The following is a 56,803-nucleotide window of genomic DNA, read 5'->3' on the forward strand; positions in this document are numbered from 1 at the left end:
CACGGTCTGGGGCTCGCTGAAGAGCTCGTGGGAGGTCGAGGCCAAGCGCTACCGCCGCAAGGGCACCCACCCGTTCCACATCGGCAACGACGTCCTCAACGCCTGGGCCATGTCGGTCGCCCTCTGGGCCGCGGTCATCGCGCTCAACGGCTGGCAGGTCGCGGTCTACATCCCGATCACCGTCGTGTTCGGCTTCTCGCTCCTCGAGGTCGTCAACTACCTGGAGCACTACGGCCTCAAGCGCCAGCGGGTCGGCGAGAAGCAGCGCTACGAGCGGGTGCTGCCGATGCACAGCTGGAACAGCAACAACATCGTCACCAACATCTTCCTCTACCACCTGCAGCGCCACAGCGACCACCACGCGAACCCGACCCGGCGCTACCAGGCCCTGCGCGACTTCAAGGAGTCCCCGGCCCTGCCGACCGGCTACGCCGGCATGATCAACCTCGCGCTGATCCCGCCGCTGTGGCGCAAGGTGATGGACCACCGCGTGGTCGAGCACCTCGACGGCGACGTCACCCTGGCCAACATCGCGCCCGGCAAGGAGGCGAAGTACCTCGCGAAGTTCCCGCCGCCGGCCGAGCACAACCTGAAGACCGACGACCTCTTCGCGCAGAGGTTCGAGGGCGAGGTGCTCGCCGCCAAGTGCCCCGGCTGCTCCTACGTCTACGAGGTCGCCGCCGGCGACGAGCACGAGGGCTTCGCCGCCGGTACGGCGTGGAGCGACATCCCGGACGACTGGTGCTGTCCTGACTGCGGGGTTCGCGAGAAGATCGACTTCATCCCGTTCGACCCTGAGAAGGTGAAGGCCTGATGTCCATGAAGATCGTCGCCGACCTCGACAAGTGCGAGGGCCTCGGCATGTGCGAGGCGATGGCCAACGACTACTTCGAGGTGGACGAGGACGAGGACAAGGTCAACGTCCTCGACGACTCCCCCGAGGAGTCCGACCGCGCCCACGTCTTCGCCGCCGTCCAGGCCTGCCCCGTGCTGGCCCTGACGCTCGAGGGCTGAGGGAGCACGATGTCCATCGTGGCGGGACGAGCCGGTGACGGGGTCGCGGACGCGATGGCGTCCGCGCCCCCGTCGCTGCGGGACCGCCTCCTCGAGGCGGCCGTCAGGATCATGACCACGTCCGGCTGGGGCCGGGTCACCATGGCCCGCCTCGCCGACGACGTGGGCGTCAGCCGGCAGACGGTCTACAACGAGATCGGCACCAAGAACGACCTCGCCGAGGCGATGGTCATGCGCGAGCTCGACCGCTTCCTCGCCGGGGTGACCCGCTCGTTCGACGAGAACCCCGACGACCTGATCGGCGCGATCCGCGACTCCGCGCGCCGCGTGCTGAAGTACGCCGAGGACAACGCGCTCCTCCACGCTGTCGTCTCCGCCACCCACGGCGCCGACACCGAGCTCCTGCCGCTGCTGACCACCCACTCCGAGTACCTCCTCGAAGGCGCGAAGTTCGTCGTCGCGGAGCGGGTGGCGTCGTACGACGTCCAGCTGCCGGAGGGCCGGCTCGAGGCGAGCATCGACATGGTGGTCCGCCTGGTGCTCAGCCACGTGATGCAGCCCAGCGCGACGCCGGCCCGCACGGCCGACGACATCGCGTGGATTGCCGAACGCGTCCTCGCCTGACGCCCGGCGTCATACACTCGGTGGCGGGAGGACTGCCGGGAGGGCCGGTGGCGGGGAAGGGGCCATGGGGCTGGCGCGACGCGCGAGGATGACGGCTGCACTGACGACAGGGGTGTCGGCGGTGCTGGTCGCCACGCTGCTGTCCGGCTGCGGCGACTCGGGCAAGGACGGCAAGGAGTCCGCCGAGGGCGACACCAGCGCGGCCGCCGCGTCGACGGCGCCCATCCCCGACAACGCGCTCGACCCCGCGCACGCCGTCGCGGCGCCCGGGAAGTTCGACGGCACGCAGTACGGCGACGACCTGCTCCTCGTGAGCCAGGAGACCATCCCCGACGACGACCTCGACAAGCTGCTCGCGGTGAAGGTCAAGAAGAACAAGGGCGTGGCGGCGTACACGACGCTCTCCTACGGCAACTTCTCCGCCGACGGCCGCTTCTACAACATCGCCGCCGTCGACGGCGCCGCCTACCGCGCCTTCACCGGCAGCCGCAGCGCGGAGTTCCAGGAGCAGTGGGACCGGATCGCCGGAGGCGAGGTCGCCGTCGACGACGGCCTCCAGCAGGAGCTCCAGGTCGACGGCGAGGGCTACCTGAAGGTCGGCAAGGAGCGGATCCACGTCGGCGCCTGGTCGCCGTCCGAGGTCGACAGCGTCGACGCGATGGTCAACGCGAAGTGGGGCGAGGAGCTCGGCCTCCAGAAGGACAACGCGATCCTGATCAACACCGGGATCGCGTCGCCCCAGGCCGTGCGCGAGGCGATCGAGAAGACCTTCGGCAAGAAGCGGTTCTCGATCACGGCGCTCGACATCGTCGCCTCCGAGGGCCTCGACCTCGGCACCTTCCAGAACGTCATCCCGGTCGGTGCCTTCCGTGACGCGGTCGGCGTGTTCCGCTACACCCCGATCGGCGGCGGCCGGATCGCGCCCGACCCGGCCTGGGTCCGCTCGCACATCGTGACCGAGCAGGTCCCGATCCTCGGCAGCGTCACGTGCAACAAGTTCATGATCCCCCAGCTGCGCGCCGCGCTGATCGAGGTGGTCAACCGCGGCCTGGCCAAGGAGATCCACGCCAACGAGTACGCCGGCTGCTACTACCCCCGCTTCATCGCCGGGTCGACCACGCTCTCCAACCACTCCTTCGGGCTGGCCCTCGACTTCAACGTCCCCGGCAACCAGCGCGGCACCGTCGGTGAGATGAACCGCGAGGTCGTCGCGATCTTCAAGTACTGGGGCTTCGCCTGGGGCGGTGACTGGGCCTGGACCGACCCGATGCACTTCGAGCTCGCGAAGATCGTCAACCCCGGCTGATCGACCTTCCGGTCGTCGTGGAGGTCGCGCAGCGACCGTCACGGGACGCCCGCTACTGGACAGTAGCCAACTGTGACAGCACTACTGTCACGATCCGTGCCATGATCGGCCCATGACGTTCGCGCTGGGACAGGGAACCGGTCCGCTCAAGGGCCTCAAGGTCGTCGAGATCGCCGGCATCGGGCCGAGCCCGCACGCCTGCATGATCCTCGCCGACCTGGGCGCCGACGTGATCCGGGTGGAGCGTCCCGGCGGCCAGATGCTGACCGGTGGCTCGCACGACCTGCTCAACCGCGGTCGCCCGAGCGTCGCGCTCAACCTCAAGGACCCCGAGGCGGTCGCCACCGTCCTCGACCTGGTCGAGCAGGCCGACGTGCTGGTCGAGGGCATGCGCCCCGGCGTCGCCGAGCGGCTCGGCTTCGGCCCGGAGGCCTGCCTCGAGCGCAACCCGCGCCTGGTCTACGGCCGGATGACCGGCTGGGGCCAGGACGGCCCGTGGTCGCAGGCGGCCGGGCACGACATGAACTACATCGCCATCACCGGCACGCTCCACGGCCTGGGCCAGGTCAAGGAGAAGCCGCAGTTCCCGACCAACCTCGTGGGCGACTTCGGTGGCGGGTCGACGTACCTCGTCATCGGGATCCTCGCCGCGATCTTCGAGGCGCAGGCGTCCGGCAAGGGCCAGGTCGTCGACGCGGCGATCGTCGACGGCACCGCCAACCTCAACGCGATGACCTCCGCCTTCCTCGCCGGGGGCGGGTTCAAGGAGGAGCGGGCGGCCAACCTGCTCGACGGCGGCGCGCCGTACTACGACATCTACGAGACCGCCGACGGCGAGCACATGTCGGTGGGCGCGCTGGAGCCGCAGTTCTACGACCTCTTCGTGAAGCTGCTCGGCATCGAGGGCACCGCCCCCGACCGCTGGGACCTCGCCAAGACCGACGAGCTGCGCGAGCTGATCGCCACCACCTTCAAGACGAAGACCCGCGACGAGTGGTGCGCGATCTTCGACGGCACCGACGCCTGCGTGGCGCCGATCCTCCGGATCAGCGAGGCCAAGGACCACCCGCACATCAAGGCCCGCGAGGTCTTCGTCGAGCACGAGGGCATCGTGCAGCCGCAGCCCGCGCCGCGCTTCTCCCGCACGCAGGCGACGCTGTCGCACCCGCCCGCCCCCGGCGCCGGCGCGCACACCCGCGAGGCCCTCGAGGCCTGGGGTGTCAAGGACGTCGACGGGCTGCTCGAGCGCGGCGCCGCGGTGCAGATCACGCAGTGACGCCACGCCGCGGATTCTCCTTCGGGGAGTCCGCGGCCCTAGGCTGGGGTCACCGATCCGGCCAGTCTTGCCCCGGATCCCGGCGCACCGCACGAGCACCACCGTCGGCCGCGCCCCTCGCAGGAGGCACCGCTTCAACGCCTGTCACCGGACAGGCAGCACGGCGAGACGCCCAGCACAGGGGATCGCCGCGCCTTGCGTCGTGCTCCCCGGAGAGAACATCCGTGCCCACGACTGGTATCACCACGTTCGCCGACCTCGGCGTTCCCACTGCCCTGCTCGACGTCCTGACCGCGGACGGCATCACCGTGCCGACGCCGATCCAGGCCGCGACCCTGCCGGACTCCCTGAAGGGCCGCGACGTCCTCGGCCGCGGCCGAACGGGCTCCGGCAAGACCTACGCCTTCGGCCTGCCGCTGGTCGCGCGTCTCGACGCCGACCGCCGTCGCCCGGCCCCCAAGCGGCCGCGTGCGCTGGTGCTCGCCCCGACCCGTGAGCTCGCCTCGCAGATCGCCGCGACCATCACCCCGCTGGCCAAGGCCGTCGGCCTGAGCACCACCACCGTCTTCGGCGGCGTCGGCCAGGGCCCGCAGGTCACCGCGCTGCGCAACGGCGTCGACATCCTCATCGCCTGCCCCGGCCGGCTCGAGGACCTCATCGGCCAGGGTCACTGCAGCCTCGCCGACGTCCGCGTCACGGTCCTCGACGAGGCCGACCACATGGCCGACCTCGGCTTCCTGCCCGCCGTACGACGCCTGCTGGACCAGACGCCGAAGGACGGCCAGCGGATGCTCTTCTCCGCGACGCTCGACGGCGCGATCAACGTGCTGGTCAAGCGCTTCCTCGACAAGCCCGCGGTCCACGAGGCCGACTCGGCGCAGTCGCCGGTCGCCAAGATGGACCACCACGTCCTGCACGTCGAGCGCGAGCAGCGCCTGCCCGTGCTGCTCGACCTGGTCAGCGCGCCCGGTCGCACCGTCGTCTTCACCCGCACCAAGCACGGCGCGAAGGCGCTGGCCCGCCAGCTCAACAAGAACGGCGTGCCCGCGGTCGACCTGCACGGCAACCTCAGCCAGGGCGCCCGGACCCGCAACATGGAGGCCTTCCACAGCGGTACGGCGACCACCCTCGTCGCGACCGACATCGCCGCCCGCGGCATCCACGTCGACGACGTCTCGCTCGTCGTCCACGCCGACCCGCCGGCCGAGCACAAGGCCTACCTGCACCGCTCCGGTCGTACGGCCCGCGCCGGTGCCGCCGGCACGGTCGTCACTCTGATGACCAGCGACCAGCGTCGCGACGTCAGCGACCTGACCCGTGCGGCGGGCATCAAGCCGACCACCACGCGGATCTCCGGCTCGCACCACCCGGTGCTGCTCGAGCTCGCCCCCGGCGAGCGCAGCCGCCCCGGCGGCATCGACCTGTCCCCGGCCCCCGCCCAGGGCGGCGGCAACGGTGGCGGCGGCGGTCGTCGTCGCAGCGGTGGCGGCGCGAAGAAGCCGGCCGCGAAGAAGTCCGGCGGCCAGGGCGGCCAGCGCTCCGGCGGTCAGGGCGGCCAGCGCTCCGGCGGCCAGGCCCGCTCCGGCCAGGGTGCCGCGAAGCCGGCCGGCCAGCGCTCGGGCGGCGGCCGCGGCCGCTCCCGCGGGCGCGGGGCCGGCGCGGGCTCCGGCGGCAGCCACAGCGCCGCGAGCTTCAGCTCCGGCCGCCGCTGATCCGCGGTTCACCTACCGAATTCGTCCTCCGCGCGGCCCCAGGACGACAAATTCGGTAGGTGAACGGCTCCCGGCCCGGTGACCTCAGCGTGGGCCGCGCGGGTTCCGTGCCGCCCGCGCGACGGCCGACTCGTAGGCGGTCACGAGGCCGCCGACGGACAGCGGCTTGAGCCGCTCCATGATCTCGCGGAAGTGCTCCGAGGTGGCCGCGTCGTCGTACAACGGGGCGAGCTGCTCGTTGATGACCTCGTAGAGCTCCTTGGCCATCTGCTCGCCGTGCTCCTGGTAGACCGCGGCCGCCGCGACGGCGACCTCGCGGGGGAAGCCGAGCTCGAGCAGGCGCACGCCGATGGCCAGCTGGTTGCTCGCGACGAGGTACGACGACCCGCGGACCCGCAGCACGCCGAGCGCCTGCAGCGTGGCGAGGTCGTCGGCCGAGAGTTCGCGCCCGGCCTTCCTCTCCAGCTGGGCGAGGTCCATCTCGACGGGCAGGTCGGACTGCCACGGCGCGAGCATGGTGCGCGCCAGCGCGATCTCCTCGGGCGTGGCGTCGTCGGGGATGCCGGCGACATAGCGCTCGATGGCCGAGAGCGTGAAGCCGTGGCTCTGCAGCTCGAGGACGAGCTCGATCCGGGCGATGTGCTCGGCGGAGTAGTAGCCCGAGCGGCCGCGCCGGATCGGCGGCGGGACGAGGCCGCGCGAGGTGTAGAAGCGCACGGTCCGGACGGTCAGTCCGGTGCGCTCGGTGAGCTCCTCGAGGGTGAGCAGCACCGGCTCCGGGCTGCCGCCCGGTGCGGTGTGCGTCACACCACCTGCTGGACCCTCGCTCTTGACCATGACAGTAATAGTGTCACAATCGACCCCAGGGACATCCATCCCGTGCGGCGCGCCTCGCGACTGCCGCACCACGCCACTCGAACCAGGACACAAGGACGGTCATGGCAGAAGCATTCGTGTACGACCACCTCCGCACGCCGCGCGGCCGGGGCAAGGCCAACGGCACGCTCCACGAGGTGAAGCCGGTCGACCTCGTCGTCGGGCTGATCGACGCGCTGCAGGAGCGCAACCCCGGTCTCGACACCAACCGCATCGACGACGTCGTGCTGGGTGTCGTGTCGCCGATCGCCGACCAGGGTGGCGACATCGCCAAGACCGCCGCGATCGCCGCCGGTCTCCCCGACACCGTCGCCGGTGTCCAGCTCAACCGCTTCTGCGCGTCGGGCCTCGAGGCGGTCAACCAGGCCGCCAGCCGCGTCCGTGGCGGCTTCGAGGACCTGATCATCGCCGGTGGCGTCGAGTCGATGAGCCGCGTGCCCATGGGCTCCGACGGTGGCGCCTGGGCGTCCGACCCGGCCACCGCGTTCAAGGCGGGCTTCGTGCCGCAGGGCATCGGCGCCGACCTGATCGCGACCATCGAGGGCTGGAGCCGCGAGGACGTCGACGCGTACGCCGCCCAGTCGCACCACCGTGCCGCCAAGGCGTGGGCCAACGGCTACTACGACCGCCCGGTCGTCCCGGTCAAGGACGTCAACGGCCTGGTCGTGCTCGACCGTGACGAGACCGTCCGCCCCGACACCTCGGTCGAGGGCCTCGCCGGCCTGAAGCCGTCGTTCGCCCAGCTCGGCGCCGACGCCGGCTTCGACGACGTCGCGCTCGAGAAGTACCACTGGCTCGAGAAGATCAACCACGTGCACCACGCCGGCAACAGCTCCGGCATCGTGGACGGTTCCGCGCTGACCCTGATCGGCAACGAGCAGGTCGGCCAGGACCTCGGCCTGACCCCGCGGGCCAAGATCATCGCGACCGCGGTGTCCGGTGCCGACCCGATCATCATGCTCACCGGTCCCGCCCCGGCGGCCCGCAAGGCGCTGGCCAAGGCCGGCCTCGAGGTCGGCGACATCGACCTGTTCGAGATCAACGAGGCGTTCGCCGCCGTCGCGATGCGGTTCATGCGCGACATGGGCATCGACGACTCGATCACCAACGTCAACGGCGGCGCGATCGCGATGGGCCACCCGCTGGGTGCCACCGGCGCGATCATCCTCGGCACGCTGATCGACGAGCTCGAGCGACGCGACCTGCGCCGCGGCCTCGCCACGCTCTGCGTCGGCGGCGGCATGGGCATCGCGACCATCGTCGAGCTCGTCTGAGCGTCGTACCCGAATCCTCGAACTTTCACGGAACCGAAAGAAGACATGAGCACTGACACGCAGACCGCGGTGCGCTACGACCGCGACGCCGACGGCATCGTCACCCTCACGCTCGACGACCCCAACCAGAGCGCGAACACCATGAACGAGCTCTACCGCGAGTCCATGGCGGCCGCGGTCGAGCGCCTGTACGCCGAGCAGGACGACATCACCGGTGTCGTCATCACGTCCGCCAAGAAGACCTTCTTCGCCGGCGGCGACCTCAAGCTGATGGTCCAGACCACCAAGGAGAACGCGGGCGACGTGTTCGCCCAGTGCGAGAGCATCAAGCAGGCCCTGCGCCGGCTCGAGCTGTTCCCGAAGCCGGTCGTGGCGGCCATCAACGGCGCCGCGCTCGGTGGTGGCTACGAGATCACCCTCGCCACCCAGCACCGGATCCTGGTCAACGACCCGAAGATCAAGGTCGGCCTGCCCGAGGCGACCCTCGGCCTGCTCCCCGGCGGCGGCGGCGTCACCCGCGCCGTACGCAAGTGGGGCCTGCAGACCGCGCTGATGGACGTCCTGCTGCAGGGCACCCAGTTCAACCCGGAGACCGCGCTCAAGAAGGGTGTCGTCGACGAGCTCGTCGCCACCCAGGAGGAGCTGGTCCCCGCCGCGAAGGCGTGGATCAAGGCCAACCCCGAGGCCGCCCTGTCGCCGTGGGACGCCCCCGGCTACAAGATGCCCGGCGGCTCGCCGAAGAGCCCCGCGCTCGCCGGCTTCCTCCCGGCCTTCCCGGCCCTGCTGCGCAAGCAGCTCAAGGGTGCCGACTACCCCGCGCCGCGCGCGATCCTCTCGGCCGCGGTCGAGGGCGCGCTCGTCGACTTCGACACCGCCTCGCGGATCGAGTCGCGCTATCTCGCCAACCTGGTCGTCAACCAGGGCTCGAAGAACATGATCCAGGCGTTCTTCTTCGACCTGCAGGCGATCAACTCGGGCTCGCTGCGCCCGCAGGGCATCGAGCCCTACAAGGCGAAGAAGGCCGTCGTCCTGGGCGCCGGCATGATGGGTGCGGGCATCGCCTACGTGCTGGCGAAGGCCGGCGCCGAGGTCGTCCTGAAGGACATCTCCGACGAGGCCGCCGCCAAGGGCAAGGCCTACTCCGAGGGCCTGCTCGACAAGGCGATCAGCCGCGGCAAGTCGACCGAGGAGAAGAAGGCCGAGCTGCTCGGCCGGATCACCCCGACCGCCGACCCGGCCGCCGCTGCCGGCGCCGACATCGTGATCGAGGCGGTCTTCGAGGACCCGGCCCTCAAGGCCAAGGTCTTCGCCGAGATCCTGCCGCACCTCGCGCCCGACGCCCTGCTGTGCTCGAACACCTCGACGCTGCCGATCACCGACCTGGCTGCCGGCCTGGAGAACCCCGAGGACGCCAAGCGCTTCATCGGCCTCCACTTCTTCAGCCCGGTCGACAAGATGCCGCTCGTCGAGATCATCGCCGGCAAGGAGACCTCCGACGAGGCCCTCGCCAAGGCGTACGACGTCGTCCTGCAGATCCGCAAGACGCCGATCGTCGTCAACGACAGCCGTGGCTTCTACACCTCGCGCGTCATCGGCTTCATGGTCAACGAGGGCATGGCGATGCTCGCGGAGGGCGTAGCGCCGTACTCCATCGAGCGGGCCACCACCTCGGCCGGCTACCCGGCCCCGGTGCTGCAGCTCTCCGACGAGCTCAACCTCGAGCTGATGGCCAAGATCGCCAAGGCGACCGCCGACGCCAACCCCGACCTGCCGGTGCACCCGGGCCAGGCCGTGGTCGGCAAGATGCTGGAGGCCGGTCGTGCCGGCCGCCTGCGTGGCGCGGGCTTCTACGACTACGAGGACGGCAAGCGTGGCTCGATCTGGGCCGGCCTGTCGGAGCTGTTCCCGCTCGCCGAGGAGCAGCCGCCGATCCAGGACATCCGTGACCGGATGCTCTTCGCCGAGGCGCTCGAGACCGCGAAGACCTTCGAGGAGGGCGTCATCACCTCGGCGGCCGCCGCGAACATCGGCTCCATCATGGGCATCGGCTTCCCGCCGAACACCGGTGGTGCCGCGCAGTTCATGACCGGCTACGAGAACAAGGCGACCGGCGAGATCGGCCTCAACGCCTTCATCGCCCGCGCCGAGGAGCTCGCCGAGAAGTACGGCGACCGCTTCCAGCCCACGCAGTGGCTGCGCGACCTCGCCGCGTCCGGCAAGGGCTTCCCCGCCTGACGCACTGATCCACCTGCTCCACCGCACCGGCCCGGCTCGTTCACGAGTCGGGCCGGTGTGTTTTTCGGGGCCGGTCTGGTGGTCCGCGAAGTGTGAGAGTTTCTCCGCCGAAGTGGGGATGTTTCTCCGTCGAGGTGTGACGAATTCTCCGCGGGCACCAGCAGTGGTCACACCTCACTGGAGAAGGCCTCACACTTCGGCGGAGAAACTCTCACACCTCGGCGGAGAAGACCTCACACTTCGCGGGCCGCGGCGGCGAGGGCGGCGGCGACCTCGGGGGCGTCGTCGGGGGAGACCAGGCCCGACGTCACCCGGACGTACGACGGGCTGCCGGGCCCGCCGGCATCGGCTCCGCCCGCCAGGAAGGGCGTGCCCCCGGCGACCCGGATGCCGGAGGCGGACAGGTGCACGAGGGCCGCCCGCTCGTCGCGGACCGGCAGCCAGAGGTTGATCCCGTCGGGCGCCGGCAGGTCCACGCCGAGCTCGGACAGGGCGGAGACCAGGGTGCGCTGGCGGGCGAAGTACTGGCGCCGCGCCTCACCGACCTCGTCGAGGGCCTGGGCCGAGGTGAGCAGGTCGAGCAGGATCGTCTGCACCATCCGGGAGGTCCAGGCTGGGCCCAGCATGCGGCGCGCGACGATCCGGTCGACCATCTCCGAGGGTCCCGAGACCGCGGCGATCCGGAGGTCCGGGCCGTGCGACTTCGAGTACGAGCGCACGTGGACGACCCGCTCCGGCAGCCAGGTCGCGAGGGTCACGTCGGCGGAGGTGCTGATGCCGGCGGAGTGGTCGTCCTCGACGATCCACGGCAGCTCGTGGGACGAGCGCCGCAGCACCCGGACCAGCCGTTCGGCGCGCTCCGGGTCGGTCGCGACACCGGTCGGGTTCTGGGCGCGGGGCTGGAGCACGACCGCGCAGGGGCGGGTGGCGAGCCCGCGCCGCAACGACTCGGGGCGGATGCCGCGGTCGTCGAGCTCGACCGGCACCACCTCGCCGCCGAGCGCCTCGACGAGGTCGAAGAACGGCGGGAAGCCGGGCGACTCGAGGACCACCCGGTCGCCGTACCCGACGACCTGCTCGAGCGTGCGGGCCACCCCGTCGGTGGCACCGTCGACGACGGTGAGCGCCTCGGCGGCGTAGGGCCAGGAGGCCTCGAGGACGGTGCGCAGCTCGGGGAGCACGGGCTGGTCCTGGTAGGTCAGCGTCCCGGCGCGCTGGGAGACGCGGTGCAGGGCCGGGCCGAGCGAGGGCAGCAGCTGCGGGTCGGGGGTGCCGCGGGAGAGGTCGAGGCGCAGCCCGTCGGGGCCGGCGCCGACGAGGCCGCGCTGGCGCGGGGAGAGCCACGGCGTCGGGCTGTCCTTGACGAAGGTGCCGGCGCGTCCGCGCGACACCACCCCACCGGTACGACGCAGCGCCTGCCAGGCCGCGGACACGGTGGCCGGTGACACGCCCAGCTCGGCGGCGACCTCGCGCACGGTCGGGAGCCGGTCGCCGGGGGAGAGGTCACCGGCCCGGATGGCGCGGCTGAAGGCGCCCGCGATGCCCGCGGGGGAGCGGTCCTCCAGCGTCGACAGATCAGGCCCCGCGGTCACGGGCTGACCCTCTCACCGGATCCGTGCATGCGAAAACCCTTGACAGGCGAGAAATCGAAGCGAAATGTTCAGCCCCAAGGATAACGAAACACCGATCCCCCCGGAGGTGCACGTTGACCATTGTTCGAGCAGCCATCAGCCAGACCACCTGGACCGGCGACAAGGCCTCGATGCTGGACCGTCACGAGCAGTTCGCCCGCGACGCGGCCGCCGACAACGCCCAGGTGATGTGCTTCCAGGAGCTCTTCTACGGCCCCTACTTCGGCATCACCCAGGACCAGAAGTACTACCGCTACGCCGAGCCGGCCGACGGCCCGATCGTGCAGCGCTTCGCCGCGCTCGCCAAGGAGCTCGGCATGGTGTTGGTGCTCCCGATCTACGAGGAGGAGCAGACCGGCGTCTACTACAACACCACCGTCGTGGTGGACGCCGACGGCACGATCCTCGGCAAGTACCGCAAGAACCACATCCCGCACGTGGAGAAGTTCTGGGAGAAGTTCTACTTCCGGCCCGGCAACCTGGGCTATCCCGTCTTCGAGACCGCGGTCGGCAAGGTCGGCACCTACATCTGCTACGACCGCCACTTCCCCGAGGGGTGGCGTGAGCTCGGCCTCGGCGGCGCGCACATGGTCTTCAACCCCAATGCCACCAAGCCCGGCCTCTCCAACCGGCTCTGGGAGGTCGAGGGCCCCTGCGCCGCGGTCGCCAACGGCTACTTCGTCCTCCAGCCGAACCGGGTCGGCCTCGAGGACAACGAGTACGGCGACGAGGCGGTCAACTTCTACGGCACCAGCCAGGTGATCGACCCGCGCGGCAACTTCGTCGGCGACCTCGGCAGCAGCGAGAAGGAGGAGCTGCTGGTGCGCGACCTGGACCTCGACATGGTCCAGCAGATGCGCGACGACTGGCAGTTCTACCGCGATCGCCGGCCCGACTCGTACGGACGGATCGCCCAGCCATGAGCACCCTCCTGGTCAAGGGCGGCACGGTCGTGAACGCGACCGGCACGGTCGAGGCGGACGTGCTCGTCGACGGCGAGCGGATCGTGGCGCTGCTGGCGCCGGGCGACCAGTCCCTCGGACCGGTCACCGCCGACACCGTCATCGACGCCACCGGGAAGTACGTCATCCCGGGCGGCATCGACGCGCACACGCACATGCAGCTGCCCTTCGGCGGCACCTTCGCCAGCGACACCTTCGAGACCGGTACGACGGCGGCCGCGTGGGGCGGCACGACGTCGATCATCGACTTCGCGGTCCAGAAGTACGGCGAGCGGGTCGAGGACGGGCTCGCCCACTGGCACGAGCTCGCCGGTGGCAACTGCGCGGTCGACTACGGCTTCCACCAGATCATCGGCGGGGTCGACGAGGAGTCGCTGAAGGCGATGGAGAACCTCGTCGACGAGGGCATCACGTCGTACAAGCTCTTCATGGCGTACCCCGGCGTCTTCTACAGCGACGACGCGCAGATCCTCCGCGCCATGCAGAAGGCCCGTGAGTTGGGGCTCCTGACGATGATGCACGCCGAGAACGGCCCGGCGATCGACGTCCTCGCGGCCCAACTGGCGGAGTCGGGGAGGACGGCGCCGTACTACCACGGCATCGCTCGCGCGTGGCAGATGGAGGAGGAGGCGACCCACCGGGCGATCATGCTGAGCGACCTGACGGAGGCGCCGCTCTACATCGTGCACATGAGCGCGAAGCAGGCCGTCGAGCAGGTGGCGTGGGCGCGCGACAAGGGCAAGAACGTCTTCGGCGAGACCTGCCCGCAGTACCTCTACCTCTCCCTGGAGAAGCAGCTCGGCGCGCGCAGCGACGAGTGGGGCGACTTCGAGGGCGCCAAGTGGGTCTGCTCGACGCCGCTGCGCTCGGAGGAGGAGGGCCACCTCGACGCGATGTGGCAGGGCCTGCGCACCAACGACCTGCAGATGGTGTCGACGGACCACTGCCCCTTCTGCATGAAGGACCAGAAGACGCTCGGCAAGGACGACTTCCGCGCGATCCCCAACGGCATCGGCTCGATCGAGCACCGCGTCGACCTGCTCTACCAGGGCGTCGTCGACGGCCGGATCTCCCTGTCCCGCTGGGTCGAGCTGATCTCGACCACGCCGGCGCGGATGTTCGGCCTCTACGGGCGCAAGGGCGTGATCCAGCCGGGCGCCGACGCCGACATCGTCGTCTACGACCCGAACGGGCACACCTCGATCGGCATCGGTGAGGGCCGCACCCACCACATGAACATGGACCACTCCGCGTGGGAGGGCTTCGAGATCGACGGCCACGTCGACGTGACCATCTCGCGCGGCACGGTGCTGGTCGCCGACGGCGAGTTCAAGGGCACCAAGGGCCACGGCCAGTTCCTCAAGCGCGACCTCACGCAGTACCTCGTCTGACCGGGGTCTCGTGACGGTCGCCGCGCGACCTCCTCGACCACCGGACCGGAAAGCAAGGAGAAGAGATGGACTTCGGCGTCGTCCTGCAGACGAACCCCCCGGCGTGGCGCACGGTCGGCCTGGCGAAGCTGGCCGAGGAGCACGGGTTCGACTACGTGTGGACCTTCGACTCCCACCTGCTCTGGCAGGAGCCCTATGTCATCTACTCGGCGATCCTCGCCGAGACCAAGCGGGTGATCGTCGGCCCGATGGTGACCAACCCGGCGACCCGCGACTGGACGGTCAGCGCGTCGGTCTTCGCGACCCTCAACGAGATGTACGGCAACCGCACCGTCGTCGGCATGGGCCGCGGCGACTCCGCGGTGCGCGTCCTCAACGGCCGGCCGTGCACGCTCAAGGAGGTCCGCGAGGCGACCCACGTGATCCGTGAGCTGGCGAACTGCCGGCCGGTCGAGGTCAACGGTGCGACCCTGCAGTTCCCGTGGGCGCGCACCTCCGCGCTCGAGGTGTGGATCGCGGCGTACGGACCGCTCGCGCTCAAGACGGCGGGCGAGGTCGGCGACGGCTTCATCCTGCAGCTGGGCGACGTCGACGTCACGAAGTGGATGATCGAGCAGGTCCGCACGGCCGCCTCCAACGCCGGCCGCGACCCGGACTCGCTCACCTTCTGCGTCGCCGCCCCGGCGTACGTCGGCGCGGACACCCCCGAGTCGTGGACCCACATGCGCAGCCAGACCCGGTGGTTCGGCGGCATGGTCGGCAACCACATCGCCGACATCGTCGAGAAGTACGGCGAGGAGGCGGACTTCCCCGAGGTCCTCATCGACTACATCAGGGGCCGGACCGGCTACGACTACAACACCCACGGCAAGGCCGACAACGACCACGTCGACTTCGTGCCCGACGAGATCGTCGACCGGTTCTGCATCCTGGGCACCCCCGAGCAGCACATCGCCAAGCTCAAGGAGCTCAAGGACATCGGCGTCGACCAGTTCGCGGTCTACCTCCAGCACGACAACAAGGAGGAGACGCTGCGGGTCTACGGGGAGTCGATCATGCCGGCGCTGCGCGAGCACGTCACCGCGAAGGCATGAGCGTGAGGAACCCCCGCGGAGGTACGCCGAGCGCCAGCGAGGTGTGCCGGAGCGAGGTACCGCAGCGCTCATGCGAGAAGGGCAGGGCCTGACCTTGGCGGCGTTCCTGTCCCGCTTCCGCGGCGTCCTCCTCGGAGTCCTGGGGGTCGCGGCGGTCGTCGCCGCGTGGGACCTCTACAAGGCCTTCGGCCCCGAGCAGGGCGTGCTGGTCGGCGACACGCGCATCCTGCCGCGCACGACCGACCTCGCGATGCCGCACTCCTGGGAGATGCTGCAGCGCTTCGGCGAGCCGGTCACCTCCCTGCGCGGCGCCCCCGACGCCTTCTCCGCCGTGTACGACGCCAGCATGTTCTCGCTCGGACTGGCCGCCCGCGGCTGGGTGATCGGCGTGGTGGTCGGGCTCGTCCTGGCGCTCGCGATGAGCCGGTTCCGCATCGTCGAGTCGGCGTTGTTGCCGTGGGTGGTGTTGAGCCAGACCGTGCCGCTCATCGCGATCGCGCCGCTGGTGCGGCGGTGGGGCTCTGAGATCGAGATCGGCGGCTACACCTGGACGAGCCAGGACTCGGTCGCGGTGATCGCGGCGTACCTCGCCTTCTTCCCGGTGGCGGTCGGCGCCCTGCGTGGGCTGAAGTCGCCCGACCAGACGCACCTCGACCTGATGCACGCGCTGGGGGTCGGCTGGTGGCGGACCCTGCTCACCCTGCGGCTGCCGGCGAGCGTGCCCTTCCTGCTGCCCGCGCTGCGCCTCGCCGCGGCCAGTGCGGTGATCGGCGCGGTCGTGGCCGAGGTGTCGATCGGCCTCAAGGGCGGGCTGGGCCGGATGGTCATCGACTACGCGGTCGCCGCCAGTGGCGACCCGGCGAAGCCGTGGGCGCCGATCTTCGGCGCCGTCGCGATCGGGCTCGTGGCCGCCGGTGCCGTCGGCCTGCTCGGCCTGGTCCTCCGCCCGTTCCGACTGACAGGAGCCCCTCGATGACTCACGCTGCCAGCGACCCCACCGCCGGCCACGCGGCGATCCAGGTCCGCGGCGCCCACCGGGTCTTCGGCAAGGGCCGCAAGCGGGTCGACGCCCTCAGCGCGGTCGACCTCACCGTGGCCGCCGGGGAGTTCGTGTCCCTCATCGGCCCCAGCGGCTGCGGCAAGAGCACCCTGCTGCGCCTGGTCGCCGACCTCGACAGCCCGACCTCGGGCGAGATCTCGGTCTTCGGCAAGAGCGCCCGGCAGGCTCGGCTCGACCACGACTACGGCATCGCGTTCCAGCAGTCCGGGCTGCTGCCCTGGCGCACCGTCGCCGGCAATGTCGAGCTGCCGCTCAAGCTCCACGGGATCAACTCCGACGTACGCCGGGAGCGGGTCGAGGAGCTGCTCGAGCTGGTCGGCCTGACCGACTTCGCGAAGAGCCACCCCGACCAGCTGTCGGGCGGCATGCAGCAGCGGGTCGCGATCGCGCGGGCCCTGGCCGAGAGCCCCCGGCTGCTGCTGATGGACGAGCCCTTCGGTGCCCTCGACGAGATCACCCGCGAGCGGATGCAGAACGAGCTGGTGCGGATCTGCGCGGAGACCGGCGCCGCCGTGCTCTTCGTGACCCACTCGATCCCGGAGGCGGTCTTCCTGTCCGACCGGGTCGTGGTGATGTCGCCGCGGCCGGGCCGGATCACCGGTGTCGTCGACGTCCGCGCCGACGGCATGGTCGCCGCCCACGACCGCTCCGCCGGCGCCCGCGACGAGGAGGGCTTCTTCCGCGCCGTGGGCGAGGTCCGCTCCCTGCTGCACGGCACGCCCGAGCCCGCCAGCGCCGCGAGGGGGGTCGACAACAGATGACCACCGTCGCCAGCGCCGCGCCGGCCCGCGACACCCGGGCCCGGCTGCCGATCACCGACGTCCGGTGGAGCACCGTGCTCGCGCCGCTCGCGGTCGGCGTACTCGCCCTGGTGGCGTGGGAGTGGGTGGTCGACGCCTTCGACGTCAAGCCCTACGTACTGCCGGCGCCGAGCGCGATCTGGACCCAGGTCACCGACCACCTGGACTCGATCGTCAAGGGGGCCCGGGTCACCGGGCGCAACGCGCTCATCGGCACCCTCGCCGGAGCCGTGCTCGGCGTCGCGGGCGCGATGCTCGCCGGCAGCTTCCGCTTCGTCGACCAGATGGCGGCGCCGGTCGTCGCGGCCCTGGCGGTGATCCCGATCGTCGCGCTGGCGCCGGTGCTCTACTCGATGTTCGGCGCCGCGGTCGACACCGGCCGGATCATCGTCGCCGGCATCTCGGTCGCCGTCCCCGTCTACCTCAACACGCTGCGTGGGCTGCGCCAGGTGCGCCAGGTCCACCTCGACCTGATGACCGCGTGCGCCGCCAGCCGCTGGCAGGTGGTCCGCACGGTCACCCTGCCCACCGCGACGCCGTACGTCTTCACGGGCCTGCGCGTCGCCTCGTCGCTCGCCGTGATCGCCGCGCTGATCGCGGAGTACTTCGGCGGACCGATCGGCGGTCTCGGCAAGTCGATCACCTCGTCGGCCGCGAGCAGCAACTACCCGCTGGCGTGGGCCTACGTGTCCGGCGCGATCGTGCTGGGCCTGCTCTTCTACGTCGTCACGCTGCTGGTCGAGCTGTGGTTCTCGCGCCACCACCGACCGTCCTGAGCACCCCCGTCTCGGAACCCCACCCCCGAGGAAACAGGAGAATCGCATGAAGAGAACACTGAAGCTGGGCGCCACCGCCGCCGCCCTCGTACTGGTCGCCTCCGGCTGTGGGAGCGACGACGGCGACAGCGACTCCGAGGTCGACGTCGCCTCCAACAAGGACTGCGCGGCGAAGACGAAGGAGGCCCGGGACGCGGGAGACCTCACCGAGGTGTCCCTCCAGCTCCAGTGGGTCTCGCAGGCACAGTTCGCCGGCTACTACGCCGCCGTCGCGCAGTGCTACTACGTCGACGAGGGCCTCGACGTGAAGATCGTCGAGGGCGGTGTCGACATCGTCCCGCAGGACGTCCTCGCCTCCGGCGACGTCGACTACGCCATCTCGTGGGTGCCGAAGGTGCTGGGGTCGATCGAGCAGGGCGCCCAGATCACCGATGTGGCGCAGATCTTCGAGCGCAGCGCCACCACGCAGATCTCCTTCAAGGACAAGAACATCACCAAGCCGGCCGACCTCAAGGGCAAGGCCGTGGGCAGCTGGGGCTTCGGCAACGAGTGGGAGCTCTTCGCGGGCATGCAGGACGCCGGTGTCGGGGTGGGCGACATCAACCTGGTGCAGCAGGCCTTCGACATGAACGCCTTCCTCGCCGGTGACATCGACGCCGCCCAGGCGATGACCTACAACGAGTACGCGCAGGTGCTGGAGACGGTGAACCCGGACACCGGCAAGCTCTACACGCCCGACGACCTCAACGTCATCGACTGGAACGAGGTCGGCTCCGCGATGCTCCAGGACGCGATCTGGGCGCAGACCGAGAAGCTGTCCGACGCCGCCTACGAGGAGCAGACGGTCAAGTTCATCAAGGCCAGCATCAAGGGCTGGGCGTTCGTCCGCGACAACCCCGAGGACGCCGCGAAGATCGTGGCCGAGTCCGGCTCCGAGCTCGGCACCAGCCACCAGCTCTGGATGACCAACGAGGTCAACAAGCTGCTCTGGCCCTCCACCAACGGCGTCGGCGTGATCGACGAGGCCGCGTGGAAGCAGACCGTCGACATCGCGCTGCACACCAAGAACGAGACCGGCGCGACCATCATCACCAAGGAGCCGCCGGCCACGGCGTACACGAACGAGTACGTCGAGAAGGCGCTCGCCGAGCTCGAGGAGGACGGCGTGGACACCAAGGGCGCCGACTTCGAGCCGATCACCGTCGAGCTCAAGGAAGGCGGCAAGTAGGCATGACCGAGGACCGGGACGCCCTCGCGGCGCAGCTCGACAAGGAGCACGTCTTCCACTCGTGGAGCGCACAGGCGGCGCTCGCGCCGCTCGTCGTCGCGGGGGGTCTCGGCACCCGGGTCTGGGACCACTCCGGACGGACCTACCTGGACTTCTCCAGCCAGCTGGTGAACGTCAACATCGGCCACCAGCACCCACGGGTGGTGGCCGCGATCCAGGAGCAGGCGGCGACGCTCGCGACGATCGGGCCCGCCACTGCCAACCTCACCCGCGGTGAGGCGGCGAAGCGGATCGCGGCGCGGGCGCCCGCCGGCATGGACAAGGTGTTCTTCACCAACGGCGGCGCCGACGCCAACGAGAACGCCATCCGGATGGCGCGGCTGCACACGGGCCGCGACAAGGTGGTCTCGACCTACCGCAGCTACCACGGCAACACCGGCGCCGCGATCGTCTCCACCGGCGACTGGCGGCGGCTGCCCAACGAGTACGCCCGCGGGCACGTCCACGTGTTCGGGCCCTATCTCTACCGCTCGGAGTTCTGGGCGACCACGCCGGAGGAGGAGTGCGAGCGGGCGCTCCAGCACCTGCGACGGGTCGTCGAGTGCGAGGGACCGCAGAGCGTCGCCGCGATCCTGCTCGAGACCGTGCCGGGGACCGCGGGGATCATGGTGCCCCCGCCGGGCTACCTCGCCGGGGTCCGCGCGCTGGCCGACGAGCACGGGATCGTGCTCATCCTCGACGAGGTGATGGCGGGCTTCGGGCGGACCGGTGAGTGGTTCGCGCTCGACGCGCACGACGTCGTACCGGACCTGATCGTGTTCGCGAAGGGCGTGAACTCCGGCTACGTCCCCGTGGGCGGCGTGGTCCTGAGCAACGCGATCGCGGCGACCTTCGACGACCGCGTCTTCCCCGGTGGCCTCACCTACAGCGGGCACCCGCTGGCCGCCGCCTCCATCGTCGCGTCGATCGACGCGATGGCCGAGGAGGGCATCGTCGACAACGCCCGCAAGATCGGCACCGACGTGCTCGGCCCCGGCCTGGCCGAGCTCGCCGAGAAGCACCCGGTCATCGGCGAGGCCCGTGGTGTCGGGGTGTTCTGGGCGCTCGAGCTGGTCGCCGACCGGGCGACGCGCGCGCCGGTCGCCCCGGCCGTCATGGGACGGGCGAAGGCCGAGCTCGTCTCCCGCGGCGTGATCCCGTTCATCGCCGACAACCGCATCCACGTCGTCCCGCCCTGTGTCGTGACCGCCGACGAGGTGGCCGAGGCGCTGGCGGCGTACGACGCCGTCCTGACCCTGCTCGACGAGGAGCTGACATGACCGAAGTCCTTGACCACTGGATCGCGGGAGGGCCCGACGCCGGTACGTCGGACCGGACCGGGCCCGTCTACGACCCCGCCCTCGGGGAGGTCGCCCGGCAGGTGCGCTACGGCAGCGCCGCCGACGTCGATCGCGCTGTCGCCGTCGCGAAGGAGGCCTTCGCGAGCTGGGGGGAGACCTCCATCGCGCGGCGACAGCAGGTGCTCTTCGGGTTCCGCGAGCTGCTCAACGCCCGCAAGGACGAGCTCGCGGCGATCCTGACCTCCGAGCACGGCAAGGTGCTCTCCGACGCGGCGGGAGAGGTCGCGCGCGGCCTGGAGGTCGTGGAGTTCGCGTGCGCGATGCCGCAGCTCGCCAAGGGCGCCTTCTCGCAGAACGTCTCGACCGACGTCGACGTCTACTCCGTGAAGGAGCCGCTCGGCGTCGTCGGCATCATCAGCCCGTTCAACTTCCCGGCGATGGTCCCGATGTGGTTCTTCCCCATCGCCATCGCCTGCGGCAACACGGTCGTGCTCAAGCCGAGCGAGAAGGACCCGAGCGTCGCGAACTGGATGGCCGCCCTGCTCGCCGAGGCCGGCCTGCCCGACGGTGTCTTCAATGTCGTCCACGGCGACAAGGAGGCCGTCGACGCGCTGCTGGACAACCCCGACGTCGCGTCGGTCTCCTTCGTCGGCTCGACCCCGATCGCGCGCTACGTCTACGAGACCGGGACCGCCCACGGCAAGCGGGTCCAGGCCCTCGGCGGCGCCAAGAACCACATGCTGGTGCTGCCCGACGCCGACCTCGACCTGGTCGCGGACTCGGCCGTCAACGCGGGCTTCGGCTCGGCCGGCGAGCGCTGCATGGCGATCTCCGTGGTCGTCGCCGTCGAGCCCGTCGCCGACGAGCTGATCGACAAGATCCGCGACCGGATGGGCAAGCTGGTCACCGGCGACGGCCGCCGCTCCTGCGACATGGGCCCGCTGATCACCCGCGAGCACCGTGACAAGGTCGCCGGCTACCTCGACGTCGCCGCCGCCGACGGGGCCACCGTCGTCGTCGACGGGCGCGAGGTCGAGGTGGACGGCGCTGCCGAGGGCTTCTGGCTCGGCCCGACGCTGATCGACCGCGTCCCGACGACGTCGACCGTCTACACCGACGAGATCTTCGGACCCGTGCTGTCGGTGGTGCGGGTGGCGTCGTACGCCGACGGGGTGGCGCTGATCAATGCCGGGCCCTACGGCAACGGCACCGCGATCTTCACCAACGACGGTGGCGCGGCCCGCCGCTTCCAGCGCGAGGTCGAGGTCGGCATGGTCGGCATCAACGTCCCGATCCCGGTGCCCGTCGCCTACCACTCCTTCGGCGGCTGGAAGGCGTCGATCTTCGGCGACGCGAAGGCCTACGGTCCGCAGGGCGTGGAGTTCTTCACCCGCGAGAAGGCGATCACCTCGCGCTGGCTCGACCCGTCGCACGGCGGGCTCAACCTCGGGTTCCCGCAGCACACCTGACCCTGGACGAGAAAACTCACGCTTGGACGATGAAACTTCGTCGTCCAAGCGTGAGTTTCACCGGCCGGCCGGTGAAACTCCCACGGCGCCCGGTCCCGGCTCGACCCGCCCGATCGGACTATCCCGGTCGGGCGCTTCGGCCGTGCCGCCCGGCCCGCGCCGTGGCGAGGATGGACCGATGACGGGGAGGCAGTCCTTCCGCGGCGTCCTGGTGGACGGCCTGCGGGTGCAGTTCGGATCGGTCGAGGCCGTCACGGGTGTCGATCTGCGCGTCGAGCAGGGCCAGTCGATGGCGCTGCTGGGTCGCAACGGAGCCGGCAAGTCGACCACGATGCGGGTGCTCGCCGGCGTCGTACCCCCGACGTCGGGCACCGCCCTCGTGGGTGGGTACGACGTCCGGGAGGCCGCGCTCGAGGCGAAGCGGGTCGTCGGGTACTGCCCCGACGTCGGCGGGCTGGTCCCCCGTGCGACGCCGTGGGAGCACCTGCAGCTCAGCGCCCGCCTGCGTGACCTCGCCGACTGGGAGATGCGCGGCCGGGCGCTGCTCGAGCGCTTCGACCTCGGCGACGTCGCGCACCGGGTGACCGCAGGCTTCAGCCACGGCATGTCGCGGCGGCTGAGCGTCGTCCTCGCCGCACTGCACGAGCCCGAGGTCCTGTTGCTCGACGAGCCCTTCGACGGTGTCGACCCGGTCGGCGTCGAGGCGACCTTCGACGTGATCGAGGACGCCCGCGCCCGTGGCGCCGCCGTCCTCGTCTCCACGCACCTGCGCGACCTGGCGGTCGAGGTGTGCTCGGAGGTGGCGGTGCTGCGTGGGGGGACGCGCATGGCCACCATCTCGTCCGGCTTCATGGCCGGCGACGACGGTGCCCGTGCCTACCGCGCGCTCCTCGCCGGCTGAGCCGACGCCGCACCGGCGGGCGCGCGCCCACCCGGTGCGCGACGTCGGCCACCTGCTCCGCTTCCGCGCCGCGACGGTACGACGCCCCCGGGCCGCCGCGCTCGCGCTGGCCGTGCTCGGGCTGGCCACCGTGGCCGCGGCCGTGGTGCCGGCGTGGGTCACGGTCGATCCCGGGCTGGCGCGGCTGCTGCAGCCGGGCCTGGTCGCGATCGCGCTCGTGGCCGGCGGGAGCGCCGCGGCGAGCGGAGGCGGCCGGGAGCTACTGCCGCGCGACGCCGCGGCCGTGCACCCGATCAGTCCGCTGACCGACCACCTCGGCGCCCTGCTGCTGTCGCCGCTCAGCGCCGGCTGGCTGATCCAGGCCTGGGCGCTGCTCGGGCTCGCGTCGGCCGTCGGGGTCCCGGCCGCGCCGGTGGTGGCGCTGTGCTGGCTGGTGGCCTCCACGGTGCTGGCGCAGGCGGTGGGGTGGACCTCGGAATGGCTGCGACGGCGCCACCGCGGGCTGCTTCCCGTCCGGCTGGCGCTGCCGCTCGTCGTGGCCGGTCTGCTCGCGGCGGGCCCTGCGGAGGTCGTCGCGGCGACGATCCGGGACGGCGACCTCATCGTCGTCGTGGTGGTGACGCTGGTCGTGGTGACCCTCGGGCTGGTCGTCCTCGGCGCCCGTCTCGCGGGGGCCGTCGCCCGGCTGGTGCCCCGTGACGAGGGCCGCCTCGAGACCCGTGCCCACGCGCCGCGGCCGACGCCGCGCAGCGACTTCGTCGTGCTCCGCCGGATCGACCGCGGCTCGGTCTGGCGCAGCGCCCCGCTGCGCCGCGGTACCTGGCTGCTCGCCCTCGCCCCCGGGTCGGTCGCCCTCGCGGGCGGCCTCGACTGGCCGGCGCTGGTGCTGATGCCGGGCCTCGTCGCCTCCGGCTGCGTACTGCTGTTCGGCGTCAACCTCTGGTGCCTCGACGGCCGCGGCATGCTCTGGCGCGAGACCCTCCCCGTCGCGCCGCGCACGGTCGTGGCCGCCCGCGCGTGGGTGCTCGCCGAGCTGCTCCTCGGTGCCGGGGCGGTCACACTGCTGCTGGGCGCGGTCCGGGCCGGTCGCCCCACCGCGGCGGAGCTCGCTGCCGTCGTACTCGCCCTCGCCGTGGTCGTCGCCCAGTCCGTCTCCGCCGGCCTGCGCTGGTCCGCCGCCCACCCGCACGCCGTCGACCTCCGCTCCGCGCGCGCCACCCCGGCCCCGCCGCTCGCGATGGTCGGCTACTCGCTGCGCCTCGCCGTCGCCACCACCGTCGCCGGCCTGCTGCTCACCGGCCTCGCCACCGCGGGCCGGGTCGACCTGCTGCTCGCGGTCGCCGCCGTGCTGGTCCTGGTGTCGGCGCTCCGCATCTCCCGTTCGGTACGACGGTGGGCCGATCCGCTCGCCCGCGCCGAGGTCGTCGCGGTGGTCGCCGCCTGAGGCCGGTGGTCGAGGAGGTCGCGCAGCGACCGTCTCGAGACCCCTCGCTCCGGTGCACCCACTGTGACCCGGGGGATCCTCCGGCCCGGCGGCCACCGACGACAGTCCGGCGAACCGTGTTGCCACGTCTCGTGACGGTCGCTGCGCGACCTCCTCGACGACCGGGGGTCGTCGCTGCGCGACCTCCTCGACGACCGGGGGTCGTCGCTGCGCGACCTCCTCGACGACCGGCGGGTCAGGCAGTCAGTAGTGTCGGCCGGGTGACCGACCAGCAGCCGAACCAGCAGCCGCAGACCAGGGTCCTCATCACCGGCGCCGCCTCCGGGCTCGGCGCGGCCTTCGCCTCGGCCTGGGAGGCCCGCGGGGCGCGGGTGCTCCGCACGGACCGGGTGGCGGACGAGTCAGCGGGCGAGCTCCGCCTCGACATCACCAGCGACGCCGACTGGGTGGCCGCGCGCGAGCACGTCGAGCGGGAGTGGGGCGGCCTGGACGTCCTCGTCAACAACGCCGGCATCGCGGGCGGCGGACGCCTGGACGTGTCCGGGATCGACGAGTGGCAGCGGCTGGTGGACATCAACCTGCTCGGCGCGGTGCGGGGTACGGCGACCTTCACCCCGCTCTTCAAGCGGCAGGGCAGCGGCCGCATCGTCAACGTCGCCTCGCTGGCGGGCCTCGTGCACCCGGCCGGGATGGCCGGCTACAACGCGACCAAGGCGGCCGTCGTGGCGCTGACGGAGACCACGGGCCACGAGCTCGCGGCGCACGGGGTGACGGCGCACGTGGTGTGCCCGTCCTACTTCCGAACCAACCTGATGGCGGGTGTCGAGGGGCGCGACGCGGCGCTGCAGCACGTGATGACGAAGCTCGTCGAGGACAGCCCGATCAGCGCCGACGACATCGCCACCGCGGTGCTCGACGCGATCGACGCCGGCACGGAGCTGATCATCCCGGACGAGGCGGCCCGCGGGGCCTACCAGCTGAAGCAGGCCGACCGGGCGGCGTACGACGCGGTGATGCGGGCCCAGGCGCGCAAGCTCGACGTGATCGCCGAGAACGCCCGGTGACCGCCACGGACGAGTCGCGCCCGGTCCGCGACGAGGACGCCTTCGACGTCGCGGCCGTCGCCGACTGGCTGGGCCGCGGGCCGATCGCCGAGGTGCGGCAGTTCCCCGGCGGCGCCTCCAACCTGACCTACCTGCTGCGGATGGCGGAGGGGCCGGAGCTGATCCTGCGCCGCCCGCCGGCGGGCACGAAGGCGAAGGGCGCGCACGACATGGGCCGGGAGTTCCGGATCCAGTCGGCGCTGGAGCCGGTCTTCCCGCAGGTGCCGACGATGGTCGCGTACTGCACCGAGGAGGAGAGCCCGGTCGGCAGCGAGCTCTACGTCATGGAGCGGCTGCACGGGCTGATCCCGCGACGCGACTTCGGCTTCCCGGTGAGCCCGGAGCAGGCGAGCCGCCTGTGCGACAACGCGGTCGAGACCCTCGTGGCGCTGCACTCCATCGACGTCGACGCGGTCCCCGGGCTGGCGGCGCTCAACAAGGGCGAGGGGTACGTCGCCCGGCAGGTCGGCGGCTGGGTCAAGCGCCTCGACGACGCCCGCACCGACGACACGGGCGACTGGTCCGACATCACCGGGTGGCTGGACGCCCACCAGCCCGCCGATGCCGGGTCGGCGATGATCCACAACGACTACCGCCTCGACAACATGGTCCTCGCCGCCGACGACCCCACGCGGATCATCGGCGTCCTCGACTGGGAGCTCGCCACCGTCGGCGACCCGCTGATGGACCTCGGCTGCACGCTGTCGTACTGGGTGCAGGCCGACGACGACGACTTCTTCCGGATGACCCGCCGCCAGCCCACGGCCGACCCCGGCATGTGGACCCGGCAGCAGGTCATCGACGCCTACCTCGAGCGGCGCGGCCTCTCCCTCACCCCCGAGGAGTGGCGCTTCTACGAGGTGTTCGGCCTGTTCCGGTTCGCCGTGATCGCGCAGCAGATCTGGTACCGCTACTTCCACGGCCAGACCACCAACGAGGCCTATGCCGCCTTCGGCCCGGCCGTCGCGGGCTTCGAGGCGCGCTGCCGCCGGATCCTGGCGGGCTGACGCGATGGGTGTGCTGCTGCTGGTCCGCCACGGCCAGGCGTCCTTCGGCGCCGACGACTACGACGTGCTCTCGGAGACCGGCTGGGAGCAGGGCCGCACGCTCGGCCGCTGGCTCGCCGAGCACGGCCCGGTGCCCGGGTCGGTGGTGCACGGCGGGATGCGCCGTCACCGCGAGACGTGGGAGGCGATCGCCGAGGGCGCCGGGCTCGACCCCGCGTCCGGGATCGACCACGACTGGGCGGAGTTCGACCACCTCGCCGTCCTCGCCCGCCACGGCGAGCTCACCGGCGCGACGATGGCGCACGACGTCGACCGCCGCGCCTTCCAGGAGCACTTCGAGGTCTCCACGGCCCACTGGGCGGCCGCCGGCGCGAGCGCCGGCTACCCCGAGCCGTACGACGCCTTCATCGCCCGCGCCCGCCGTGCGCTCGACGCCGCCGCGGCCCTGCCGGGCCCGGCGCTGGTGGTGACGTCCGGGGGAGTGATCGCGGCGCTGGCCGCGTCGCTCGTCGTACCGGAGGGCGGGGAGATCGGGCCGGTCTGGGCCCGCTTCAACACCGTCATCGCGAACACGTCGGTCACCCGGGTCATCGTCGGCTCGACGGGGGCCCGGCTGCTGACCTTCAACGAGCACCCCCATCTTCCGCGGGAACTGGTCACCTACCGCTGAAGTTGCTGCCACCGAACCCCTTGACGCAGCGGTCCTTCCTGAGTTGGGTGTCGTGGGCGGAACGATCTCCGCACCGGCAGCTGCCCACAAGGCGAACGCCGTCCCTCTCGGATCTCGGAGGACCCATCGATGCATGTCCTTGCCGCGGGCGTACGACGCGCCCGCCGTCTCCGCTCCAGCCTGGTGATCGCCCCGGCCGCGATCCTCGGAGTGACGGTCGCGCTGGGTGCTCCCGCGCTGGCCGACGACCCCGGTGACCCGGGTCCCGGCGCCTCCGACGGCGCGGGCCTGAGCGCCGACAAGACGGACCTGACGCGCTACAAGGCCGGTCGCTATGTCGTGATGCTGGCGGCTCCGCCCGCCTCCACGGCCGACCAGACCCGGGCCGGCGCCGGTGAGCAGTTCGACGCGCGCGGGGCCGGCGTGGCGGCGTACACGAAGAAGCTGCGCGCGTCGCACGACAGGCTCGGCAGTGACCTCGGCTTCGACGTGAAGCGGCACTACACGATCTCGGCCAACGGCTTCGTCGCCGACCTGACCGCCAAGCAGGCCACCGAGCTGGCGACCGACCGCCGCGTGCTGACGGTCCAGAAGGACTCGATCGTCTACGCCGACACCTGGAACACCCCCGACTTCCTCGGCCTGACCGGCAAGAAGGGCGTCTGGAAGCAGGTCGGCGGCGAGCGCAAGGCCGGTGACGGCGTCGTGGTCGGCGTCATCGACTCCGGCATCTGGCCCGAGTCGAAGTCCTTCCGGGGCGCGCCGCTCACGGCCGACCCGCAGGGCAGGTGGGGCACCAAGATCACCGGCGCGGTGACGTCGATGAGGAAGTCCGACGGCAACCTCTTCCGCGGGCTGTGCCAGGCGGGCGAGGAGTTCGAGGTCAGCGACTGCAACAGCAAGCTGATCTCGTCGCGCTACTTCGTCGAGGGCTACGGCGAGGCACGCACCATCGACGAGGACTACATCTCGCCCCGTGACGGCAACGGCCACGGCTCGCACACCGCGTCCACCGCCGCGGGCGGCCGGGTCGACGACGTGACCACCGAGGGCGTCGACTTCGGCTCGGTCAGCGGCATCGCCCCGGCCGCGAAGATCTCCGTCTACAAGGCCCTCTGGGCGACCGAGGACGGCCGGGCGTCCGGTACGACGTCCGACCTGGTCGCCGCGATCGAGCAGGCCGTGACCGACGGCGTCGACGTCCTCAACTACTCCATCTCGGGCCCGACCGACACGGTCCTCGAGGCCGCGGAGATCGCGTTCGAGGGCGCGGCCGAGGCCGGCGTCTTCGTCGCGGCCTCCGCCGGCAACAGCGGCCCGGGCGCCTCGACCGTCGCCCACAACAGCCCGTGGGTGACGACGGTGGCCGCGAGCACGCACACCAGCTTCGAGAACACCGTCGTGCTCGGCAACGGCCAGAAGATCGTGGGCGCGTCGATCAGCAAGACCGCCCTGCCGGACACGAAGCTCGTGGATGCCGGCGACTCCGGCAACGGCTCGCACTCGGCCAGCGACACGGCCCTGTGCGCGCCCGACAGCCTCGACCCCGCGAAGGTCGGCGGCACGATCGTGGTCTGCCAGCGCGGTGTCTACGACCGGGTCGCCAAGAGTGCCGAGGTGCAGCGCGCGGGCGGCGTCGGCGTCGTCCTCGCGAACATCAGCGAGGGCAGCCTGGACGCCGACTTCCACGCCGTGCCGACGATCCACGTCTCGGACGCCGACGCACCGAAGGTCTACGACTACCTCGACTCGGCCGGCGCCTCCGCCACCGCCCGCTTCGAGCTCGGCAACCTCTCCGGCACGGTGACCCCGGTGCCGCAGATCGCCGGCTTCTCCTCGCGTGGCCCGGCCGCGTCCGACGACAGCGACCTGCTGAAGCCGGACATCTCCGCGCCCGGCGTCAGCGTGCTGGCCGCCGTCGCGCCGCCGTCCAACCACGGCCGCGACTACGACCTCTACTCCGGTACGTCGATGTCGGCTCCGCACATCGCGGGCCTGGCCGCGCTGATCCAGGGCGTCCACCCGCGCTGGGAGCCGATGAAGATCAAGTCGGCGATGATGACGACCGCGACCGACCTCAAGAAGTCCGACGGCAGCCGGTCGAACGACCTGTTCGCGCAGGGTGCCGGCCACGTCAACCCGCGGGCGTTCCTCGACCCTGGCCTGTTCGTCCTCTCGGACTGGGAGCAGTGGTACGGCTACATCACCGGGCTCGGCCTCGACACGGGGGTGCCCGCGATCGAGCCGAACGCCGTCAACCTGCCGTCGCTGGCCGAGGGCCACGTGATGACGTCGGTGACCCTGGCGCGCACCTTCACCGCGGCCCGCAAGGGCACGTGGCGGGTCAGCGTCGACGTCCCCGGGTTCAAGGCGAAGGCGAGCAGGTCGTCGGTGTCGGCCCGACAGGTCGGGCAGTCGACCAAGGTCGACTTCACCTTCGAGCGCACCAACGCGCCGCTGAGCCAGTGGGCCTTCGGGCACGTCACGCTGACCGGTCCGACCACCGTGCGGCTGCCCGTCGCGCTGCGGCCGGTCTCGGTGAAGGCGCCGACGTCGGTCACCGGCACGGGCGTCGACGGCTCGACCGAGGTGCCGATCACTGGTGGCTTCACCGGCGACCTGCAGGTCTCGCCGGCGGGCCTGGTCAAGGGGCAGACCTCGGAGGGCTCGCTCGCGGTGGGTGCCTACACCCTCGAGTGCGTGACCATCGGCGAGGGCAACGACCTGGCCCAGTTCGACCTCGTCGCGCCGGACCAGACCAGCGACCTCGACATGTACGTGTACGCCGCCGAGTCGTGCGACCCGTCGACGATCTTCGCCGTCGCGGGTGAGGCGGCGACGCCGTCGCCCGGTGAGACCTTCTCGCTCGAGGGGGCGCCGGCGGGCACCTACATCGTCGAGGTGGACGCGTTCGCGGCCGGTGACCAGGGCGCCCCGGTGCCGTGGTCGCTGCGGGTCTACGACCTCGGCGGCTCGCCGTCGGTCGGCGACCTGGCCGTCGAGCCGAACCCGGTGCCGGTGACCACCGGTGCCGATGCGTCCTTCGACGTGACGTGGAGCGGGCTCGACGCCGACGCGCACTACTTCGGCCTGCTCGGGTACGACGGCGCGCCGAACTCGACGTTCGTCTACGTCGACACCACCACGCCGTAGCCGCGGCGTACGCACGCAGGAAGGGGCCCGGTCGACCGACCGGGCCCCTTCCGCGTCCGGGGGTTCACACAGGCCGGGGTCGACTGTGAAGGTGCCCTCCCTAGCGTGGGCCCCGGGCCGAGCACCGCCACGGCCCGCGCGGAAGACCCCGGGTGGCGGTGGGCGGTCACGGGGATCCCCCTCCACGCGACCGAGCTGCCCGGGGATCGTCGCGGCCGGTGCTCACCGGGCCTGGCGAGTCGGTCGGAGGACCCATGGGGACAACCGGACCTCCGACCGGCCCGTCGAGCCGGAACAGGGCCGCCCGGCTCAGATGAGCTTCTTCAGCACGCCCAGCGGCGCGTGCTTCATCACCGGCGCCATCGCCGCCCACGGCAGCGGCGGCACGCAGGCGTCGGCGACCTCCTTCTCGATCGCGGCGACCATCGCCTGCACGCCCTTCTCGGTGGAGGACATCAGTGGCGTGGACTGCTCGACCTTGTCGTTCATCTCCGAGCGGATGTAGCCCGGGTAGAGCACCGTGACCTTGATCCTCTTCTGCAGCCTCGTCCCGTGCAGCTCGGTCCGCAGGCCCTCGGCGAGGTGGGCGACGCCGGCCTTGGTCGCGGCGTAGGTCGTCATCGCCGACGGCATCCCCCGCATCGCCGACATCGACGACACCATCACCAGGTGGCCGGCCTCCTGCGCCCGGAAGACCTCCATCGCGGCCTCGGTCTGCGCCAGGGCCCCGACGAAGTTGGTCATCGCGGTCTCGAGGTTGGCCTCGAACCGGCCGGTGCCGAGCCTCGCGCCCTTGCCGAGCCCGGCGTTGACGGCGACCCGGTCGAGCCGGCCGAGCTCGTCGCGCAGCTCGCCGAAGACGCGGAAGACCGCGGCGTGGTCGGTCACGTCGAGCGCGCGGATCGCCACCCGCCGCTCCGGGTGGGCCGCGAGGATCTCGGCGCGCAGCTCCTCGAGGCGCTCGGTACGACGGGCGGCCAGCGCGACGTCGTACCCCTTGGCGGCGAACTGGCGGCCCATCTCGGCGCCCAGGCCGCTGGAGGCACCGGTGATCAGGATCGTCTTCGCTCCGCCTGAGGTCATGCCGGGAGTGTGGCAGGGCTCGACAGCGCGAGGCATACCGGGTATACATGTCCATACCCGGTATGTATCCCATCGCGGAGGCACGAATGTCCGTCAAGCACGCACTCCTGGCGCTGCTCGAGCAGAAGCCCATGTACGGCTATCAGCTGCGCGTCGAGTTCGAGCAGCGCACCGGCACCACCTGGCCGCTGAACGTCGGGCAGGTCTACACGACCCTGACCCGGCTCGAGCGCGACGGCCTGGCGGCCGCCGAGGGCGAGGACGCCGAGGGCCACGTGGTCTACCGGATCACCGACGCCGGGCGGGCCGAGGTCGCGACCTGGTTCACGACGCCCGTCGCCCGCACCCAGCCCCCGCGTGACGAGCTGGCGATCAAGCTGGCCCTCGCGGTGACCGTGCCCGGCGTCGACGTCGGCACCGTCATCCAGCAGCAGCGCAGCGCGACGATGGCCGCGCTGCAGGACTACACCCGGCTCAAGCGGCAGGCCGGAGCCGCGACCGCGGCGGAGCCGGCCGACCTCGCGTGGAGCCTGGTGCTCGACTCGCTCGTCTTCGGCGCCGAGGCCGAGATCCGCTGGCTCGACCACTGCGAGGCGCGCCTGCGACGGGCGTCGCTCGAACTTGGACGACGAAACTCACGCCTGGACGATGAAACTTCGTCGTCCAACCGTGAGTTTCACCGGCCGGCCGGTGAAACTCCCACCTCGGGCGCGTCCGAGCGGAGCGCCCGATGATCGGCGGCCTCGTCGACCAGGCCCGGCGCCTCGACCGCGCCGAGCGCCGCTGGCTCGCCGACGCACGCGACCGGCTGCGTCGTACCCGCACCATCGCGGCGGTGGCCGCGACCACGAAGGAGACCGACCGATGAGCGCCACCGATGCCGTCCTGCGAATGGCCGACGTCAGCCGGGTCCACGGCTCCGGGGCCAACGAGGTGCACGCCCTGCGCGGGATCTCCTTCGCGGCGTACCCCGGCGAGCTGGTCGCCGTGATGGGTCCGTCCGGGTCCGGCAAGTCCACGCTGCTGACCCTCGCCGGCGGACTGGACCGGCCGACGTCCGGGACGGTGACGGTCGAGGGCACCGACCTCGACCGGCTCAGCCTCGACGGTCGCGCCCGGATGCGGCGTACGTCGATCGGCTACGTCTTCCAGGGCTTCAACCTGATCCCGGCGCTGACCGCCGCGGAGAACGTCGCCCTGCCCCGCGAGCTCGACGGCGCCTCCGCCAAGGAGGCGCGCGCCCAGGCGAGGCAGGCGCTGGAGGAGGTCGGGATCGGCGAGCTCGCCGACCGGTTCCCCGACGACATGTCCGGGGGCCAGCAGCAGCGGGTCGCGATCGCGCGGGCGGTCGTCGGCGAGCGGCGGCTGATCCTCGCCGACGAGCCCACCGGCGCGCTCGACACCGAGACCGGCGAGGAGATCCTGCGCCTGCTGCGCGCCCGCTGCGACGCCGGCGCGGCCGGGGTCCTGGTGACCCACGAGGCCCGCCACGCGGCGTGGGCGGACCGGGTGGTCTTCCTGCGCGACGGCGTCGTGATCGACGAGAGCGGTTCGGCCCCGGTCGAGCTGCTCACCGAGACCGCGGTTAGCTGATGGGTACGACGAGCGGCGGCTGGCGGGTCGCGCTGCGCCTCGCCCGCCGCGAGGCGTGGCGGCGCAAGGGCCAGACCGCGTTGATGCTGGTGCTGATCTGCCTCCCGGTGGTCGCCGTGACGGCGGCCGCCATCGTGTGGCGGACCCAGGACGTGTCGAGTGTCGAGGGCATCGACCGGCGGATCGGGGCCGCCGATGTCATGGTCGAGGCGACGGTCTCCTCCCGGATCGCCCAGAGCTTCGACCCGGAGCAGGCGAGTGGCTGGTTCGGCGACACGCTCGACGAGCCGGTCGGGCTCGACGAGGTGCTCGCGGTGCTCGGACCGGACCGGCACGCGATCCCCTTCGGCAGGGACTCCGTCGAGTTCCGGACCGAGAAGGGCCTCGGCTCCCTCGAGACCCTCGACACCGACCTCGCCGACCCGCTGGCCGACGGTCTGGTGGACCCGGTCGAGGGCAAGTACCCACCGGGACCGGGCGAGGTGGTGGTCAACCAGGCCGTCGTCGACCGGGGCCCGGGCATCGGCGACACCCTGACCGTGGTGCGCAAGACGCCCGAGGGCGAGGAGACCGTCGACCTCGAGATCGTCGGCATCGCCGAGAACGCGTGGAACACCGGCACCGATTTCGCCGCCGGCTCCCCCGGGGCGTTCGGCACGAGCCCCGACCCGACCCGGCGGTGGCTGGTCGGGGGTGGTCCGGTCGACTGGGACCAGGTCCGCGCCCTCAACGACATCGGCGCGATGGCGACCTCGCGGGCCGTGCTGCAGGATCCGCCGCCCGACTCCGCGCTGCCCCCGGAGATGCAGCACCTCGACGAGTCCGTCGACCAGCTGACGATCACGATCCTCGCGCTGGTCGTGGTGATGGTGCTGCTCGAGGTCGTGCTCCTCGCCGGACCGGCCTTCGCCGTACGCGCCAAGGCGCAGGCGCACGCCCTCGCCCTCGTCGGGGCCGCGGGAGGTACGCCGCGCCAGGCGCGCCGCACCGTGCTGGCGTCCGGCGTGGTCATCGGGACCGTCGGAGGTGTCCTCGGGGTGGTGCTCGGAGTGGCGACCGGTGCCCTCGCCGTGCCTGTCTTCCAGTCCTTCGACAGCTCCCGCTTCGGCCCGTTCGACGTGCCGTGGCCGTTGCTGGCCGTGGTGGCGGCCTTCGGCTTCCTCTCGGCGGTGCTGGCCGCCGTGGTGCCGGCCGCCAGCGCCTCGAAGCAGGACGTCGTCGCCGTGCTGGCGGGACGCCGGGGCGAGGGCCGCCCCTCGGTCAGGTCCCCGATCCTCGGCCTCGTGCTGCTGGGCGGCGGCATCGCCGGTGCGGTCGCGGGTGCCGGTGCCTCCACCGGCGCCGGCGCCAACGACCTCGGTGCGGTGCTGATCGCCGGGTCGGCCCTGGTCTCCGTGGTCGGCATGATCCTCGTCGTCCCGGTCGCCGTCGCGCTCGTCGCCCGGCTGGCCGCGCGCCTGCCCCTGGCCCTGCGCTTCGCGGCCCGCGACGCCGCCCGGCACCGCACCCGCACCGTCCCGGCGGTGGCCGCGGTCGGTGCGACCGTGGCCGGTGTGGTCGCGCTCGGCATCGCGGTGAGCAGCCAGGAGGCCGCCAACGCGGCGAGCTACCACCCGCAGCTCCCCGACGGCTACGGCTCGCTGGCGCTGTCTCCCGACACCGACCTGGACGCGGTGCGCAGCGTCCTGGCCCGCAGCGTCCGGGCCGACCAGGTCGTCGAGGTCCAGGGCGTGGAGACCTCGACGGAGGGGAGCGAGGTGGAGATCGAGTTCAGCCAGGGCGGCGAGCCCCTGTCGCTGTCGTACTGGTCGACCCTGGGGTCTCCCTACGCGGTCAGCTCCGAGGTGCCCGACTACATCGAGCTCCCGGCGGCCGAGCGGCGACGGGCGGACGCCGTCCTCGCCGACGGCGGCCTCGTCCTGCTGCACGACGACCAGTCGACGGACGACGGCATCGCGACGCCGGTGCTCGACGGCGACCACCTCACGGTCGACGTCCGGCGCTGGACCTACCCCGACGGCGAGGAGGGCCAGGCGGAGGACGTCGCGAAGAGCGACGCTCCTGCCGTCGTCATCCCGACCGGGCGGGCGGCGCCCTCGGTCGCCCTGTTCTCACCGCGGCTGGTCAAGCAGCTCCACCTGACCACGGCCGTCGTCGGCGTCCTGGTCAGGGGGCCGATCAGCGGCGAGGCGCAGAAGGACATCACCGAGGCGATGGCGGCGCTGCCCGACGGCCCGTACTTCTACGTCGAGCGCGGCTACCAGCCGGACGAAGCCGTCCGGATCATCCAGGGCGTGCTGGCCGCCCTGGGCGGGATCCTGATGCTCGGCGGCACGCTGACGGCGACCTTCCTCGCCCTCTCCGACGCCCGGCCCGACCTCGCCACGATGGCCGCGGTGGGAGCCCGGCCACGGACCCGCCGTGGCGTGGCAGCGGCGTACGCGCTCGTCGTGGGCAGCATCGGGGCCCTGCTGGGAGCGCCCGTCGGGTTCATCCCCGGCATCGCGATCAGCCACCCCCTGACCGAGGGCAGCGGGGTCGCGTCGCTCGACGTGCCCTGGCTGCTCATCGCGGTGGTCGTGGTCGGGCTGCCGCTGCTCACCGCGGCCGCCGTGGGGGCGTGCGCGCGCGGCCGGCTGCCGCTGACGGCGCGGATCGACTAGCGTCGCGGCGCATGGCGCCGCATCGGCGTCGTACGTCGCGCCGATCGTCGCGCTCGCTGAGCAGTGCGCGGCCACGCCGGGGTCGGAGCTCCACGTCGACGGCGACTGACGCTCAGCTCCAGCGCGTTCTCACGTCGTCGAAGGAGCGGATGGCATCGTCGTCGGTCAGCAAGGTCAGGCCTTCGAGCTGGGCTTGAGCGACGAGCATCCGGTCGAACGGGTCGCGATGGGACCAGGACATCGCGCCGGCTCGGGCCATGTGCGCGACCGACAGTGGCAGTTCAGCTGCCTGGACGTTGCGCAGCAGTCGCTGCCAGCCGTCGAGCACCTGCGTGCCGCCGGGCAGCCGGCCGAGCCGGGTCTTCTGGGCAATCTCGTAGGCGGACGCGGCGGAGACATGGCGTTCGGCTGCCGAGCCGAGCAGCTCGCGCTCGTCGGGCCCGAGCCGGGAGCTGTCGCTCGCGAGCCACAGCAGGACGTGGGTGTCGAGCAGGAGCCTCACGCGCCGCTCTCCGAGGCTGCGCCCTCCCACGCCGCGATCTCCGCCTCCGGGAGGGGGGCGAAGAACCTTTCGTCGACCTCGACGTCGTAGCCCCCGTAGACGAGGTCAACCCGCTGCAGCGGACGCAGCTCGGCGATCGGCTTGCCGGCCCGAGCGATGATCACGGACTCGCCGGCCTCGACCGACTTCAGGAGCTCCGACAACCGGGTCTTGGCGTCCTGCACGTTCACGGTGGTGGGCACGAGGCCATCGTACTTCGATGAGACCAGGTTGACCAGACCAAGATGACCAACAAGGCTCACCGCCGCTGCGCCGCCGGCGACCCCGGCGTCGGGAACCACCGCCAGATGACCGCGGCCTGGCCGCAGGTCCACAGCCCGCTCATCACCCAGTAGGCCAGCAGCGCGACCGGCGCGACGCCACCCGCCATCAGCATCCCGCCCGCGGAGAGCAGCGGGGCGAGCCGCTGGGCGCTGACCATGGCCTCGGGCATGCCGTCGGTGACGGTGTTCGGCGCGACGAGGTGGCGCTGGGTGACGAGGCTGACCAGCGCGGCGGTGCCGGCGAGGCCGGCGACGACGGCGAGGTGGGTGCCCCCGCCGGCGTACCCGTGGGCGGCGAGGGGGACGCCGAGGACGGTCGCGGCGCCGAAGGACGCGACGAGTGCGGGGGTGAGCGCGCCGACCGCCGTGCCGCCCGCGACCCGGGCGAGCAGGTGGTAGAGCGCCATCCAGACCGGGATCTGCACCAGCGTCGGCAGGCAGCCGAGCCGGGAGACGCCGTGCTCCTCGCCCAGGCGGCGGCGCTCCTCGAGGAAGGTGCGCATGGTGTCGGGGTCGCGGTTGGCGATCTTCTCGCGGTACTCCTCGCTCAGTCGCTGCAGGTGCGGCCGGGCGCGGGCCCCGGCGTGGGCCTGGCGGACCCCGCGGACCACGAGTGGCAGTAGCGCGAGGCGGACGAGGACGACGACGCCGGCGATGCTGAGCAGCCAGGTGCCTGCCCCGTCGGGGTCGGCGCCGAGGGCGGTGACGGCGGAGTGGGCGGTGGCGACGACGCCCGCGAGGGCATGGGACAGCGGGTCGAGCACGGACATGGCGGAGCTCCTGGGAAGGGAAGGGGAGGGGTCGTGGCTCGCACGAAGCGAGCGTCAGACCGTCCCGGGAGCGCGCGGGCGCACGGGGTGCCGGACCGGGTCCGTCACCAGCGAGGCGAGCGCCGGCACCGGCTGGCGGCTGCCCGGCCAGGTGGCCGGCCGGAGGGCGAGGATGCCGCCGGCCATCGTACCGACGAGGGCGGCGACGGCCATCGCGAGCATCGCGATGCCGGCGGCCAGCGGGGCGTCGGTGCCCATCGCGAGCAGCGTCGAGGAGAGCGCCGTGAGCAGGCCGACCAGCAGGGCAGTGACGAGCGCGGACGCGCGCGCCGTGTGCCGGTGGCCGGTGCTGCTCATGCGCCGATCGTACGGGGCCACTGTCCACCAGATCACTTAAAGTCAGTCTTGACTGTTTGTTAGTCGGGGCACCATGCTGGCCCCATGTCCGCCACCGCCCGCGTGCCGCAGGAGGAGCGCACCCGCGCCATGCGGCAGCGGCTGATGGAGGCGACCGTCGACCTGCTGGTCGAGAAGGGCTTCAGCGGTACGACGACCACGCTGGTCTCGGAGCGCGCGGGCGTCAGCCGCGGCGCCCAGCTGCACCACTTCCCCACGAAGAACGACCTCGTCGTCGCGGCCGTCGCCCACCTGACGGAGATCCGCGGCTCCGACCTCGAGGCCGCCGTCGCCCGCCTCCCCGAGGGCAGCGGGCGCATCGAGGCCGTCGTCCAGATGCTCGGCGACCACTTCGCCTCGCCGGTCTTCACCGCGGCGCTCGAGCTGTGGGTCGCGGCCCGCACCGACGCGACCCTGCACGAGGCGGTCGCGCCCCTGGAGCAGCGGGTCGGCCGCGAGACCCACCGGCTCACCGTCGAGCTGCTCGGCGCCGACGAGTCGGTGCCCGGCGTGCGCGAGCTCGTCCAGGCGACCCTCGACCTGGTCCGCGGCCTCGGCCTGGCCAACACGCTCGGCGACGACGCCCGTCGGCGCCGCAGGATCCTCAAGGAGTGGTCGCGCTCGCTGGAGTCGGCGCTCGCCCGTGATCAGAAGGAGAAGCCATGAGTGTCCTCGACGACGTCCTCGCCGACCTGGCCGCCGAGGGCGACCAGCTCCGCGCCGCCGTGGCCGGCCTCGACGCGGACGGCTGGCGCACCCTGACGCCCGCCGAGGGCTGGGACGTGGCCACCACGATCGCCCACCTGTTGTGGACCGACGAGGTCGCCGTGCTCGCCGCCGGGTCGCTGACCGACGAGGGCAAGCAGGCGTGGGACGCCGTCGTACTCCTGGCGATCGAGGACCCGACCGGGTTCGTCGACAAGGAGGCGCTGCGCATCGGCGAGCTCCCCGCCGACGAGCTGCTCGCCCGCTGGGACGCCGCCCGGCCCGCGCTTGTCGAGGCGCTGAAGGCCTACCCCGAGGGCCTCAAGATGCCGTGGTTCGGCCCGCCGATGTCGCCGACGTCGATGGCGACCGCGCGGTTCATGGAGACCTGGGCCCACTCCCTCGACGTGTACGACGCCCTCGGCACCCGTCCGGAGGTGACCGACCGGATCCGCCACGTCGCCCACATCGGCGTGCGCACCCGCAACTTCTCCTACGCCAACAACGGCCTCGAGGCTCCGGCTGAGGAGTTCCGCGTCGAGCTGACGGCGCCCAGCGGCGCGACCTGGACCTGGGGCCCGGAGGACGCTCCCCAGAAGGTCACCGGCTCGGCGTACGACTTCTGCCAGCTGGTCACCCAGCGGGTGCACCGTGACGACACCGACCTGGTGGCCGTCGGCGACGACGCCGAGAAGTGGCTCACCATCGCGCAGGCGTTCGCCGGTCCGGCGGGCGGCGGAAGGGATCCCCGATGACCACACCCATCAAGGTCGCCAACTGCAGCGGCTTCTACGGCGACCGGCTCTCGGCACTGAAGGAGCAGCTGGAGGGTGGCGACGTCGACGTCATCACCGGCGACTACCTCGCCGAGCTGACCATGCTGATCCTGGGCATGGACACGCTGCGCGACGCCGACCTCGGCTACGCACGCACCTTCCTCAAGCAGCTCGAGGGCACCCTCGGCCTCGCGATCGACAAGGGCGTCAAGATCGTCACCAACGCCGGTGGCCTCAACCCGGCCGGCCTCGCGACGCAGGTGCAGAAGCTCGCCGCCGAGCTCGGTGTCGACGCCAAGGTCGCCCATGTCGAGGGCGACGACCTGCGCTCGGCCAACCTGTTCGAGGGGGCGCTGACGGCCAACGCCTACCTCGGCGCGTTCGGCATCGCCTCCGCCCTGACCCGTGGCGCCGACATCGTCGTCACCGGGCGCGTGACCGACGCCAGCGTCGTCGTCGGTCCCGCGATCGCCCACCACGGCTGGACCCCCGAGTCGTACGACGCCCTGGCCGGCGCCGTCGTCGCGGGCCACGTCATCGAGTGCGGCACCCAGGCGACCGGTGGCAACTTCTCCGGCTTCACCGACCTGTTCCGCGCCGGTGCCCCGATGACGAAGCCGCTGGGTTTCCCCATCGCCGAGATCGCCGCCGACGGCAGCAGCATCATCACCAAGCACGACGGCACGGGCGGTGCGGTCACCGTCGACACCGTCACCGCGCAGCTGCTCTACGAGATCCAGACCACGCGCTACCTCAACCCCGATGTCACCACCCACCTCGACTCCGTCCGGCTCCGCGACGCCGGCCCGGACCGGGTCGAGATCTCCGGCGTCACCGGCAGCGCGCCGCCCGAGCAGCTCAAGGTCGCGGTCAACACGCTCGGCGGCTACCGCAACCAGGTGGAGTTCGTGCTGACCGGGCTCGACATCGACGCCAAGGCGGAGTGGCTGCGCAGCCAGCTCGACCCGCAGCTGACGGCCGCCGACGTGACCTGGACCCAGACGCCCGCCCGCGGCGGCGACTCCGACACCGAGGAAGGCGCGTCGGTGATCCTGCGCTGCATTGGCAAGGACCCCGAGGCCGGCCCGCTCGGCAAGCCGTTCACCGGCCCGGCCGTCGAGCTCGCGCTCGCCAGCTACCCCGGCTTCACGATGACCACCCCGCCGCAGAAGCCCAGCCCGTTCGGCATCTACAGGCCCGAGTACGTCGACCGGTCGGCCGTCGAGCACACGGTCGTCCACCACGACGGCACCCGCGAGGTGATCGCCGACCCGACCACCTTCGCCGGCCCGGCCGAGCTCGACCCCGAGCTCGGGAAGCGGCCGTCGCCGTACCCCGCGCCGGCGGACACGATCACCCGCCGCATGCCGTTGGGGAGCTTCGTGCACGCCCGCTCCGGCGACAAGGGCGGTGACGCCAACCTCGGCCTGTGGGTGAAGAACGACGGCTCGCCGAAGTACGAGGCGCGGGTCCAGTGGCTCGCGAAGATCGTCAAGGACCGCAAGGTCCGCGAGCTCGTGCCCGAGGCGAAGGACCTCGACGTCGACGTCTACGTGCTGCCCAACCTGGGCGCCGTGAACATCGTGATCCACGGCCTGCTCGGCGACGGCGTCGCCGCGTCCACGCGCTTCGACCCGCAGGCCAAGGGCCTGGGCGAGTGGGTCCGCAGCCGCATCGTCCACATCCAGGAGGACCTTCTATGAATCACCCCACGAACTTCTCCTCCCCCGCTGCGCTCCTCCGGACAAGTTCGCGGGGACCCCGATGAGTACCTTCAACCACGGCTGGACGCCCGAGCAGCTGGCGCTGAAGCAGAGCGCGATCGAGTTCACCCGGCGGGAGGTGACGCCGCACCTCGACCAGTGGGAGAAGGACGGCGAGCTGCCCCGCGAGCTGCAGAAGAAGCTCGCCCACGCGGGCCTGCTCGGCGTCGGCGTCCCGGAGGAGGTCGGCGGCGACGGCGGCACCCTGCTCGACATCTGCGCGGCCCAGGAGGGCTTCATGGAGGCCGGGTGGTCCGGCGGCGCGATGGCGAGCGCGTTCACCCACGGCATCGCGATCCCGCACATCATCCAGAACGGCTCCCAGGAGCTCATCGACACCTGGGTCCGCCCGACGCTGAGCGGCGACCTGATCGGGTCGATGGCCGTCACCGAGCCGGGCACCGGCTCCGACGTCGCCAGCATCAGCACCCGCGCGGTCCGCGACGGCGACCACTGGGTGATCAACGGCGCGAAGACGTTCATCACCTCCAGCGTCCGCGGCGACTTCGTGACGACGGCCGTGCGCACCGGCGAGGCCGGCGCGCACGGCATCTCGATGATCGTCGTACCCAAGGGGACGCCGGGCTTCACCGTCTCCCGCAAGCTCGACAAGATGGGCTGGCTGGCGTCCGACACCGGCGAGCTGTCGTACGTCGACGTGCGGGTCCCGGTCGGCAACCTGGTCGGCCAGGAGAACCACGGCTTCTACTACATCGCCGAGAACTTCGTGACCGAGCGGATCTTCCTCGCGCTGATGGGCTACGGCCACGCGATGCGCTGCCTGGCCCTGTCGGTGCAGTACTGCAAGGACCGCGAGACCTTCGGCAAGCCGCTGGTGAAGAACCAGGTCGTGCGGGCCAAGCTGGTCGAGATGCACCGCCAGGTGGCGGTCGCCCGCGGCTACACCCTCGAGGTCGCGCAGCGGTACGTCGCCGGCGAGAACGTCATCGCCGAGGCCTGCCTCGCCAAGCAGACCGCCGTCGACACCGCCGTGTGGGTGGCCGACCAGGCCGTCCAGCTGCACGGCGGCATGGGCTACATGCGCGAGTCCGAGGTCGAGCGGCACTACCGCGACGTCCGGCTGCTGCCGATCGGTGGAGGCGCGACGGAGGTCCTCACCGACCTCGCGGCCAAGCTGCTGGGGTACTCCTGATGAGCCTCCTCAAGCCGCTCGGCGGCGAGGTGAGCGTGCACATGAAGGCGCCGGTCGAGGACGTGTGGGCGCTGGTCAGCGACGTGACCCGGATCGGGGAGTTCTCCCCCGAGACCTTCGAGGCGCAGTGGACCCACGGCGCGACCGGCCCCGCGGTCGGTGCGCGCTTCAAGGGGCACGTGAAGCGCAACGGCGTCGGGCCCGTCTACTGGACGCCCTGCACCGTCACGAAGTGCGTCGAGCCGGGCAGCAACGGCCAGGCGGTCTTCGAGTTCGCCGTCGGCCTCGACGACAACGCCATCAACACGTGGGGCTACCGGATGGCTCCGGAGAACGGCGGCACCCGCGTCACCGAGTACTTCCGGCTCACCCCGGCCTGGTACATCCGCGGCTACTGGCTCCTCCTGGGCCGGCTGCGCAGCAAGACCAACGAGCGCGGCATGCGCACGACCCTCGAGAGGATGAAGGCGGTGGTGGAGGCATGACCACGACGGAGACCGAGGCGGTCGCGGAGGAGCAGACGCCCGAGCAGCTGCGGCGTACGGCCATGGAGGAGAAGCTCGCCTCGCTGCACGCCGAGCAGGCCAAGGCGGTCGAGGCCGGCGGCAAGTACATCGCCCGCCACAAGGAGCGCGGCAAGCTCACCGCCCGCGAGCGGATCGAGCTGCTCGTCGACGAGGGCTCTGCCTTCCTGGAGCTGATGCCGCTGGCCGGCTGGGGCAGCGACTTCGCGGTCGGGGCCTCGCTCGTCACGGGCATCGGCGTCGTCGAGGGCGTCGAGTGCATGATCATCGCCAACGACCCCACGGTGAAGGGCGGCGCCCTCAACCCCTGGTCGCTGAAGAAGTCCTTCCGGGCGGCCGAGATCGCCGAGAAGAACTTCCTCCCGTCGATCAACCTCACCGAGTCGGGCGGCGCCGACCTCCCCACCCAGAAGGAGATCTTCATCCCCGGTGGGCGCGGCTTCCGCGACCTGACCCGGTCCAGCGCCCGCAAGCAGCCCACCATCTCGGTGGTCTTCGGCAACTCGACCGCGGGCGGCGCCTACGTCCCCGGCATGAGCGACTACGTGATCATGGTCAAGGAGCAGGCCAAGGTCTTCCTGGCCGGCCCGCCGCTGGTGAAGATGGCGACCGGCGAGGAGTCCGACGACGAGACCCTCGGCGGCGCCGAGATGCACTCGCGGATCTCCGGCTCCTCCGACTTCCTCGCGGTCGACGAGTACGACGCCATCCGGCTCGCCCGTCGTACCGTCGCCCGGCTCAACTGGCGCAAGGCCGGGACGCCGCCGGCGGTCGACTACGCCGAGCCGGACCTCGACCCCGAGGACCTGCTCGACCTGATCCCGACCGACCTCAAGGAGCCCTTCGACCCGCGCGAGGCGATCCTGCGCATCGTCGACGGCACGAGCGCCGGCAACGGCCAGCCCTTCGACGAGTTCAAGCCGCTCTACGGCTCGGCGCTGTGCGTCGGCTGGGCGCAGATCCACGGCCACCCGGTCGGCATCCTCGCCAACGCGCGCGGCGTGCTGATGAGCGAGGAGGCCCAGAAGGCCGCCCAGTTCATCCAGCTGGCCAACCAGAAGGACACGCCGCTGCTCTTCCTGCACAACACGACCGGCTACATGGTCGGCGCCGAGTACGAGCAGGGCGGCATCATCAAGCACGGCGCGATGATGATCAACGCGGTCTCCAACTCGAAGGTGCCGCACCTGACGGTGATCATGGGTGCGTCGTACGGCGCCGGCAACTACGGCATGAACGGCCGCGCCTACGACCCGCGCTTCCTCTTCACCTGGCCGTCCGCGAAGTCCTCGGTCATGGGCCCCGCGCAGCTGGCCGGCGTGCTCGAGATCGTCGCGCGCGAGTCCGCGGAGAAGAAGGGCCAGCCCTTCGACGCCGAGGGCTTTGCGGGCATCAAGGAGATGGTCGAGCAGCAGATCGAGGAGCAGTCGCTGCCCTACGTCCTCTCCGGGATGGTGTACGACGACGGCGTCATCGACCCGCGCGACACCCGGACGGTCCTGGGCATCTGCCTGTCCGTCATCGACAACCAGCCGATCGAGGGCGCCATGAACTTCGGCGTCTTCCGCATGTAGGGGCGAGCCGATGATCACCCGAATCCTTGTGGCCAACCGCGGCGAGATCGCCCGCCGCGTCTTCCGTACCGCCCGCCGCCTCGGCATCGAGACGGTGGCGGTCCACTCCGACGCCGACGCGGGCCTGCCCTTCGTGCGGGAGGCGGACGCCGCCGTACGGCTGCCGGGGAACACGCCGGCCGAGACCTACCTGCGCGGCGAGCTCGTCATCGAGGCGGCGCGGAGGTCCGGCGCGGACGCCATCCACCCCGGCTACGGCTTCCTGTCCGAGAACGCGGCGTTCGCCCGGCAGGTCGCCGACGCGGGCCTGACCTGGATCGGCCCCGACCCGGACTCGATCGACCGGATGGGCTCGAAGATCGAGTCCAAGAAGCTGATGGAGGCCGCGGGCGTCCCCGTCCTCGGCAACCTCACCGTCGACACCGCGACCGAGGACGACCTGCCGCTGCTGGTCAAGGCGTCGGCCGGCGGCGGCGGCCGCGGCATGCGCGTCGTCCGGGCGCTGTCCGACCTCGCGGGCGAGGTCGAGAAGGCGTCGTCCGAGGCGGAGTCGGCGTTCGGCGACGGCACCGTCTTCGTCGAGCCCTACGTCGAGCGGGGCCGCCACGTCGAGGTCCAGGTCGTCGGCGACGGCAAGGGCGGCGTGCTGGTGTTCGGCGAGCGCGACTGCTCGCTGCAGCGCCGCCACCAGAAGGTCGTCGAGGAGGCTCCCGCGCCGGGGCTCACCGAGGAGGTCGCGGAGGCGCTGCACGACGCCGCCCGCAAGGCCGCCGAGGCGATCGACTACCGCGGTGCCGGCACCGTCGAGTTCCTCTACGACGCCGACACAGAGCGCTTCTACTTCCTCGAGATGAACACCCGCCTCCAGGTCGAGCACCCTGTCACCGAGCAGGTGTACGGCGTCGACCTGGTCGAGCTGCAGGTCGCCGTCGCCGAGGGCCGGCCGCTGCCCGCCGTCGACCCGCAGCCGGAGGGCCACGCCATCGAGGTGCGCCTCTACGCCGAGGACCCCGCGGCCGACTACGCCCCGCAGACCGGGCGCCTGCTGGAGCTGGAGCTGGAGCACGACGACACGTTCGCGCTCGACGGGTTCGGCATCCGGCTGGACACCGGCTTCGAGTCGGGCGACGAGGTCGGCACCTTCTACGACGCGATGCTGTCGAAGGTGATCGCCTGGGCACCGACCCGCGAGCAGGCGGCGCGGGCCCTCGCCCGGACGCTCGAGAGGGCGCGGATCCACGGCCTCACCACCAACCGCGACCAGCTGGTCGCGTCGCTGCGGCACCCGGCCTTCCTCGACGTCACCGGCGTGGCCACGTCCTTCTACGGCGACCACCCCGAGACGCTCCAGCCGCCGACCGACGACGACCTGCTGCCCCTCGTGGGCGCGGTCGCGCTCGCCGAGCACCGACGCCTCGGCGCCAAGGTGCAGTCGCGGATCCCCGCCGGCTTCCGCAACGTCGACGCCGGGCCGCGCACGACGCGGCTCGGTGTGGGCGCCGAGGAGGTCGAGGTCCGCTGGTACGGCGGCCGCGACGGCTACCGCAGCGCCGACCGCGACGACGTGGTGGTCGTCAGCGCGACGCCGCACGAGGTCGTCGTGGAGCTCGACGGGGTGACCCGCCGCTACGACGTGCGGGTCCTGGAGACGGCCGTGCTCGTGGACGGCCCGCGGGGTGGCGCCACCCTCCGGATCGTGCCGCGCTTCGTCGACCCCTCGACGCAGGTCGCCGCGGGCTCCCTGCTCGCGCCGATGCCGGGCAGCGTGATCGCGGTCCGCGCGGCGGTCGGCGACGTCGTACAGGAAGGGCAGGCCATCCTCGTGATGGAGGCCATGAAGATGCAGCACACCATCGCGGCGCCCTACGCGGGCACCGTCACCGAGCTGTCGGCGAGCGCCGGGCAGCAGGTCGAGGCGGGCGTCGTGCTCGCCATCGTGGAGCCCGCCGAGGCGGCCGGCTCGGAGGAGGAGAACCGATGACCCAGACCATGTTCACCGAGCCGGAGGAGCGCGTCGCCCTGCGCGAGGCGGTCAAGAAGCTGGCCGGCAAGTACGGCCGCGAGTACGTCGAGAAGCAGGCCCGCGAGGGCGGCAAGATGACCGAGATGTGGCTCGAGATGGGCCAGAACGGCTTCCTCGGCGTCAACATCCCCGAGGAGTACGGCGGCGGTGGCGGCGGCATGTCCGATCTGGCGGCCGTGCTCGAGGAGTCCGCCGCGGCCGGTGCGCCGCTGCTGATGATGGTCGTCTCACCGGCGATCTGCGGCTCGATCATCGCCCGCTGCGGCACCGAGGAGCAGAAGCAGCGCTGGCTCCCGTCGATCGCCGACGGCACCCACCTGATGGCCTTCGGCATCACCGAGGCCGACGCCGGCTCGAACTCCCACCAGATCACCACCACCGCCACCCGCGACGGCGACCACTGGGTGCTCAAGGGCCAGAAGACGTTCATCTCCGGCGTCGACGAGGCCCAGTCGGTGCTCATCGTCTCGCGCACCGAGGACGCCAAGACCGGCAAGCTCAAGCCGGCCCTGTTCGTCGTACCGACGGATGCCGAGGGCTTCACCAAGCAGGTCATCCCGATGTCGTGGCAGGCGCCGGAGAAGCAGTTCACCCTCTTCCTCGACGACGTCCGGGTCCCCGTCGACGCGCTCGTCGGCGACGAGGACGGCGGCCTGTGGCAGCTCTTCGCCGGCCTCAACCCCGAGCGGATCATGGGCGGCGCCATGTCGTGCGGCCTCGCCCGCTTCGCCCTCGACAAGGCGGTCGCCTACGCCAAGGAGCGCTCGGTCTGGAAGGACCAGCCCATCGGCGCCCACCAGGGCATCGCGCACCCGCTGGCCAAGGTGAAGATCGAGCTCGAGCAGGCCCGCCTGCTCTGGCAGAAGGCCGCCGCGCTGTACGACGCCGGCGACGACTTCACCGCCGGCGAGTACGCCAACATGGCCAAGTACGCCGGCGGCGAGGTCGCCTGCAACGCCACTGACGTCGCCGTCCACACCCACGGCGGCAACGGGCTCACCCAGGAGTACGGCCTGGGCAACATGCTGGTCGCAGCACGGCTGGGGCGGATCGCGCCGGTCAGCCGGGAGATGATCCTCAACTTCGTGGCGATGCACTCGCTGGGGCTGCCGAAGAGCTACTGAGAAGCCGTTGGGAGTTTCACCGGCCGGCCGGAGAAACTCACGGTTGGACGATGAAGTTTCGTCGTCCAACCGTGAGTTTCGTCGTTCAAGCACGCGAGTTTCACCGGCCGGCCGGTGAAACTGGCACGAGCCCGCCCGCCAACAGGCATGATCCCGCCATGCGTTTCCTGCCCTTCGCCCTCGTCGGCCTGCTCTGGCTCTACTGCCTCGTCGAGGTGATCACCTCCCGCGAGGACAGCGTGCGCAACCTCGCGAAGTCGTGGTGGCTGCTGATCGTGCTGTTCTTCCCGCTCGCGGGCTCGATCGCGTGGATCATCGCCGGGCGTCCGCAGCACGAGCGGCCGCTGACCCGCGGCCAGGGCGCGGCGCCGGGCTTCCCCGAGTACGAGCGGCGGGGTCGGTTCGCGGCGGCCGACCCGGAGAAGGACGAGGACTTCCTGCGCAAGGTCCGCGAGCGGGCCGAGGAGCAGCGGCGCCGGTACGAGGCCCAGCGGCGCGACGAGGAGCGCCGGGAGCAGCAGGGCGACTAGCTCGTCCCACGGCGAGGGGCCCCGCGCTTTAAGTCGAGTAAGTCTATGTAGTATCTCCGGCATGACGACGACCGCCGTGCCCGCCACCCGCCGTACCGTGCTGCGCGGAGCAGCCGTCGGCTGTGCGGGCGCGCTGACCCCGGTCGTGGGAGCAGGCCTCGCCGAGGCCGTCACCGGCACCCCGGCGACGGCCGCCCGCCCGACGGCCGCCCGCCCGGCGGTCGACCGGCCCAACGTCATCGTGGTCTCCATCGACGACCTCGGCTGGGACGAGCTGGGCTGCTACGGCAACCGGTTCAACGAGACGCCGCACATCGACCGGCTGGCGCGCGAGGGTGTCCGCTTCACCCAGGCGTACGCCGCCGCCCCGCTGTGCTCCCCGACGCGGGCGGCCCTGGTGACCGGCCGCTACCCGGGCCGGACCGGGATCACCGACTACCTGCGGGGTGAGGGCGCGGCCAGCGACCTCCACCTGTCGCCGCGGATCCCCGGCATCCCCTCGGTGCTCAAGCCGCGCGGCTACACCACCGGCCACATCGGCAAGTGGCACCTGACGGAGACCTACCACGGGCACTACCGGTCGCGGCCGGGCAACCCGTACGCCCACGGCTTCGACGAGGTGATCCTCTCCGAGCACCGCTACATCGGCGGCGGGGACTACTTCGCGCCGTACGAGTTCCTGCCGGGGGTCCCGGGCCGCACCTCGCACGAGTACCTCACCGACCGGCTCGCCCTCGAGGCCGTCGGCTTCATCCGGCGTCACCGCAACCAGCCGTTCTTCCTGCACGTCGCCAACTACGCGGTCCACACCAAGCTGCGGGGCAAGTCGGCGCTGGTCGAGAAGTACCGCGCGAAGCCCGGTGCGGGCGGGCCGGGCGCGCGGCCGACGCTCGCGGCGATGCTGGAGAGTGTCGACACCCAGGTCGGGCGGATCGTGCGGACGCTGAAGGACCTCGGCATCGCCCGCAACACCCTGCTGCTGGTCACCAGCGACAACGGTGGCCAGAACCGTCCCGCCAACCGGCCGCTGCGCGGCGGCAAGGGCGAGCTGTACGAGGCCGGGATCCGGGTGCCGCTCGTCGCGTGGTGGCCGGGCCAGGCCCCCGGCGGACGGGTGACGTCCGAGCTCGCCAGCACCATCGACATCCTGCCGACGGCGGCCGCGCTCGCGCACGGCACGACCCCGAAGGGCGTCGACGGCATCGACCTGTCGCCGGTCATCCGCGCGAAGGCGCCGAGCGGCCGCGACACGCTCTTCTGGGCCTACCCCCACCACATCGGCGGGTGGCACCCCTCGGCGGCCGTGCGCCAGGGCGGCTTCAAGGTGGTCCGGCGGCTGCGCACCGGGCGCGACGAGCTCTACGACCTGGTCGCCGACCCGGCCGAGACGACCGACATCGCGAAGCGCGCCCCCGAGACCCGCAAGCGACTCTCCGCCCTGCTGACCGAGCACCTCGACGAGCTCGACCTCTTCGCGCCGCCACCGGGCAGCGTGGACTACGCGCGGGTCGCGACGACGGGCGGCTTCCACGCCCTCCCCGGCACGGGCCTGCGCCGCAGCACCGAGCACGTCGCCGCGGGCCGGTTCGCACTGACCATCGCGACCTCCGGCCTGGTCGCGGCCGGCCGGGGCGAGATCCGGCTCGGGGTCGCGCAGGACGCCGACAACCTGCTCGTCGTCCGCTACTCCCACCGACGCCGCGGCGTGCGCTGGGAGCTGCGCCACCGTGGCCGGTCGATCACCCAGGGCGCCGAGCCGGTGCGCACCCTCGACGGCACCGTCGACCTGTCCCGCCCCGGCGCGCGCCTGGGCATGGCGGTCCGCGGCAGCCAGGTGACGGCGTACGGCGACCCGGGCACCGGCCGCTGGCAGATGCTCTTCCGCTTCGACGTCGGCGGCGTGCTCGACTTCGACTCCAGGACCGTGCGCTCGCGCTACCGGTACGCCGCCACGAGCGGGAAGGGCTTCCGCGCACGATTGGCCTGAGCGCCGCCGCCGGTGGTGGGATCGACGTGTGGGTGGAGTGCTCGAGGGGTTCCTGACGATCGCGATCGTGATCTCCCTCGGCGCCCTGCTCGCCCACCTCGGCATCGTCGACGCCGCCGGCCAGCGCAGCCTGTCGCTGGCGTCCTTCTACCTCGCCAGCCCCGCGCTGCTGGTCACCGTGCTCGAGGACTCCGACCCGTCGCGGGTGCTGTCCGGGCCGCTGGTCGCGACGGCGGCCGGGGTGCTGGTGAGCGGGGGCGTGCTGGTGGCGATCGCGATCGTGCGCGGCCTCGACGCCGGTACGACGGTCGTCGCCACCCTCTGCTCGGCCTACGTCAACGCCGGCAACCTCGGCATCCCGATCGCCGCCTACGCGCTGGGCGATGCCGCCCTCGTCGTACCCGCCCTCATGATGCAGCTGCTCTTCCTGCAGCCGCTCGCGCTGACGGTGCTCGACGTCGTGACCAGCCCGGAGCGGCCGACCCTCGGCAGGATCCTGCGCCGCCCGGTCACCAACCCGCTCACCATCGCGTCCTTCGCCGGCCTCGCGCTCGCCGTCACCGACGCCGAGCTGCCGCAGGTCGTCCACGCGCCGCTGGAGCTCGTCGGCGGGATGGCCGTCCCCGCGATGCTCCTCGCGTACGGCGTGGCGCTGCGCCTGGGCCCGCTCCCCGGACGCGGCGTACCCCCGCGCGCGCTGGCCACCGTGTCGCTGCTGAAGATGGTCGTCCAGCCGGTCGCGGCGTACGTCGTCGGCCGGTTCGCCGTCGGGCTCGACGGGCACGACCTGTTCGCCGTGACCCTGCTGTCGGCCCTGCCGACGGCGCAGAACGTCTTCGTCGTGGCGACCCGCTACGACCGCGGGATCCTGCTCGCGCGCGACGCCATCTTCGTCACCACGCTGGCCTCCGCGCCCGTCGCGATCGGCATCGCCGCGCTGCTGGCCTGAGCGCCGCTCGGTCCCGAACAGGGCAGTGGTCCCCGGGTCGTCGTACCCGGAGTTATAGGTTGCGCCTGTGGGACTCGTCGGAGACATCGATCGCGGCCAGCGCCGCAATTCGGTGTTCGGCTTCCCGCTGGCGGTCGTCTACAAGTTCTTCGACGACCAGGGCAACTACCTCGCGGCGATCCTCACCTTCTACGCCTTCCTCTCGATCTTCCCGCTCCTGCTGCTCGCCACGTCGATCCTCGGCTTCATCCTCGAGGGCAACCCGCGGCTGCAGGAGCAGGTCCTCGACTCGGCCCTCGGCCAGTTCCCGATCATCGGCGACGCGCTGGGCCGGCCGGAGGGGATCCAGGGCTCGACGGGCGGTGTCATCGTGGGCTCGCTGACCGCCCTGTACGGCGCCCTCGGGCTCGGCCTCGCGCTGCAGAACGTGCAGTCCGCCGCGTGGGCCGTGCCGCGCAACAGCCGACCCCACCCGGTGATGACCCGGGTCAACAGCCTCTTCATCCTCGCCGTGGCCGGCACCGTGATCTTCACGATCTCGGTCGGCTCCGCGGTCCTCACCGAGACCCGCCTCGTCGGCGAGCTCTCGCAGCACGGCTGGTTCCACTGGCTGGTGCGCCTGCTGACGATCCTCATCCTCGGCGCGACGATGACCGTGCTGCTGCGGATGGCCGCCGCGCGTGCGATCCGCGCCAACGTCATCCGGGCCGCTCCCGGCGGCTACACCATCGCCGTCATGTGGCAGCTCCTGCAGTGGATCGGGACGATCTACGTCACCAACGTCATCGCCAGCGCCGACCGCAACAGCATGGCTGGCGTCTTCGGCGTCGTCCTCGGCCTGATGGGCCTGCTCTACATGGGCGCCGTGATGGGCGTCCTCGGCATCGAGGTCAACGTGGTGCTCGCCCGCCGGCTCTGGCCGCGTGCGCTGCTCACGCCGTTCACCGACTCCGTCGACCTCACCGAGGCCGACCGCCGCGCGTACGCGATGTACGCCCAGATGCAGCGCCACAAGGGCTTCGAGACGGTCGCCGTCCGCTTCGAGGGCCGCGACGGCGACACCCACGACATCGTGCTCGACCCGAGGACCGAGAAGGTCATCAAGCAGCACCTCCCCGGCAAGCCCCCGCGCGCCGAGGCCGTCGACGAGCCCACCCAGCCCTTCCAGCTGCCGGCGCCGCCGGAGATCTGAGTCGCGACGGCTCGGCCGTGGGTGGTCGCGGTGGGTCGCCGTGGTGTGCGTCGTGGGTCGCTGTGGTGTGCGTCGTGGGTCGCCGGGGTTTGCGTCATACGAAGTGGTCGTCGGAACGCTCGGTTCGTATGACGTCCCCACCGTTCTCCACAGCTCGCCGACAGCCGGTGTCGTCCCGAGGGCCACCGGGCACGCACGGCGCATGGATGACGTACGACGTGCGCGGGTCGACGAGCTCGCCGGGAACCAGTCCGGTGTGGTCGGGCGGCGGCAGCTCTACGCGGCGGGCATCACCCGCAGCGACGTGCGCGCGGCACTGCGCGCGCGGCGGTGGCAGCGGGTGAGCGACCAGGTCGTCGCCGTACACAACGGCCCGCTCACCCAGCGCGCCCATGAGTGGGCGGCCGTGCTGCAGGGCGGTCCGCGAGCGCAGCTGGACGGCGCCTCCAGCCTCATCGCCTCCGGCCTCGAGAGGTTCACCGTCGACCGGATCCGGGTGTCGGTCCCGCGAGGTGCGCGGGTGCGTCGTACTCGCTCCTACAACGTTCGCCAGACCCGCCGCTGGTCCGCTGACGACCAGGCACCCGGCGGAATCCCGCGCACGAAGGTCGCCGTCGCCGCCGTCCGCGCGGCGTTGTGGCTCGCCAGCAACGAGCAGGCGCGCCTGGTCCTGACGATGGTCGTCCAACAGGGACTGGCCACACCACAGCAGCTGGGCGAGGAGGCGCTGCGGATCCGCCGCGACCGTCGCCGCGACCTCATCCACGTGACGATCGGCGACCTGCTCGACGGCGCCCGCGCGCTCGGCGAGCTCGACATCAAGCGCGAGCTGCGCCGCCGCGGGTTGCCGGCGCCGCAGCAGCAGGTGCTGCGCAAGGACCGGCGGGGCCGGTACTACCTGGACCTCCACTGGCCCGACCTCGGTGTCGTCGTGGAGATCGACGGCATCCACCACGCGTGGGCCGAGAACGTCGTCGGCGACGCCTTGCGCCAGAACGCCCTCGCGCTCGACGGCGACATCGTGCTGCGCCTGCCACTGCTCGGCCTCCGGATCCAGCCGGACGACTTCTTCGCGCAGATCGCGCGGGCGCTCGACATGGGTCGGCAGCGGAAGGCGGCGTGACGGGTCGTCCGTGCCGTGGGTCGCGCGCGTTACGTCATGCGAAGTGGTCGTTCCAGCGCTCGGTTCGTATGACGTCCGCCCGCACCCGCGCCGGACGGTCGGCAGCGTCATGCGAAGTGGTCGTTCCAGCGCTCGGTTCGTATGACGTCCGCCCGCGCCCGCGTCGGACTGTCCGCAGCGTCATGCGAAGCGGTCGTTCCAGCGCTCGGTTCGTATGACGTCCGCCCGCGCCCGCGTCGGACGGTCCGCAGCGTCATGCGAAGCGGTCGTTCCAGCGCTCGGTTCGTATGACGTCCACCCGCACCCGCGTCGGACTGTCCGCAACGTCATGCGAAGCGGTCGCCCCAGCGCTCGATTCGTATGACGCAAACCCCGGCCACCCCGCAGACCGCGGCGACCCCGGCCACCGCAAGGAGCCGCACCTGCAGGCAGCGTCACTCCGCCCGGAGCAGCCCCCGCAGCCGGCCCAGGACGGCGTCGTCGAGGCCCAGCCCGTCGCGCAGGTACGACGCCCGGTCGCCGTACCGCTCCTCGACGGCGGCCCAGGCGGCGTCGAGGTACTCGATGTCGACGACGAGCGTCGGCTCGTAGACGGCGACGAGGTCGGGGCCGCCGTGCTTCTCGATCTCGGCCTCGACGCGCGCGCGGGAGGCGGCGCTGAGGGCGTTGGTCAGCAGGTAGTCGGACTCGATGGTCGGGTCGTCGACGCCGGCGACGTGGAGCAGCAGGGCGGCGACCCAGCCGGTGCGGTCCTTGCCCTGCGAGCAGTGGAAGAGCTGGGGGCCGCCGGTGGCGAGCTGGCGGAGCACGTCGCCGAAGGCGGTGCGGCAGTGCTGCTCGACGACGAAGCCGCGGTAGACCTCGTCCATCAGCGCGATCGCCTCGGCGCGGCTGGTCAGGCTGGAGAGCCGTTCGATGGGGATGCCGATGGCGTCGAAGTGGAGGTTCTGCACGCCGGGCACCTCGGGGTCGGGGTGCAGCGCGATCTCGGTGGCGGACCGCAGGTCGATGATGGTGTTGAGGCCGATGCGGTGCAGCGCCTCGAGGTCGACGTCGGTCAGCCGCAGGTCGTTGGACCGGTAGAAGACCCCGGTGCGCAGGCGGCCGCCGTCGCTCGTGGCGTAGCCGGTGCCGGCGACGTCGCGGAAGTTGTCGGCCGACGCCAGCCGGAGGTACTCGTCGCTCGCCTGCTCGCTCACGAAAAGTCAGGGTAGGCGGCGTGCAACCATTCCCGGGTCCCGGGTGGTGGAAGAGCACGTGAACACGATGCAGTCCCCGCCTCGGGTGCAGGGAGCCGGCACAGCCTCGGGAGGGTCGATGGACGCACGCGCCGACTTCGACGCCTTCGTCGGCGCCCGGTCCAGTGCGCTGCTGCGGACCGCCTACCTGCTGACGCGCGACCACGCGCTCGCCGAGGACCTGCTCCAGACCGCGTTGACGAAGGCGTGGTTCGCGTGGCGCCGGATCGACGGCGACCCGGAGGCCTACGTCCGCAGGATCCTCGTCAACACCTACGCGACCTGGTGGCGGCGGAGGTGGAACGGCGAGCGCGCGACCGACGAGCTCCCCGAGCCGGCCAGCGGTGGACACCCCACCGCGCACGACCGCAGCGACACGACCCACGACCTGTGGACCGCCCTCGGCCGCCTCCCGCGCCGGCAGCGTGCCGTCGTCGTGCTCCGCTACGTCGAGGACCTCAGCGAGGCGGAGACCGCCCGCGTCCTCGGCTGCAGCGTCGGCAACGTCAAGAGCCAGGCCAGCCGCGCCCTCGCGAAGCTGCGCATCGACCCCGCCCTCACCACCGAGGAGGACCGCGCATGAACACCCTCGACGACCTCCGTCGCACCCTCGCCGACCACACCCCCGACGACGGTGACCTCGCCGCCCGCCCGGCCGCCGTCGCCCGCCGCGTCCAGTCGGTACGACGACGGCGGGCCGCCGTCGCCGCGCTGGCCGCCGTCGCGGTCGTCGGCGGGGGCGCCGTCGCCGCCGTGGTGCGGCCCGCGGGCGACGACTCCGCGCCCCGGCCGGCCGATCGGCGGACGACCACCGCCCCCACCGCTCGCGAACAGGTCACCTTCCGTCCCGAGGCGGGCGGCTACCGGCTCCACTCCTCGGCCCTGGCCGATCCCGGCGACCGCCGGATCGACCTCAGCACGGTGCTGCCGAGCGACGTGCAGTTCGCCGTCCACTGCACGTCGTCGGTGAAGGTGGGGAGCGGGGCCCGCATGCCGTGGGTGACCGTCGACGTCCTGGGCTGGCAGGTGGTCCAGGTGTCCTGCGGCACCGGCGGATCGCCGTACGACGACCCGGCGGCCTACCTCTACGGACCCGACGCCACGTCCGACGGCGGCTTCACGGGACACCGCACCACCGCGGACGGCACCGTGCGGGACCGCCACTTCGCCCCCGACACCAACATCTCGTTCACGGTGCGCCTGACCGACCAGGACGGCCGGCCCTCCGAGCGCCCGATCAGCGACGTCGAGCTCGGCATCGGGATCTACGGCCGGCCCTGAGCCGTCACCGCCGGGGCGGACGCGGCAGGAGCATCGGCGTGCGGGCGGCGTACTCGGGATAGCCGGGGCGCTGCATCATCGTCCGCTCCAGCAGGCGGGCGCCGGTCGCGAAGGCGAGGAAGTAGGTCATCACGACGGGGGCGAGCACGGTCGCCAGGCCGGCGACCCACCCGGACGCGAGTCCGCCGACGAGCCAGATGCCCCACCACACGCACGCGTCGCCGAAGTAGTTGGGGTGGCGGGTCCAGGCCCACAGCCCGGTGTCGAGCACCCGCGGCCGGCGGTCCCGCGGCAGCGCCCGGTACGCCGCCAGCTGCGCGTCACCGACCGCCTCGAAGGCGAGCCCGACGAGCCACAGCACGCCTCCGGCCACCACCAGCGGCCACCACACGACCTCCCGGACCACGCCGACGGTGACGGGCAGGGCGACGAAGGCCAGGGCCGCGCCCTGCACCGCGAAGACCTTCCGGATCGCGACTCCCATCCCGACCGACGTCAGCGGCCCGCCGAGCAGCTCCTCGTAGCGCGGGTCCTCGTCGCGGTGACCGCTGCTGCGGCGATGGATGTGGGCCGCGAGCCGCAGCCCCCACACGACGACGACCGCCACCAGGAAGCAGGTGCGCAGGCCGTCGCCGACGTCGCGGGCCAGGGCGACGGCGCCGCAGGCAAGTGCGGCGACCACGAAGCCGAGGCCCCACGCGACGTCGACGACGGCGACCCGGCGCTGCTGCCGGGCCACCGCGGCGGTCACCCCCATGACAACCACCGCGGCCGCGATCGAGGTCCCGAGAGAGACGAGCAGGTCCGTCATCGGCGGCTCACCACGACCGGGTCCAGGGCAGTCCGTGCGGACCGCCCGGGCGCACCAGCAGGACCTGGTCGACGCCCATCCGGCCGTCCCGGAACGCCATCGACCCGCCGACGAGGTAGAGCCGCCAGACCCGCACCAGCTCCTCGCCGACGAGGTCGGTGATCGCATCGACGTTCGCCTCGAAGCGCTCCAGCCAGCCGGCCACGGTGAGCACGTAGTGCTCGCGCAGGGCGTGCACGTCGCGAGCCTCCAGCCCGGACGCCTCCAGCAGCGCGACGGTCTCCCCGACGGGACGCATGTGCATGTCGGGTGCGATGAACGACTCGATGAACGGCCCGCCGCCGGGCCAGCGCCCGGTCCGGGACATCTGCTGG

The 56,803-nt window shown here is 71.9% G+C and carries 52 protein-coding genes (2 of these 52 running past the window's edge); 42 read left to right on the forward strand and 10 right to left on the reverse strand.

What is annotated here, in order from left to right; all coding sequences use genetic code 11:
- From BJ993_RS26335 to BJ993_RS10945, 6 genes are all read left to right on the forward strand, one after another.
- Nucleotides 1-814, forward strand: partial view of a fatty acid desaturase gene (locus BJ993_RS26335; RefSeq protein ID WP_036543729.1) — the 3' portion only. Its footprint begins 695 nt before the window's first position; the window shows 814 of its 1,509 coding nt (coding positions 696-1,509); the start codon falls outside the window, past its left edge; it ends in the stop codon at nt 812-814.
- On the forward strand, nt 814-1,014 hold the full coding sequence (locus BJ993_RS10925; RefSeq protein ID WP_242530434.1) for a ferredoxin: 201 nt from the start codon (nt 814-816) through the stop codon (nt 1,012-1,014). The genes BJ993_RS26335 and BJ993_RS10925 overlap by 1 nt, the downstream gene beginning before the upstream one ends.
- 18 nt (nt 1,015-1,032) lie before the next feature.
- Entirely contained in the window at nt 1,033-1,638 is a 606-nt protein-coding gene (locus BJ993_RS10930) for a TetR/AcrR family transcriptional regulator (RefSeq protein ID WP_242530435.1), read from the forward strand.
- Between the two features lie 88 nt (nt 1,639-1,726).
- Complete coding sequence (locus BJ993_RS10935; protein WP_179648803.1) at nt 1,727-2,944, forward strand: M15 family metallopeptidase; 1,218 nt, start codon at nt 1,727-1,729, stop codon at nt 2,942-2,944.
- A 112-nt stretch (nt 2,945-3,056) separates the two neighbouring features.
- The gene (locus tag BJ993_RS10940) at nt 3,057-4,220 is read left to right on the forward strand and encodes a CaiB/BaiF CoA transferase family protein (RefSeq protein WP_036543725.1); all 1,164 of its coding nucleotides are present in this window, start codon (nt 3,057-3,059) and stop codon (nt 4,218-4,220) included.
- Between the two features lie 224 nt (nt 4,221-4,444).
- Complete coding sequence (locus BJ993_RS10945) at nt 4,445-5,932, forward strand: DEAD/DEAH box helicase (protein WP_308645540.1); 1,488 nt, start codon at nt 4,445-4,447, stop codon at nt 5,930-5,932.
- Nucleotides 5,933-6,016: 84 nt separating this feature from the next.
- Here the strand turns inward: BJ993_RS10945 and BJ993_RS10950 are convergent, their stop codons facing one another.
- Nucleotides 6,017-6,769: a MerR family transcriptional regulator gene (locus BJ993_RS10950; protein WP_179648804.1), complete on the reverse strand. Its 753-nt coding sequence runs from the start codon at nt 6,767-6,769 to the stop codon at nt 6,017-6,019.
- A 101-nt stretch (nt 6,770-6,870) separates the two neighbouring features.
- Here BJ993_RS10950 and BJ993_RS10955 point away from each other — a divergent pair, with 101 nt between their 5' ends.
- Nucleotides 6,871-8,082, forward strand: a complete 1,212-nt coding sequence (locus tag BJ993_RS10955) for an acetyl-CoA C-acetyltransferase (protein WP_036543718.1) — start codon at nt 6,871-6,873, stop codon at nt 8,080-8,082.
- 45 nt (nt 8,083-8,127) lie between these two features.
- The gene (locus BJ993_RS10960; RefSeq protein WP_179648805.1) at nt 8,128-10,317 is read left to right on the forward strand and encodes a 3-hydroxyacyl-CoA dehydrogenase NAD-binding domain-containing protein; all 2,190 of its coding nucleotides are present in this window, start codon (nt 8,128-8,130) and stop codon (nt 10,315-10,317) included.
- A gap of 233 nt (nt 10,318-10,550) precedes the next feature.
- On the opposite strand, the gene BJ993_RS10965 is transcribed toward BJ993_RS10960, so the two are convergent.
- On the reverse strand, nt 10,551-11,909 hold the full coding sequence (locus tag BJ993_RS10965) for an aminotransferase-like domain-containing protein (protein WP_179648806.1): 1,359 nt from the start codon (nt 11,907-11,909) through the stop codon (nt 10,551-10,553).
- Between the two features lie 113 nt (nt 11,910-12,022).
- Here BJ993_RS10965 and BJ993_RS10970 point away from each other — a divergent pair, with 113 nt between their 5' ends.
- The 15 genes from BJ993_RS10970 (at nt 12,023) to BJ993_RS11040 (ending at nt 30,346) form a co-directional block, all read left to right on the forward strand.
- Nucleotides 12,023-12,871, forward strand: a complete 849-nt coding sequence (locus BJ993_RS10970; RefSeq protein ID WP_179648807.1) for a nitrilase-related carbon-nitrogen hydrolase — start codon at nt 12,023-12,025, stop codon at nt 12,869-12,871.
- Nucleotides 12,868-14,301: a dihydropyrimidinase gene (hydA, locus tag BJ993_RS10975; RefSeq protein ID WP_036543714.1), complete on the forward strand. Its 1,434-nt coding sequence runs from the start codon at nt 12,868-12,870 to the stop codon at nt 14,299-14,301. The genes BJ993_RS10970 and hydA overlap by 4 nt, the downstream gene beginning before the upstream one ends.
- A gap of 65 nt (nt 14,302-14,366) precedes the next feature.
- Nucleotides 14,367-15,395: a TIGR03842 family LLM class F420-dependent oxidoreductase gene (locus BJ993_RS10980; protein ID WP_179648808.1), complete on the forward strand. Its 1,029-nt coding sequence runs from the start codon at nt 14,367-14,369 to the stop codon at nt 15,393-15,395.
- 70 nt (nt 15,396-15,465) lie between these two features.
- Nucleotides 15,466-16,371, forward strand: coding sequence for an ABC transporter permease (locus BJ993_RS10985; protein WP_179648809.1), 906 nt, complete (start codon nt 15,466-15,468; stop codon nt 16,369-16,371).
- Nucleotides 16,368-17,216 (forward strand): ABC transporter ATP-binding protein, encoded by an 849-nt coding sequence (locus BJ993_RS10990; protein ID WP_036543704.1) that lies wholly within the window; start codon nt 16,368-16,370, stop codon nt 17,214-17,216. Before BJ993_RS10985 ends, BJ993_RS10990 begins: the two co-directional genes overlap by 4 nt.
- A complete protein-coding gene (locus tag BJ993_RS10995) occupies nt 17,213-18,031 on the forward strand; it encodes an ABC transporter permease (protein WP_179648810.1) in 819 nt (272 codons plus the stop codon). The genes BJ993_RS10990 and BJ993_RS10995 overlap by 4 nt, the downstream gene beginning before the upstream one ends.
- 46 nt (nt 18,032-18,077) lie before the next feature.
- Nucleotides 18,078-19,259, forward strand: coding sequence for an ABC transporter substrate-binding protein (locus BJ993_RS11000; protein ID WP_179648811.1), 1,182 nt, complete (start codon nt 18,078-18,080; stop codon nt 19,257-19,259).
- 2 nt (nt 19,260-19,261) lie between these two features.
- Nucleotides 19,262-20,578 (forward strand): aspartate aminotransferase family protein, encoded by a 1,317-nt coding sequence (locus BJ993_RS11005; RefSeq protein ID WP_036543701.1) that lies wholly within the window; start codon nt 19,262-19,264, stop codon nt 20,576-20,578.
- Nucleotides 20,575-22,068, forward strand: a complete 1,494-nt coding sequence (locus BJ993_RS11010) for a CoA-acylating methylmalonate-semialdehyde dehydrogenase (RefSeq protein WP_179648812.1) — start codon at nt 20,575-20,577, stop codon at nt 22,066-22,068. Before BJ993_RS11005 ends, BJ993_RS11010 begins: the two co-directional genes overlap by 4 nt.
- Before the next feature lie 178 nt (nt 22,069-22,246).
- Nucleotides 22,247-22,969 carry an ABC transporter ATP-binding protein gene (locus BJ993_RS11015; RefSeq protein ID WP_036543697.1) on the forward strand — a complete coding sequence of 241 codons (723 nt, stop codon included), beginning with the start codon at nt 22,247-22,249 and terminating at the stop codon, nt 22,967-22,969.
- The gene (locus BJ993_RS11020) at nt 22,941-24,413 is read left to right on the forward strand and encodes a hypothetical protein (RefSeq protein WP_179648814.1); all 1,473 of its coding nucleotides are present in this window, start codon (nt 22,941-22,943) and stop codon (nt 24,411-24,413) included. The genes BJ993_RS11015 and BJ993_RS11020 overlap by 29 nt, the downstream gene beginning before the upstream one ends.
- A gap of 260 nt (nt 24,414-24,673) precedes the next feature.
- A complete protein-coding gene (locus BJ993_RS11025; protein ID WP_179648816.1) occupies nt 24,674-25,477 on the forward strand; it encodes an SDR family NAD(P)-dependent oxidoreductase in 804 nt (267 codons plus the stop codon).
- Nucleotides 25,474-26,523: a phosphotransferase family protein gene (locus BJ993_RS11030; RefSeq protein WP_179648818.1), complete on the forward strand. Its 1,050-nt coding sequence runs from the start codon at nt 25,474-25,476 to the stop codon at nt 26,521-26,523. The genes BJ993_RS11025 and BJ993_RS11030 overlap by 4 nt, the downstream gene beginning before the upstream one ends.
- A 4-nt stretch (nt 26,524-26,527) precedes the next feature.
- Nucleotides 26,528-27,193: a histidine phosphatase family protein gene (locus BJ993_RS11035; protein WP_179648820.1), complete on the forward strand. Its 666-nt coding sequence runs from the start codon at nt 26,528-26,530 to the stop codon at nt 27,191-27,193.
- A gap of 129 nt (nt 27,194-27,322) precedes the next feature.
- A complete protein-coding gene (locus BJ993_RS11040; protein ID WP_179648822.1) occupies nt 27,323-30,346 on the forward strand; it encodes a S8 family serine peptidase in 3,024 nt (1,007 codons plus the stop codon).
- Between the two features lie 309 nt (nt 30,347-30,655).
- On the opposite strand, the gene BJ993_RS11045 is transcribed toward BJ993_RS11040, so the two are convergent.
- Nucleotides 30,656-31,429, reverse strand: coding sequence for an SDR family oxidoreductase (locus BJ993_RS11045; protein WP_179648824.1), 774 nt, complete (start codon nt 31,427-31,429; stop codon nt 30,656-30,658).
- Between the two features lie 86 nt (nt 31,430-31,515).
- Here BJ993_RS11045 and BJ993_RS11050 point away from each other — a divergent pair, with 86 nt between their 5' ends.
- Genes BJ993_RS11050 through BJ993_RS11065 form a run of 4 tightly spaced genes read left to right on the forward strand, consistent with a single transcriptional unit; the run spans nt 31,516 to nt 35,685 of the window.
- On the forward strand, nt 31,516-32,163 hold the full coding sequence (locus BJ993_RS11050; protein ID WP_179648826.1) for a PadR family transcriptional regulator: 648 nt from the start codon (nt 31,516-31,518) through the stop codon (nt 32,161-32,163).
- Nucleotides 32,160-32,297, forward strand: a complete 138-nt coding sequence (locus tag BJ993_RS11055) for a hypothetical protein (protein ID WP_179648828.1) — start codon at nt 32,160-32,162, stop codon at nt 32,295-32,297. Before BJ993_RS11050 ends, BJ993_RS11055 begins: the two co-directional genes overlap by 4 nt.
- Nucleotides 32,294-33,022, forward strand: a complete 729-nt coding sequence (locus BJ993_RS11060) for an ABC transporter ATP-binding protein (protein WP_036543679.1) — start codon at nt 32,294-32,296, stop codon at nt 33,020-33,022. The genes BJ993_RS11055 and BJ993_RS11060 overlap by 4 nt, the downstream gene beginning before the upstream one ends.
- On the forward strand, nt 33,022-35,685 hold the full coding sequence (locus BJ993_RS11065) for an ABC transporter permease (protein WP_179648830.1): 2,664 nt from the start codon (nt 33,022-33,024) through the stop codon (nt 35,683-35,685). The genes BJ993_RS11060 and BJ993_RS11065 overlap by 1 nt, the downstream gene beginning before the upstream one ends.
- A gap of 112 nt (nt 35,686-35,797) precedes the next feature.
- On the opposite strand, the gene BJ993_RS11070 is transcribed toward BJ993_RS11065, so the two are convergent.
- The 4 genes from BJ993_RS11070 to BJ993_RS11085 are packed head-to-tail and all read right to left on the reverse strand — an operon-like array spanning nt 35,798 to nt 37,637.
- The gene (locus BJ993_RS11070) at nt 35,798-36,187 is read right to left on the reverse strand and encodes a type II toxin-antitoxin system VapC family toxin (protein WP_179648833.1); all 390 of its coding nucleotides are present in this window, start codon (nt 36,185-36,187) and stop codon (nt 35,798-35,800) included.
- Nucleotides 36,184-36,429 (reverse strand): type II toxin-antitoxin system Phd/YefM family antitoxin, encoded by a 246-nt coding sequence (locus BJ993_RS26580; protein WP_179648835.1) that lies wholly within the window; start codon nt 36,427-36,429, stop codon nt 36,184-36,186. Before BJ993_RS26580 ends, BJ993_RS11070 begins: the two co-directional genes overlap by 4 nt.
- Before the next feature lie 56 nt (nt 36,430-36,485).
- A complete protein-coding gene (gene yidC / locus BJ993_RS11080) occupies nt 36,486-37,280 on the reverse strand; it encodes a membrane protein insertase YidC (RefSeq protein WP_179648837.1) in 795 nt (264 codons plus the stop codon).
- Nucleotides 37,281-37,334: 54 nt separating this feature from the next.
- Nucleotides 37,335-37,637, reverse strand: coding sequence for a hypothetical protein (locus BJ993_RS11085; RefSeq protein ID WP_179648839.1), 303 nt, complete (start codon nt 37,635-37,637; stop codon nt 37,335-37,337).
- An 84-nt stretch (nt 37,638-37,721) separates the two neighbouring features.
- Here BJ993_RS11085 and BJ993_RS11090 point away from each other — a divergent pair, with 84 nt between their 5' ends.
- From BJ993_RS11090 to BJ993_RS11150, 13 genes are all read left to right on the forward strand, one after another.
- Nucleotides 37,722-38,342 carry a TetR/AcrR family transcriptional regulator gene (locus BJ993_RS11090; protein WP_179648841.1) on the forward strand — a complete coding sequence of 207 codons (621 nt, stop codon included), beginning with the start codon at nt 37,722-37,724 and terminating at the stop codon, nt 38,340-38,342.
- Entirely contained in the window at nt 38,339-39,136 is a 798-nt protein-coding gene (locus tag BJ993_RS11095; protein ID WP_179648843.1) for a TIGR03084 family metal-binding protein, read from the forward strand. Before BJ993_RS11090 ends, BJ993_RS11095 begins: the two co-directional genes overlap by 4 nt.
- The gene (locus tag BJ993_RS11100; protein ID WP_179648845.1) at nt 39,133-40,860 is read left to right on the forward strand and encodes an acyclic terpene utilization AtuA family protein; all 1,728 of its coding nucleotides are present in this window, start codon (nt 39,133-39,135) and stop codon (nt 40,858-40,860) included. Before BJ993_RS11095 ends, BJ993_RS11100 begins: the two co-directional genes overlap by 4 nt.
- A 61-nt stretch (nt 40,861-40,921) precedes the next feature.
- The gene (locus tag BJ993_RS11105) at nt 40,922-42,073 is read left to right on the forward strand and encodes an acyl-CoA dehydrogenase family protein (protein ID WP_179648848.1); all 1,152 of its coding nucleotides are present in this window, start codon (nt 40,922-40,924) and stop codon (nt 42,071-42,073) included.
- Nucleotides 42,073-42,558 carry an SRPBCC family protein gene (locus BJ993_RS11110; protein WP_179648850.1) on the forward strand — a complete coding sequence of 162 codons (486 nt, stop codon included), beginning with the start codon at nt 42,073-42,075 and terminating at the stop codon, nt 42,556-42,558. The genes BJ993_RS11105 and BJ993_RS11110 overlap by 1 nt, the downstream gene beginning before the upstream one ends.
- The gene (locus BJ993_RS11115; protein WP_179648852.1) at nt 42,555-44,171 is read left to right on the forward strand and encodes an acyl-CoA carboxylase subunit beta; all 1,617 of its coding nucleotides are present in this window, start codon (nt 42,555-42,557) and stop codon (nt 44,169-44,171) included. The genes BJ993_RS11110 and BJ993_RS11115 overlap by 4 nt, the downstream gene beginning before the upstream one ends.
- A gap of 10 nt (nt 44,172-44,181) precedes the next feature.
- Entirely contained in the window at nt 44,182-46,152 is a 1,971-nt protein-coding gene (locus BJ993_RS11120; RefSeq protein WP_179648854.1) for an acetyl/propionyl/methylcrotonyl-CoA carboxylase subunit alpha, read from the forward strand.
- The gene (locus BJ993_RS11125) at nt 46,149-47,318 is read left to right on the forward strand and encodes an acyl-CoA dehydrogenase family protein (protein WP_036543661.1); all 1,170 of its coding nucleotides are present in this window, start codon (nt 46,149-46,151) and stop codon (nt 47,316-47,318) included. The genes BJ993_RS11120 and BJ993_RS11125 overlap by 4 nt, the downstream gene beginning before the upstream one ends.
- Before the next feature lie 158 nt (nt 47,319-47,476).
- Nucleotides 47,477-47,848: a PLD nuclease N-terminal domain-containing protein gene (locus BJ993_RS11130; RefSeq protein ID WP_036543659.1), complete on the forward strand. Its 372-nt coding sequence runs from the start codon at nt 47,477-47,479 to the stop codon at nt 47,846-47,848.
- 61 nt (nt 47,849-47,909) lie between these two features.
- Nucleotides 47,910-49,835 (forward strand): sulfatase, encoded by a 1,926-nt coding sequence (locus BJ993_RS11135; RefSeq protein ID WP_179648855.1) that lies wholly within the window; start codon nt 47,910-47,912, stop codon nt 49,833-49,835.
- A gap of 28 nt (nt 49,836-49,863) precedes the next feature.
- Nucleotides 49,864-50,784 carry an AEC family transporter gene (locus BJ993_RS11140; RefSeq protein WP_179648856.1) on the forward strand — a complete coding sequence of 307 codons (921 nt, stop codon included), beginning with the start codon at nt 49,864-49,866 and terminating at the stop codon, nt 50,782-50,784.
- Between the two features lie 67 nt (nt 50,785-50,851).
- Nucleotides 50,852-51,976, forward strand: coding sequence for a YihY/virulence factor BrkB family protein (locus tag BJ993_RS11145; protein ID WP_051932033.1), 1,125 nt, complete (start codon nt 50,852-50,854; stop codon nt 51,974-51,976).
- Between the two features lie 202 nt (nt 51,977-52,178).
- Nucleotides 52,179-53,099, forward strand: coding sequence for a putative endonuclease domain-containing protein (locus tag BJ993_RS11150; protein WP_179648857.1), 921 nt, complete (start codon nt 52,179-52,181; stop codon nt 53,097-53,099).
- Nucleotides 53,100-53,533: 434 nt separating this feature from the next.
- Here the strand turns inward: BJ993_RS11150 and BJ993_RS11155 are convergent, their stop codons facing one another.
- A complete protein-coding gene (locus BJ993_RS11155; protein WP_179648858.1) occupies nt 53,534-54,298 on the reverse strand; it encodes a tyrosine-protein phosphatase in 765 nt (254 codons plus the stop codon).
- A 118-nt stretch (nt 54,299-54,416) separates the two neighbouring features.
- Between BJ993_RS11155 and BJ993_RS11160 the strand changes: the two genes are divergently transcribed.
- Both BJ993_RS11160 and BJ993_RS11165 read left to right on the forward strand, forming a co-directional pair.
- Nucleotides 54,417-54,920, forward strand: a complete 504-nt coding sequence (locus tag BJ993_RS11160; protein WP_179648859.1) for a SigE family RNA polymerase sigma factor — start codon at nt 54,417-54,419, stop codon at nt 54,918-54,920.
- On the forward strand, nt 54,917-55,618 hold the full coding sequence (locus tag BJ993_RS11165) for a hypothetical protein (protein ID WP_179648860.1): 702 nt from the start codon (nt 54,917-54,919) through the stop codon (nt 55,616-55,618). The genes BJ993_RS11160 and BJ993_RS11165 overlap by 4 nt, the downstream gene beginning before the upstream one ends.
- Nucleotides 55,619-55,622: 4 nt before the next feature.
- Here BJ993_RS11165 and BJ993_RS11170 read toward each other — a convergent pair whose 3' ends face one another.
- Nucleotides 55,623-56,429, reverse strand: coding sequence for a DUF1295 domain-containing protein (locus BJ993_RS11170; RefSeq protein ID WP_179648861.1), 807 nt, complete (start codon nt 56,427-56,429; stop codon nt 55,623-55,625).
- A 7-nt stretch (nt 56,430-56,436) separates the two neighbouring features.
- Nucleotides 56,437-56,803, reverse strand: partial view of an SAM-dependent methyltransferase gene (locus BJ993_RS25850; protein ID WP_179648862.1) — the 3' portion only. 1,100 nt of this gene lie beyond the right edge of the window; the window shows 367 of its 1,467 coding nt (coding positions 1,101-1,467); the start codon falls outside the window, past its right edge — the gene reads right to left on this strand; it ends in the stop codon at nt 56,437-56,439.

Source organism: Nocardioides aromaticivorans (assembly GCF_013408525.1).
Lineage (GTDB): Bacteria > Actinomycetota > Actinomycetes > Propionibacteriales > Nocardioidaceae > Nocardioides > Nocardioides aromaticivorans.

Excerpts from the sequence above, each read along its gene's own strand:
- BJ993_RS11095 (WP_179648843.1), top strand. The coding sequence starts at position 38,339 with ATGAGTGTCCTCGACGACGTCCTCGCCGACCTGGCCGCCGAGGGCGAC.
- yidC (WP_179648837.1), bottom strand. The coding sequence starts at position 37,280 with ATGTCCGTGCTCGACCCGCTGTCCCATGCCCTCGCGGGCGTCGTCGCC.
- BJ993_RS10980 (WP_179648808.1), top strand. The coding sequence starts at position 14,367 with ATGGACTTCGGCGTCGTCCTGCAGACGAACCCCCCGGCGTGGCGCACG.
- BJ993_RS10925 (WP_242530434.1), top strand. The coding sequence starts at position 814 with ATGTCCATGAAGATCGTCGCCGACCTCGACAAGTGCGAGGGCCTCGGC.
- BJ993_RS11125 (WP_036543661.1), top strand. The coding sequence starts at position 46,149 with ATGACCCAGACCATGTTCACCGAGCCGGAGGAGCGCGTCGCCCTGCGC.
- BJ993_RS10990 (WP_036543704.1), top strand. The coding sequence starts at position 16,368 with ATGACTCACGCTGCCAGCGACCCCACCGCCGGCCACGCGGCGATCCAG.
- BJ993_RS11160 (WP_179648859.1), top strand. The coding sequence starts at position 54,417 with ATGGACGCACGCGCCGACTTCGACGCCTTCGTCGGCGCCCGGTCCAGT.
- BJ993_RS11170 (WP_179648861.1), bottom strand. The coding sequence starts at position 56,429 with ATGACGGACCTGCTCGTCTCTCTCGGGACCTCGATCGCGGCCGCGGTG.
- BJ993_RS11055 (WP_179648828.1), top strand. The coding sequence starts at position 32,160 with ATGATCGGCGGCCTCGTCGACCAGGCCCGGCGCCTCGACCGCGCCGAG.
- BJ993_RS11105 (WP_179648848.1), top strand. The coding sequence starts at position 40,922 with ATGAGTACCTTCAACCACGGCTGGACGCCCGAGCAGCTGGCGCTGAAG.
- BJ993_RS10960 (WP_179648805.1), top strand. The coding sequence starts at position 8,128 with ATGAGCACTGACACGCAGACCGCGGTGCGCTACGACCGCGACGCCGAC.
- BJ993_RS11100 (WP_179648845.1), top strand. The coding sequence starts at position 39,133 with ATGACCACACCCATCAAGGTCGCCAACTGCAGCGGCTTCTACGGCGAC.
- BJ993_RS11115 (WP_179648852.1), top strand. The coding sequence starts at position 42,555 with ATGACCACGACGGAGACCGAGGCGGTCGCGGAGGAGCAGACGCCCGAG.
- BJ993_RS11000 (WP_179648811.1), top strand. The coding sequence starts at position 18,078 with ATGAAGAGAACACTGAAGCTGGGCGCCACCGCCGCCGCCCTCGTACTG.
- BJ993_RS11015 (WP_036543697.1), top strand. The coding sequence starts at position 22,247 with ATGACGGGGAGGCAGTCCTTCCGCGGCGTCCTGGTGGACGGCCTGCGG.
- BJ993_RS11040 (WP_179648822.1), top strand. The coding sequence starts at position 27,323 with ATGCATGTCCTTGCCGCGGGCGTACGACGCGCCCGCCGTCTCCGCTCC.
- BJ993_RS10950 (WP_179648804.1), bottom strand. The coding sequence starts at position 6,769 with ATGGTCAAGAGCGAGGGTCCAGCAGGTGGTGTGACGCACACCGCACCG.
- BJ993_RS11135 (WP_179648855.1), top strand. The coding sequence starts at position 47,910 with ATGACGACGACCGCCGTGCCCGCCACCCGCCGTACCGTGCTGCGCGGA.
- BJ993_RS11005 (WP_036543701.1), top strand. The coding sequence starts at position 19,262 with ATGACCGAGGACCGGGACGCCCTCGCGGCGCAGCTCGACAAGGAGCAC.
- BJ993_RS11085 (WP_179648839.1), bottom strand. The coding sequence starts at position 37,637 with ATGAGCAGCACCGGCCACCGGCACACGGCGCGCGCGTCCGCGCTCGTC.
- BJ993_RS10985 (WP_179648809.1), top strand. The coding sequence starts at position 15,466 with ATGCGAGAAGGGCAGGGCCTGACCTTGGCGGCGTTCCTGTCCCGCTTC.
- BJ993_RS11110 (WP_179648850.1), top strand. The coding sequence starts at position 42,073 with ATGAGCCTCCTCAAGCCGCTCGGCGGCGAGGTGAGCGTGCACATGAAG.
- BJ993_RS11035 (WP_179648820.1), top strand. The coding sequence starts at position 26,528 with ATGGGTGTGCTGCTGCTGGTCCGCCACGGCCAGGCGTCCTTCGGCGCC.
- BJ993_RS11090 (WP_179648841.1), top strand. The coding sequence starts at position 37,722 with ATGTCCGCCACCGCCCGCGTGCCGCAGGAGGAGCGCACCCGCGCCATG.
- BJ993_RS11050 (WP_179648826.1), top strand. The coding sequence starts at position 31,516 with ATGTCCGTCAAGCACGCACTCCTGGCGCTGCTCGAGCAGAAGCCCATG.
- BJ993_RS11120 (WP_179648854.1), top strand. The coding sequence starts at position 44,182 with ATGATCACCCGAATCCTTGTGGCCAACCGCGGCGAGATCGCCCGCCGC.
- BJ993_RS10955 (WP_036543718.1), top strand. The coding sequence starts at position 6,871 with ATGGCAGAAGCATTCGTGTACGACCACCTCCGCACGCCGCGCGGCCGG.
- hydA (WP_036543714.1), top strand. The coding sequence starts at position 12,868 with ATGAGCACCCTCCTGGTCAAGGGCGGCACGGTCGTGAACGCGACCGGC.
- BJ993_RS11150 (WP_179648857.1), top strand. The coding sequence starts at position 52,179 with ATGGATGACGTACGACGTGCGCGGGTCGACGAGCTCGCCGGGAACCAG.
- BJ993_RS10995 (WP_179648810.1), top strand. The coding sequence starts at position 17,213 with ATGACCACCGTCGCCAGCGCCGCGCCGGCCCGCGACACCCGGGCCCGG.
- BJ993_RS10935 (WP_179648803.1), top strand. The coding sequence starts at position 1,727 with ATGACGGCTGCACTGACGACAGGGGTGTCGGCGGTGCTGGTCGCCACG.
- BJ993_RS10940 (WP_036543725.1), top strand. The coding sequence starts at position 3,057 with ATGACGTTCGCGCTGGGACAGGGAACCGGTCCGCTCAAGGGCCTCAAG.
- BJ993_RS11010 (WP_179648812.1), top strand. The coding sequence starts at position 20,575 with ATGACCGAAGTCCTTGACCACTGGATCGCGGGAGGGCCCGACGCCGGT.
- BJ993_RS11065 (WP_179648830.1), top strand. The coding sequence starts at position 33,022 with ATGGGTACGACGAGCGGCGGCTGGCGGGTCGCGCTGCGCCTCGCCCGC.
- BJ993_RS11045 (WP_179648824.1), bottom strand. The coding sequence starts at position 31,429 with ATGACCTCAGGCGGAGCGAAGACGATCCTGATCACCGGTGCCTCCAGC.
- BJ993_RS11130 (WP_036543659.1), top strand. The coding sequence starts at position 47,477 with ATGCGTTTCCTGCCCTTCGCCCTCGTCGGCCTGCTCTGGCTCTACTGC.
- BJ993_RS11165 (WP_179648860.1), top strand. The coding sequence starts at position 54,917 with ATGAACACCCTCGACGACCTCCGTCGCACCCTCGCCGACCACACCCCC.
- BJ993_RS11060 (WP_036543679.1), top strand. The coding sequence starts at position 32,294 with ATGAGCGCCACCGATGCCGTCCTGCGAATGGCCGACGTCAGCCGGGTC.